Source organism: Arthrobacter sp. C152 (assembly GCF_054890965.1).
On the sequence record NZ_JBTZSU010000030.1, the window covers coordinates 1 to 53,633 of the forward strand.

47 protein-coding genes are annotated in these 53,633 nt (G+C 67.6%); 24 read left to right on the forward strand and 23 right to left on the reverse strand.

Annotated elements, in window-relative coordinates; genetic code table 11:
• Nucleotides 1-143 precede the first annotated feature (143 nt).
• On the forward strand, nucleotides 144-1,475 hold the full coding sequence (locus ACYSM9_RS16960; protein ID WP_461858127.1) for an MFS transporter: 1,332 nt from the start codon (nucleotides 144-146) through the stop codon (nucleotides 1,473-1,475).
• A gap of 62 nt (nucleotides 1,476-1,537) precedes the next feature.
• Here ACYSM9_RS16960 and ACYSM9_RS16965 read toward each other — a convergent pair whose 3' ends face one another.
• The 3 genes from ACYSM9_RS16965 to ACYSM9_RS16975 form a co-directional block, all read right to left on the reverse strand.
• Nucleotides 1,538-3,883, reverse strand: a complete 2,346-nt coding sequence (locus tag ACYSM9_RS16965) for a glycoside hydrolase family 65 protein (RefSeq protein ID WP_461858128.1) — start codon at nucleotides 3,881-3,883, stop codon at nucleotides 1,538-1,540.
• Between the two features lie 137 nt (nucleotides 3,884-4,020).
• The gene (locus ACYSM9_RS16970) at nucleotides 4,021-4,758 is read right to left on the reverse strand and encodes an HAD family hydrolase (protein ID WP_461858129.1); all 738 of its coding nucleotides are present in this window, start codon (nucleotides 4,756-4,758) and stop codon (nucleotides 4,021-4,023) included.
• A gap of 125 nt (nucleotides 4,759-4,883) precedes the next feature.
• On the reverse strand, nucleotides 4,884-5,501 hold the full coding sequence (locus tag ACYSM9_RS16975) for an alpha/beta hydrolase (RefSeq protein WP_461858130.1): 618 nt from the start codon (nucleotides 5,499-5,501) through the stop codon (nucleotides 4,884-4,886).
• Between the two features lie 169 nt (nucleotides 5,502-5,670).
• Between ACYSM9_RS16975 and ACYSM9_RS16980 the strand changes: the two genes are divergently transcribed.
• The 5 genes from ACYSM9_RS16980 (at nucleotide 5,671) to ACYSM9_RS17000 (ending at nucleotide 10,365) form a co-directional block, all read left to right on the forward strand.
• Nucleotides 5,671-5,922 carry a DUF6458 family protein gene (locus ACYSM9_RS16980; protein WP_461858131.1) on the forward strand — a complete coding sequence of 84 codons (252 nt, stop codon included), beginning with the start codon at nucleotides 5,671-5,673 and terminating at the stop codon, nucleotides 5,920-5,922.
• 220 nt (nucleotides 5,923-6,142) lie between these two features.
• Entirely contained in the window at nucleotides 6,143-6,949 is an 807-nt protein-coding gene (locus ACYSM9_RS16985; protein ID WP_461858168.1) for a DeoR/GlpR family DNA-binding transcription regulator, read from the forward strand.
• Nucleotides 6,946-7,926 (forward strand): 1-phosphofructokinase family hexose kinase, encoded by a 981-nt coding sequence (locus tag ACYSM9_RS16990; protein ID WP_461858132.1) that lies wholly within the window; start codon nucleotides 6,946-6,948, stop codon nucleotides 7,924-7,926. The genes ACYSM9_RS16985 and ACYSM9_RS16990 overlap by 4 nt, the downstream gene beginning before the upstream one ends.
• 2 nt (nucleotides 7,927-7,928) lie before the next feature.
• On the forward strand, nucleotides 7,929-10,022 hold the full coding sequence (locus ACYSM9_RS16995) for a PTS fructose transporter subunit IIABC (protein WP_461858133.1): 2,094 nt from the start codon (nucleotides 7,929-7,931) through the stop codon (nucleotides 10,020-10,022).
• A gap of 64 nt (nucleotides 10,023-10,086) precedes the next feature.
• On the forward strand, nucleotides 10,087-10,365 hold the full coding sequence (locus ACYSM9_RS17000; protein WP_454487006.1) for an HPr family phosphocarrier protein: 279 nt from the start codon (nucleotides 10,087-10,089) through the stop codon (nucleotides 10,363-10,365).
• A 138-nt stretch (nucleotides 10,366-10,503) separates the two neighbouring features.
• Here ACYSM9_RS17000 and ACYSM9_RS17005 read toward each other — a convergent pair whose 3' ends face one another.
• The 3 genes from ACYSM9_RS17005 to ku form a co-directional block, all read right to left on the reverse strand.
• Nucleotides 10,504-10,935 carry an SRPBCC family protein gene (locus tag ACYSM9_RS17005; protein WP_461858134.1) on the reverse strand — a complete coding sequence of 144 codons (432 nt, stop codon included), beginning with the start codon at nucleotides 10,933-10,935 and terminating at the stop codon, nucleotides 10,504-10,506.
• A gap of 2 nt (nucleotides 10,936-10,937) precedes the next feature.
• Nucleotides 10,938-11,780 (reverse strand): class I SAM-dependent methyltransferase, encoded by an 843-nt coding sequence (locus tag ACYSM9_RS17010; protein ID WP_461858135.1) that lies wholly within the window; start codon nucleotides 11,778-11,780, stop codon nucleotides 10,938-10,940.
• Nucleotides 11,781-11,937: 157 nt separating this feature from the next.
• Nucleotides 11,938-13,053, reverse strand: coding sequence for a non-homologous end joining protein Ku (ku, locus tag ACYSM9_RS17015; RefSeq protein ID WP_461858136.1), 1,116 nt, complete (start codon nucleotides 13,051-13,053; stop codon nucleotides 11,938-11,940).
• Between the two features lie 40 nt (nucleotides 13,054-13,093).
• Between ku and ACYSM9_RS17020 the strand changes: the two genes are divergently transcribed.
• Nucleotides 13,094-15,583 (forward strand): ATP-dependent DNA ligase, encoded by a 2,490-nt coding sequence (locus tag ACYSM9_RS17020; protein WP_461858137.1) that lies wholly within the window; start codon nucleotides 13,094-13,096, stop codon nucleotides 15,581-15,583.
• 110 nt (nucleotides 15,584-15,693) lie between these two features.
• Here the strand turns inward: ACYSM9_RS17020 and ACYSM9_RS17025 are convergent, their stop codons facing one another.
• Nucleotides 15,694-15,951 carry a hypothetical protein gene (locus tag ACYSM9_RS17025; RefSeq protein ID WP_461858138.1) on the reverse strand — a complete coding sequence of 86 codons (258 nt, stop codon included), beginning with the start codon at nucleotides 15,949-15,951 and terminating at the stop codon, nucleotides 15,694-15,696.
• A 427-nt stretch (nucleotides 15,952-16,378) separates the two neighbouring features.
• On the opposite strand from ACYSM9_RS17025, the gene ACYSM9_RS17030 reads away from it, so the two are divergent.
• Both ACYSM9_RS17030 and ACYSM9_RS17035 read left to right on the forward strand, forming a co-directional pair.
• Nucleotides 16,379-17,971, forward strand: a complete 1,593-nt coding sequence (locus ACYSM9_RS17030) for an MFS transporter (RefSeq protein ID WP_461858139.1) — start codon at nucleotides 16,379-16,381, stop codon at nucleotides 17,969-17,971.
• Between the two features lie 248 nt (nucleotides 17,972-18,219).
• Nucleotides 18,220-19,362, forward strand: coding sequence for an FUSC family protein (locus tag ACYSM9_RS17035; RefSeq protein WP_461858140.1), 1,143 nt, complete (start codon nucleotides 18,220-18,222; stop codon nucleotides 19,360-19,362).
• On the opposite strand, the gene ACYSM9_RS17040 is transcribed toward ACYSM9_RS17035, so the two are convergent.
• From ACYSM9_RS17040 to ACYSM9_RS17060, 5 genes are read right to left on the reverse strand one after another with little or no spacing between them, the layout of a single operon-like run.
• Nucleotides 19,330-20,103, reverse strand: coding sequence for an SDR family NAD(P)-dependent oxidoreductase (locus ACYSM9_RS17040; protein ID WP_461858141.1), 774 nt, complete (start codon nucleotides 20,101-20,103; stop codon nucleotides 19,330-19,332). The genes ACYSM9_RS17035 and ACYSM9_RS17040 overlap by 33 nt on opposite strands.
• Before the next feature lie 26 nt (nucleotides 20,104-20,129).
• Complete coding sequence (locus ACYSM9_RS17045; protein ID WP_461858169.1) at nucleotides 20,130-21,977, reverse strand: IucA/IucC family protein; 1,848 nt, start codon at nucleotides 21,975-21,977, stop codon at nucleotides 20,130-20,132.
• A 17-nt stretch (nucleotides 21,978-21,994) separates the two neighbouring features.
• The gene (locus ACYSM9_RS17050; RefSeq protein ID WP_461858142.1) at nucleotides 21,995-22,558 is read right to left on the reverse strand and encodes a GNAT family N-acetyltransferase; all 564 of its coding nucleotides are present in this window, start codon (nucleotides 22,556-22,558) and stop codon (nucleotides 21,995-21,997) included.
• Nucleotides 22,555-23,922 carry a lysine N(6)-hydroxylase/L-ornithine N(5)-oxygenase family protein gene (locus tag ACYSM9_RS17055; RefSeq protein ID WP_461858143.1) on the reverse strand — a complete coding sequence of 456 codons (1,368 nt, stop codon included), beginning with the start codon at nucleotides 23,920-23,922 and terminating at the stop codon, nucleotides 22,555-22,557. Before ACYSM9_RS17055 ends, ACYSM9_RS17050 begins: the two co-directional genes overlap by 4 nt.
• Nucleotides 23,919-25,508, reverse strand: coding sequence for a pyridoxal phosphate-dependent decarboxylase family protein (locus tag ACYSM9_RS17060; protein ID WP_461858170.1), 1,590 nt, complete (start codon nucleotides 25,506-25,508; stop codon nucleotides 23,919-23,921). Before ACYSM9_RS17060 ends, ACYSM9_RS17055 begins: the two co-directional genes overlap by 4 nt.
• Before the next feature lie 307 nt (nucleotides 25,509-25,815).
• On the opposite strand from ACYSM9_RS17060, the gene ACYSM9_RS17065 reads away from it, so the two are divergent.
• The gene (locus tag ACYSM9_RS17065) at nucleotides 25,816-26,139 is read left to right on the forward strand and encodes a hypothetical protein (protein ID WP_461858144.1); all 324 of its coding nucleotides are present in this window, start codon (nucleotides 25,816-25,818) and stop codon (nucleotides 26,137-26,139) included.
• A 45-nt stretch (nucleotides 26,140-26,184) separates the two neighbouring features.
• Here the strand turns inward: ACYSM9_RS17065 and ACYSM9_RS17070 are convergent, their stop codons facing one another.
• From ACYSM9_RS17070 to ACYSM9_RS17100, 7 genes are all read right to left on the reverse strand, one after another.
• Nucleotides 26,185-26,514: a GNAT family N-acetyltransferase gene (locus ACYSM9_RS17070; protein WP_461858145.1), complete on the reverse strand. Its 330-nt coding sequence runs from the start codon at nucleotides 26,512-26,514 to the stop codon at nucleotides 26,185-26,187.
• 20 nt (nucleotides 26,515-26,534) lie between these two features.
• The gene (locus ACYSM9_RS17075; RefSeq protein ID WP_461858146.1) at nucleotides 26,535-27,866 is read right to left on the reverse strand and encodes an acyltransferase family protein; all 1,332 of its coding nucleotides are present in this window, start codon (nucleotides 27,864-27,866) and stop codon (nucleotides 26,535-26,537) included.
• 124 nt (nucleotides 27,867-27,990) lie between these two features.
• Nucleotides 27,991-28,395 carry a DUF1304 domain-containing protein gene (locus ACYSM9_RS17080; protein ID WP_461858147.1) on the reverse strand — a complete coding sequence of 135 codons (405 nt, stop codon included), beginning with the start codon at nucleotides 28,393-28,395 and terminating at the stop codon, nucleotides 27,991-27,993.
• Nucleotides 28,396-28,439: 44 nt separating this feature from the next.
• On the reverse strand, nucleotides 28,440-29,303 hold the full coding sequence (locus ACYSM9_RS17085; protein ID WP_461858148.1) for a class II fructose-bisphosphate aldolase: 864 nt from the start codon (nucleotides 29,301-29,303) through the stop codon (nucleotides 28,440-28,442).
• Nucleotides 29,303-30,769, reverse strand: a complete 1,467-nt coding sequence (locus ACYSM9_RS17090) for a GntP family transporter (RefSeq protein WP_461858149.1) — start codon at nucleotides 30,767-30,769, stop codon at nucleotides 29,303-29,305. Before ACYSM9_RS17090 ends, ACYSM9_RS17085 begins: the two co-directional genes overlap by 1 nt.
• A gap of 161 nt (nucleotides 30,770-30,930) precedes the next feature.
• Nucleotides 30,931-31,830, reverse strand: coding sequence for an NAD(P)-dependent oxidoreductase (locus tag ACYSM9_RS17095; RefSeq protein ID WP_461858150.1), 900 nt, complete (start codon nucleotides 31,828-31,830; stop codon nucleotides 30,931-30,933).
• 20 nt (nucleotides 31,831-31,850) lie between these two features.
• Nucleotides 31,851-33,362 carry a four-carbon acid sugar kinase family protein gene (locus tag ACYSM9_RS17100; RefSeq protein ID WP_461858151.1) on the reverse strand — a complete coding sequence of 504 codons (1,512 nt, stop codon included), beginning with the start codon at nucleotides 33,360-33,362 and terminating at the stop codon, nucleotides 31,851-31,853.
• A gap of 171 nt (nucleotides 33,363-33,533) precedes the next feature.
• Here ACYSM9_RS17100 and ACYSM9_RS17105 point away from each other — a divergent pair, with 171 nt between their 5' ends.
• On the forward strand, nucleotides 33,534-34,238 hold the full coding sequence (locus ACYSM9_RS17105) for a FadR/GntR family transcriptional regulator (RefSeq protein WP_461858152.1): 705 nt from the start codon (nucleotides 33,534-33,536) through the stop codon (nucleotides 34,236-34,238).
• 127 nt (nucleotides 34,239-34,365) lie between these two features.
• Nucleotides 34,366-34,578 carry a dodecin gene (locus ACYSM9_RS17110; protein WP_461858153.1) on the forward strand — a complete coding sequence of 71 codons (213 nt, stop codon included), beginning with the start codon at nucleotides 34,366-34,368 and terminating at the stop codon, nucleotides 34,576-34,578.
• Nucleotides 34,579-34,668: 90 nt separating this feature from the next.
• On the opposite strand, the gene ACYSM9_RS17115 is transcribed toward ACYSM9_RS17110, so the two are convergent.
• On the reverse strand, nucleotides 34,669-34,875 hold the full coding sequence (locus ACYSM9_RS17115) for a hypothetical protein (RefSeq protein ID WP_461858154.1): 207 nt from the start codon (nucleotides 34,873-34,875) through the stop codon (nucleotides 34,669-34,671).
• A gap of 131 nt (nucleotides 34,876-35,006) precedes the next feature.
• On the reverse strand, nucleotides 35,007-35,930 hold the full coding sequence (locus tag ACYSM9_RS17120) for a helix-turn-helix domain-containing protein (RefSeq protein WP_461858155.1): 924 nt from the start codon (nucleotides 35,928-35,930) through the stop codon (nucleotides 35,007-35,009).
• A 195-nt stretch (nucleotides 35,931-36,125) separates the two neighbouring features.
• On the opposite strand from ACYSM9_RS17120, the gene ACYSM9_RS17125 reads away from it, so the two are divergent.
• From ACYSM9_RS17125 to ACYSM9_RS17170, 10 genes are all read left to right on the forward strand, one after another.
• Nucleotides 36,126-36,947, forward strand: coding sequence for an aldo/keto reductase (locus tag ACYSM9_RS17125; RefSeq protein WP_461858156.1), 822 nt, complete (start codon nucleotides 36,126-36,128; stop codon nucleotides 36,945-36,947).
• A 34-nt stretch (nucleotides 36,948-36,981) separates the two neighbouring features.
• On the forward strand, nucleotides 36,982-37,953 hold the full coding sequence (locus tag ACYSM9_RS17130; protein WP_461858157.1) for an aldo/keto reductase: 972 nt from the start codon (nucleotides 36,982-36,984) through the stop codon (nucleotides 37,951-37,953).
• Nucleotides 37,947-38,972 (forward strand): NAD-dependent epimerase/dehydratase family protein, encoded by a 1,026-nt coding sequence (locus tag ACYSM9_RS17135; RefSeq protein ID WP_461858158.1) that lies wholly within the window; start codon nucleotides 37,947-37,949, stop codon nucleotides 38,970-38,972. The genes ACYSM9_RS17130 and ACYSM9_RS17135 overlap by 7 nt, the downstream gene beginning before the upstream one ends.
• Nucleotides 38,973-39,057: 85 nt before the next feature.
• A complete protein-coding gene (locus tag ACYSM9_RS17140; RefSeq protein WP_461858159.1) occupies nucleotides 39,058-39,780 on the forward strand; it encodes a TetR family transcriptional regulator in 723 nt (240 codons plus the stop codon).
• Between the two features lie 153 nt (nucleotides 39,781-39,933).
• Nucleotides 39,934-41,184, forward strand: coding sequence for an acyl-CoA dehydrogenase family protein (locus tag ACYSM9_RS17145; protein WP_461858171.1), 1,251 nt, complete (start codon nucleotides 39,934-39,936; stop codon nucleotides 41,182-41,184).
• 30 nt (nucleotides 41,185-41,214) lie between these two features.
• Nucleotides 41,215-42,771 carry a long-chain-fatty-acid--CoA ligase gene (locus tag ACYSM9_RS17150; protein WP_461858160.1) on the forward strand — a complete coding sequence of 519 codons (1,557 nt, stop codon included), beginning with the start codon at nucleotides 41,215-41,217 and terminating at the stop codon, nucleotides 42,769-42,771.
• A gap of 38 nt (nucleotides 42,772-42,809) precedes the next feature.
• Nucleotides 42,810-43,643 (forward strand): aldo/keto reductase, encoded by an 834-nt coding sequence (locus ACYSM9_RS17155; protein WP_461858161.1) that lies wholly within the window; start codon nucleotides 42,810-42,812, stop codon nucleotides 43,641-43,643.
• A gap of 133 nt (nucleotides 43,644-43,776) precedes the next feature.
• Nucleotides 43,777-44,043 (forward strand): GlsB/YeaQ/YmgE family stress response membrane protein, encoded by a 267-nt coding sequence (locus ACYSM9_RS17160; protein WP_221385279.1) that lies wholly within the window; start codon nucleotides 43,777-43,779, stop codon nucleotides 44,041-44,043.
• 126 nt (nucleotides 44,044-44,169) lie between these two features.
• Nucleotides 44,170-44,580: a YtxH domain-containing protein gene (locus tag ACYSM9_RS17165; RefSeq protein ID WP_461858162.1), complete on the forward strand. Its 411-nt coding sequence runs from the start codon at nucleotides 44,170-44,172 to the stop codon at nucleotides 44,578-44,580.
• Between the two features lie 228 nt (nucleotides 44,581-44,808).
• Nucleotides 44,809-46,809: an HNH endonuclease signature motif containing protein gene (locus ACYSM9_RS17170; RefSeq protein WP_461858163.1), complete on the forward strand. Its 2,001-nt coding sequence runs from the start codon at nucleotides 44,809-44,811 to the stop codon at nucleotides 46,807-46,809.
• A 110-nt stretch (nucleotides 46,810-46,919) separates the two neighbouring features.
• On the opposite strand, the gene ACYSM9_RS17175 is transcribed toward ACYSM9_RS17170, so the two are convergent.
• Complete coding sequence (locus ACYSM9_RS17175) at nucleotides 46,920-47,717, reverse strand: putative protein N(5)-glutamine methyltransferase (protein ID WP_461858164.1); 798 nt, start codon at nucleotides 47,715-47,717, stop codon at nucleotides 46,920-46,922.
• Between the two features lie 381 nt (nucleotides 47,718-48,098).
• On the opposite strand from ACYSM9_RS17175, the gene ACYSM9_RS17180 reads away from it, so the two are divergent.
• Both ACYSM9_RS17180 and ACYSM9_RS17185 read left to right on the forward strand, forming a co-directional pair.
• On the forward strand, nucleotides 48,099-49,145 hold the full coding sequence (locus tag ACYSM9_RS17180) for a lactonase family protein (RefSeq protein WP_461858165.1): 1,047 nt from the start codon (nucleotides 48,099-48,101) through the stop codon (nucleotides 49,143-49,145).
• 436 nt (nucleotides 49,146-49,581) lie between these two features.
• The gene (locus tag ACYSM9_RS17185; protein WP_461858166.1) at nucleotides 49,582-52,593 is read left to right on the forward strand and encodes an alpha-amylase family glycosyl hydrolase; all 3,012 of its coding nucleotides are present in this window, start codon (nucleotides 49,582-49,584) and stop codon (nucleotides 52,591-52,593) included.
• A gap of 3 nt (nucleotides 52,594-52,596) precedes the next feature.
• Here the strand turns inward: ACYSM9_RS17185 and ACYSM9_RS17190 are convergent, their stop codons facing one another.
• Nucleotides 52,597-53,562 (reverse strand): SDR family oxidoreductase, encoded by a 966-nt coding sequence (locus ACYSM9_RS17190; RefSeq protein ID WP_461858167.1) that lies wholly within the window; start codon nucleotides 53,560-53,562, stop codon nucleotides 52,597-52,599.
• Between the last annotated feature and the right edge of the window lie 71 nt (nucleotides 53,563-53,633).

Sequence of the window (53,633 nt, forward strand, 5' to 3'; positions counted from 1 at the left end):
GCCCACATCGCCGAAGGCATCCAGGACTCCGGCACCACCCGCCAGGAAGCCGCCACCCTCCTCGCGGGCTGACCCGGGCTGACCCGGAGGGCTGCCCCTGCAGGGCTGCCTCCGGCGCTGCTGCCGGGCCTAAACTGGGGCTTATGCCCACGCCCAAAGCCTTGCGGCCCTTTGCCCACCGCGAGTACCGGGTGCTGATCGCGGCGCTGGCCATCTCGATCTTCGGATCAGGAATGTGGGCCGTTGCCATGGTCTACCAGGTGATCCACCTGGGCGGCGGCCCGCTGGACCTGTCCCTGGTGGCCGCGGCCGGCAGCGCCGGACTCGTGGCGTTTGTCCTGGCCGGCGGCATCGCGGCGGACCGGGTTCCGCAGCGGCGCCTCATCATCGCGGTGGAGGGTGCCAACCTGGCGGTGATTGCCGCCGTCAGTGGCCTGGCCGCGGCGGGGTGGCTGCAGCTGTGGCATGTGGCGGTGGCCGCGTTCGTGCTGGGCGTCGGCGCCGCGTTCTTCTTCCCCGCCTATTCGGCCATCCTGCCGCGCATCCTTCCGGCGGAGGACCTGCTGGCGGCCAACGGCATGGAGGGGTCCATGCGCCCGGTACTGCAGCAGGCCGCCGGTCCCGCCGTGGCCGGCGTCCTGGTGGCTGCCCTGTCCCCCTCGCACGCGGTGACGGCGGTGGCAGCCTGCCACTTCGCGGCGTTCGCCATCCTGAATTTCCTGCGCACCCAACCAGCTCTTCCCGCGCCTCCCACGGACGGGGCGGGGCCGGCGGAGGGTGGGGAGCCCGCGGAGGCCGGTGCCCGCCGTCGGCCGTCCTTCTTCCGGGACCTGCGCGAAGGCGTGGCCTACACGCTGGGTACCCCGTGGCTGCTGTGGACCCTGCTGTGGGCGTGCATCTCGGTGCTGTTCCTGATCGGCCCCATCGAGGTGCTGCTCCCGTTCGTGGTGCGGGACCAGCTCGGCGGTGATTCGAGCGTCTTCGGTTTCCTGCTCGCGGTCATGGGTGCCGGCGCGGCCCTGGGCTCGTTGCTCACGGCGTCCCTCCGGCTGCCGCGGCGCTACCTGACGGTGATGATGGTGTCGTGGGGTGCGGGCAGCCTTCCGCTCGCGGCGATCGGCGCCATGGACAACTTCTGGGCCATCGGCGCCGCGCTTTTCGTATTCGGCGGCACCGGCAGCGTGGGCATGGTCATTTGGGGAACGCTGCTCCAGCGCAGGGTTCCGCCGCACCTGCTGGGCCGGATCTCCAGCCTGGATTTCTTCGTGTCCCTGGCGCTGATGCCGGTGTCCATGGCCCTGGCGGGGCCGGCCGCTGAGGTCCTGCCCATCTGGCTGATCTTCCTGGTGGCCGGCGGCGTGTGCCCCATCATGGCCGTGGCCGCCCTGGTGGCGGCGCGGATGCCAGCCGACGAACTGGCGCATCCGCTGGACGCCGCACCCGAGGTGGAGCGCACGACGGCGGCAGGAGACTGAGGCGGCCCGGCAGCCAAAGCTGCCGGGCCGCCGTCGGACCCCGCCTAGGCGGGAACTACCGGTCAGCTGTTGCCGCGCACCACGGGAATGCTCGCCGTCGGAAGTCCGCTCGGGAATACCGTGCGTTCCGGCTCCACCACCGGCTCCAGCGGCACCCGTACGGCGTCCGCACCCACGGTGAAACGCTGTCCGCGGACGTCGACCTCCAGCGGCGCGCCGTCCTGGACCGTGAGCGCGATGGCACCCGGCACGAGCTGGACCAGCAGCAGCCGACCCCGGATTTTCAGGTGGAACGTCAGCCCCTCCCACTCAGCGGGCAGCCGGGGGTCGAAGAACGGGACCGGGCCCTGGTCGCGCATGCCGGCGAACCCGCACACCAGTGAACTCCATACGCCGCCGGTGGAGGCGATGTGCACACCGTCGATGGTGTTGCCGTGTGTGTCGTCAAGGTCGATGAACGCGGCGTTGGTGAAGTGCTCCAGCGCTTCCTTCGAATAGCCGACCTCCGCGGCCATGATCCCCTGCACGCAGGCGGACAGGGTCGAGTCGCCGGTGGTGATGGGGTCGTAGAAGTCGAAGGCGCGGTGTTTTTCCTCCGCCGTGAAGTCCTGCCATTGCAGGAACATGGCCAGGACGGTGTCCGCCTGCTTGAGGACCTGGTGGCGGTAAATCACCAGCGGGTGGAAATGCAGCAGCAGCGGATACTTGGACCGCGGCGTGGTCCAGTCCCAGGCCTCCAGCGTCATGAAGTCGTTGTCCTGCGAATGCACCTGCATCCGGTCATCGAACGGCAGCTGCACACGGCTGGCCGCCGCTTCCCAGAGCTGGCGCTCCTCAAGCGTGATGCCGGCGTGGTCCAGCGCGGCCGCGGCACGCAGGTTGAAGCGGGCCATGACGTTCGTGTACAGGTTGTCGTTCACCACGGCGGTGTACTCGTCAGGGCCGGTCACCCCGTGGATGTGGAACAGCCCGTCCTTGCCGAAGAAGCCCAGCGAGATCCACATCCGGGCCGTCTCGATCAGCAGCTCGGCGCCCATGCCGTCGCGGAAGGCGTCGTCCCCGGTGGCCCACAGGTACCTGTTGGTGGCGAAGGCGATGGCGGCGGCTATGTGGAACTGCGCCGTGCCCGCCGCGTAGTAGGCGCTGGCCTCGAGGCCGTTGATGGTGCGCCAGGGGAAGAGGGCGCCGTCCACGCTCAGTTCCTTGGCCCGGATCTTGGCCTCGGGAAGCATGCCGTGGCGGAACTCCAGGACCTGCCGGGCGCCGTCGGGGTTGGTGTACGTGAGGTAGGGCAGGAGGTACACCTCCTGGTCCCAGAAGTAGTGCCCCTCATAGCCGGAGCCGGTCACGCCCTTGGCGGGGATGCCGGCAACATCGGCGCGTGCCGTGGCCTGGGCCAGCTGGAAGAGGTTCCACCGGATGGCCTGCTGCAGCCCGGGGCTGCCGCCGTCCACCACGATGTCCGAGGTGGCCCAGTAGTCCCGGTAGTGCGCCTCGCTTTCGGCGAGGATGTCCCGCACTGGGCGCAGGCCTGCTTCCGCCACTTCCGCGGCGTCAACGTCGGGGTCCTGGACGGTGCGGCCGGCCGCGTAGCTGACGCTTTTTTCCAGCCGGAACGGCTCACCGGCGTCCACGGCCAGGACATAGCGGACGCTGCTCTCGTCCTGGTCCACCAGCGTCTCGAACGGCTGCTGCCCGGCGGAGGTCCAGTGGTCCACCGCGATCCCGACGCGCTGCTTGGATTCCGCGGCTTCCCAGGACATGCGCAGCGACCCGTCGCCGCCGTCCAGCCGCAGCGGCAGGAGCACCCGCCCGGCGTGGCGGCCGGCGCGGCGCGGGTCGTGCACCGAATGGTCCTCCACCGGCTGGTCCTGGCGGTTGATCACCGAGGAGGTGACGTCCAGCGACACCTGCCTGTCCGTTGCCACCTCCAGGGAGATGCCCAGGCTGCCACGGGACGCGAAGCCCACCGCGCGCCGCTCCGTGGTGGTCACGACGGCGCCGGACCGGCACTGCCAGGTAATCCGGCATTCGTAGATGCCCGTGGCGAACTCGACGGAGCGCCGGTAATGGAGCACCTCGGATTCGGCCAGGCTGAGGCTTTCCCCGTCCACCACCACGATGAAGTTGTTGGCGTCAGGGATGTAGAGGATGCGCTGGCCGGTGCGGGCGAACCCAAAAGCGTTTTCGGCGTGCTTGATGTCCCAGATTTCGTGCAGCCCGTTGATGAAGCTGCCGGGCAGTTCCGAGTCTGCCGCGGACCAGTGCGCGCCGCGGATGCCCAGATGCCCGTTGCCCAGGGCGAACAGGGTTTCCAAGGTGCCCGCGTCACCTGCTTCGTGGCGGGTTTCCAGGAGCTGCCAGGGGGTGTCGGGGAATCGTTCACGGTCCGCAGTGAGAATAGCCATGGTGTTGGGGGTCCTTTTGGCCTTATGTGCTGCCGGCCGGGGCCGGTCAGGGGTGCGTGTTGAAGATGGGTGGGACGGGCGGCCAGGGGGGTACTGGGCCGGAGTCCCGTGGGTTGCTGCCGGGGGAAGGCAGCGGTTTAGGGGATCAGCTCCTGCAGATCGCCGACCACCACTGTTGCGCCGGCATCCAGGAGGGCCTGCCGGCCGGCGCCGCGGTCCACGCCGATGACTGCGTGGAACGATCCGGCTTGTCCGGCCTGCACACCGGATACGGCGTCTTCGACGACGACGCAGTCCTCGCTGGGCAGGTCCAGCAGCTGGGCGGCGTAGTCGTAGGTGGCGGGGCTGGGCTTGCCGGGGAGGCCCTGCTCCGCGGCCACCACGCCGTCCACCACTACGGGGAAGTGGTGGCTGAGCCCGGCCGCGGCCAGGACTGCGGGGGCGTTCCGGGAGGAGGAGACGACGGCGACCTTGAGTCCGCGCTCCAGGGCGGCCTGGAGGAAACGCACCGAGCCTTCGAACGGTTCGACGCCGGCGCCCACGATGTCGTTGAAGATCCGGTTCTTCCGGTTGCCCAGGCCCTGGACAGTTTCGTGGGCGGGGTCGTCGTCCAGCGGACCTTCCGGGAGGGTGAGGCCGCGGGATGCCAGGAAGTCACGGACACCGTCAAAACGCGGCTTGCCGTCGATGTGGTCGAAGTAGTCGCTCCCGCTGTAACCGCGGACCTGGGGGTGGGAGGCCAGGTAGCCCTCGAACAGTTCCTGCCAGGCGCGCTCATGGACGGCGGCCGTGGGGGTCAGCACTCCGTCCAGGTCGAACAGGATCCCCGCTGCCCCTGTCCAGACGGAGGCATGGGTTGAGGATTGCTGTGTCATCGGCAGTGCAATGTCCTTCCAGACAGCAGTTGGTGGCGCGGTCACGGCCGTAGAAGAGTGTAAGCGCTTACAAATTTGGCTGGCAACTGTTTTTTCCACCGGCGCCCCTGCAGACGGGCGGCGGGTCAGCGGAGCACGTAGTGGCGCAGGAATGCGCCGACATCCACCATCTCCGTTTTGGACATGGCATGGCCCATTCCGGGGTAGGTGCGGGCCGTCAGCAGGGTGTTCTTCTCCAGCCATTCGGCCGTGTAGGCGATGGCGTCGTCGTTGATCACCAGGTCCGCCTTGTCCCGGCCCCAGAAGAACGGCGGCCTCTCGTCGAAGGAGTCCGTCATGGTGAGCAGTTCGTTGTTGAGCACGAAGCCGGACAGCCCGACGACCGCCCGGTACTGGTCCGGGTGCAGCCGCAGGAGGGTGCTGGCCATGGCCATGCCCTGCGAGTATCCCATCAGGGTGACGCTGCTGTGCTGGTCCCTGACGGAGTTGATCCACCCCTGCACGGCGTTCGCGGCGCTGATGACGTCGGCGAAGTCGTTGGCCAGGAAGTAGTCCAGCAGGAACCAGCCCCAGTGGTCGCCAATGGGCATGGGAGCCCTCAGGGCAGCAAACGTGAACTCTGGCGGCAGGTAGTCAAAGAGCCGGACCATCCTCGACTCGTCAGTGCCGTAGCCATGCATCATCACCAGCAAGGGCGTGCCGGCGCGCTGGTCTTCGGGCCTGGACCAAACAACTGTTTCCACCGGATCAGCCTAGCGAGGGATAACGGTCCAGCCACGGTCATTGAATCCGCCGATACCGGGCGGTAGCGTGACGCTTGAAAGACAGCAGGCTTAGCAGTGGCAGTGTACGCACCATCAATCCGTAACACCCACCCAGCGCCGCACAGCATGCGGCCGTAAGGAGCAAGTCATGAGAATCGGCTCGTCAATCTTCCTTATCGCCCTCGGCGCCATCCTCGCCTGGGCGGTGGCTCCGGGCCTGATCCCCTTCGTGGACCAGCAGCTCGTGGGCTACATCCTGATGGCCGTCGGCGTGATTGGGCTTATCGCCTCGCTCATCCTCGCCTCCCCCAGCCGGCGCCGGGTCAGCGAATCCCGTTCCGCCATCGATCCCAATACCGGCGAGCGGATCACCCGCCACGAGACCCGCGATGGCATCTAGCAGGGCGGTGCGGAGGCGGGGCGCCACACGCCGATGATCCCCAACAGCCGGGCTGGGACCAGTTCCAGCCCGGCTTTTTCGCGCCAAAACTCTCCTCCCGCGTACCGGATTTTGTTTCATGTTGGTTTCCATTGACAAACCCACAGAAGCAAAGATAAAGTCAAGTAACTCAACATCAGAGTGATCCATGTCACTACGGCAGCTACGCAACGGAGGGTACGTGTTCGCCGAGGAGCGCCAGCAACAGATTGCCGAGCTTGTCGCCGGCAGCGGCCGGGTCAGCGTGACCCTGCTGGCTGAGCGCTTCCGGATCACCACCGAAACTGTCCGCCGGGACCTGGCAGCCCTGGAAAGCGCTGGGACCGTGCGCCGCGTCCACGGTGGCGCCGTCGCGGCCGACCGCTTCAGCACCACCGAGGAAAGCGTCACCGAGCGTGCCATCCAGCGCCCGGACCAGAAGATCCGGATCGCCGAAGCCGCGCTGGCCCTCATCCCCCGCAACGCACCTGCAAGCGTCCTGGTGGACGGCGGCACCACCACCGAAGTCCTGGCCGACATGCTCGCCAGGCAGAACGCCCCGGAGCCTGCAGACAGCAACGGAACCCGGCCGGAACTGGTCGTGATCACCCACGCCGTACCCATCGCCAGCAAACTCTCCACCGTTCCCGGAATCGCGCTGCAGATCCTGGGCGGACGGGTACGCGGCATCACCCAGGTGGCGGTGGGCCAGGCAACCGTCGACGCCGCCGCGAAACTCCGTCCCGACATCGCCTTCATCGGCACCAACGGCATCCACGCCACTTTTGGCGTCAGCACTCCCGATCCCGAGGAAGCCGCCGTCAAGGCAGCTTTCGTCCAGTCGGCACGCCGGATTGTGGTGCTGGCCGACTCCTCCAAGCTGGACACGGAAACCCTGGTCCAGTTCGCCTCCCTGAAAGATCTGGACACCTTGATTACAGACAGCGAACCCGGACCTGAACTCGCAGCAGCACTGGCAGAGGCCGGCGTGGACGTGGTGATCGCATGATCGTCACGTTTACGGCCAACCCCAGCCTGGACCGCACCGTCGCCCTGCCGGGCCCCCTGGCCCGCGGCGAAGTACAGCGCGCCGTCTCCGTCAGCCAGGAATCCGGCGGAAAGGGCGTCAACGTCTCCCGCGCCCTGGTGGCATCCGGCCTTCAATCCCTGGCCGTCCTCCCCGGGGCGGACAGCGATCCCGTGCTGGCCGGGCTGCGCGAGCACGCCGTGCCTTTCGTTTCCCTTCCCATCGACGAACCGCTGCGCACCAACGTGGCCCTCACCGAGCCCGGCGGCGTGACCACCAAGATCAACGAGCCGGGACCGGTGCTGGATGAGAACCAGCAGGAAGCCCTCATCAAGCTGCTCGTCGAGAGCTCGCGGGGCGCCAGCTGGGTGGTCCTGGCCGGCTCGCTGCCGCCCGGGTTCCCCGCAGACTTCTACGCGACGGCGGCCCGCCGCCTGCGTTCCTCCGCCGACGGCGCCGCCCCGCGCATCGCCGTCGACTCGTCCGGACGTCCCCTGGCCGCCGCCCTCACCGGCGGCCCGGAGGGCATGCCAGACCTCCTCAAGCCCAACGCCGAAGAACTGGCGGAACTGGCCGAAGCCGCCGGTTTTGCCCCGGCCACCGGTGACGAACTGGAAGCGGACCCGGCGGCTGCCGCCGCAGCCGCAGCCGCCGTCGTCCGTTCCGGCGTGGGTGCTGTACTGGCAACTCTCGGATCCAAGGGAGCTGTCCTCGTAACAGCCGACGGCGCGTGGCTGGCCACGCATCCGCCGGTCACCGCGGTCAGTACCGTCGGCGCGGGCGACTCCGCGCTGGCCGGCTACCTGCTCGCCCACGGTCAGGGCGCCGCCCCGGCCGACTGCCTTCGTCAGGCGGTGGCCCACGGTGCCGCCGCTGCCTCGCTGCCGGGTTCCACTGTTCCGGCAGTACACCAAACAACCCCGGATGCCGTAACCATCACGGCCCTTCGAAAGGATTGACAGTGACTCAGCTCATCACCACGGAACTGGTCGAGCTCGACCAGAACCTGGGCAACGCGCCCGAGACGGTGATCCGGCATCTGGCAAGCAGGGTAGCTGCCACCGGACGCGCGTCGGAAGTCGAGGGCCTCTTCGCTGACGCCTTCGCCCGCGAGCAGAAGACCGCCACGGGCATTCCCGGCGGCATTGCCATCCCGCACTGCCGCTCCGCCGCCGTCACCGTCCCTACGCTGGCCATGGCACGCCTGGACCCGAAGGTCGACTTCGGCGCCAAGGACGGTCCCGCGGACCTGGTGTTCTTCATCGCCGCTCCCGACGGCGCGGACCAGGAGCACCTGAAGCTGCTCTCCAAGCTGGCCCGTTCCCTGATCAAGAAGGACTTCACCGCCGCCCTGCGGAACGCGTCCTCCGAGGCTGAGATCGTCGAACTCGTCGAGGGCGCCCTGGCGGACAAGCCGGCCGCACACGCCGCAACCGCCCCGGCTGACGCGGTGCCGGTCGGCGCCACCGTTGGTGCGGGCTCTTCCGCTGCCGCCGCGGCGGCCGGCGAGGCTACGGCAGGTTCCGGTGCCCGCGGCCCCAAGCGCCTCGTGGCCGTGACCGCGTGCCCCACCGGCATCGCCCACACCTACATGGCCGCCGACTCACTGGTGGCAGCAGCCAAGGAAGTCGGCGTCGACCTGCAGGTGGAAACCCAGGGCTCGTCCGGCGCCAAGGCATTGGACCCCGCTGTCATCGCCGCCGCCGACGCCGTGATCTTTGCCGTCGACGTTGACGTGCGCGGCAAGGAACGCTTCGCCGGCAAGCCGTTGGTCAGCGCTCCCGTCAAACGCGGCATCGACGAACCGGACAAGATGGTCCAGGAAGCCCTCGCCGCCGCCGACAACCCCAACGCCCGCCGCGTCCCGCACTTCGGTGCCGAGGAGCAGGCCGAGCATGAGGCCGAGGAAAAGGGCGAGCACATCGGGCAGAAGCTGAAGAAGGCACTGCTCACCGGTGTCAGCTACATGATTCCGTTCGTGGCAGGCGGTGGCCTGCTGATCGCGCTCGGCTTCCTCATGGGCGGCTACCTGATCACCAAGTTCGCGGACACGATCGTGGTGCAGAACAGCCTCTTCAACCTGCCCACCGAATTCCCCGACAACGCCTGGGGCCCGCTGGGCGCCTACCTCGGCGCCGTGCTGTTCAAGATCGGTGCACTGTCGCTGGGCTTCCTCGTCCCGGCGCTGGCCGGCTACATCGCCTACGCGATCGCCGACCGTCCCGGCATCGCCCCCGGCTTCGTCGCCGGCGCGGTGGCAGGGTTCATGGGTGCAGGCTTCCTCGGCGGCATCGTCGGCGGCCTGCTCGCCGGCTACATCGCCCACGTGGTGGGCCGCCTGCAGGTAGCCCGCTGGCTGCGCGGCCTGATGCCCGTCGTCATCATTCCGCTGCTCGCTTCGCTGGTGGCGTCCGGCCTGATGTTCCTGATCCTGGGCGGTCCGATCGTCGCCATCACCAAGGGCCTGAACGGTTGGCTGTCCGGGCTCACCGGCGCAGGCGCCATCGCCCTCGGCGTGATCCTGGGCCTGATGATGTGCTTCGACCTCGGCGGTCCGGTCAACAAGGTTGCCTACTCCTTCGCCGTCGCCGGCCTGGGCGCCGCGTCGATGGACAACCAGGCACCGTGGCAGATCATGGCGGCCGTCATGGCCTCCGGCATGGTTCCCCCGCTGGCCATGGCACTGGCCTCGACCGTCCTGAACCGGAAGCTGTTCAGCCTCGCCGAGCAGGAAAACGGCAAGGCGGCCTGGCTGCTGGGCGCCTCCTTCATCTCCGAGGGCGCCATCCCGTTCGCAGCTGCCGACCCGCTGCGCGTCATCCCCGCGAGCATGCTGGGCGGCGCCGTCACCGGAGCCATCTCGATGGCGGCCGGCGTCGGGTCGAAGGCACCGCACGGCGGCATCTTCGTCTTCTTCGCCATCGACAACTTCATCATGTTCGTCGTCTCGATCGCGGTTGGTACGGTGGTCACCGCCCTCTCCGTGATTGCCCTCAAGCGCTGGGCAGTCAAGAAGACCGTTGATACGGTTGAACCGGTTCCCGTAACCGTCTGAGCCGGTCCACCCACACACCTTCCGGCGCTGAACCGTCAGCACGCCGAACGACAAAGGAGCAAAAATGCCAGAACGCACCGCAACCGTCGCCAGCCGCGTGGGCCTGCACGCACGCCCCGCCGCCATCTTCGCCGAGGCTGCAGGCGAGTTCGACCTGGACATTACCATCGCCCGTGAAGGCGAGCCGGCCGACGAGGCGATGGATGCCGCCAGCATCCTGTCCCTCATGAGCCTGGGCGCCGAGCACGGCGACGTGGTGGTCCTGCGCGCCGAAGGTGCGGGTGCGGACGACGCACTGGAACGCCTCGTGCAGATCCTGGAAACGGACCACGACGCCGAGTAGCAGCAACGGGGCGTTAGCGCCCCATCCAGCTGGCCGCCGTCGGGCGCCTTCCCCAAGGGAGGGCCCGACGGCGGCCGCTTGGCTTAAGCGGCGCCCCACCACTGGCGCGCCCCACCGGCGCGGTTCGGTAGCGGGCGGTCAGCGGCGTTCGGCGATCGCCTTGACGTCGGCCACCAGCTTGTCCCACATGCCTTTGGAGTGCTCCGCGGCCTCCGCCGTGGGGTTGTTGTCCTGGGCCAGCGTCAGCCGGGTGCCGCCGTCCTGGTCCTCAAGCGTCCACTCAAGCGTGTGGTAATTCTCCGGCTTGTCCTCCTGGCCGGACATGGGGCTGAAGTGGGTGTAGACCAGCCTCCGGCCCGGCTCGATGGCCTTGATTTCGCCCTTGTCCTGGAACGGCTTGCCTTCCCACTCGCCCTGCCATGTGATGGGGCTGCCCACTTTCCAGTCGGTCTGCACCTCGGCACCGAACATGAACTCCCTGACGGCCGCAGGGTCCGTGATCACGTCCCAGACGCGGGCGGGCGGGGCTTCGATGGTGGCAGTGGAGGTTGCCACATGGTCTTCGGGCATGGTCACGCCTTCCGTGCGGTGAAGAGCAGGTACTCCCATTCCATCTGGAACGGGGTGTCCCCGTGGGCGTCGCCGAAGGAGTCGGCGAGGTCGGTCAAGGCTTTGTCCAGGGCCGAGACCTTCTCCTGGTCGTCGCCGAGGGACTTGTAGACGGAGATCATGGGGCCGTAGTGGGACTTGAAATACCGGACAAAATCAGCCGGATGGTGGAAGCTGCGCACCGCCAGGTTCTGTTTGCGGGTGTGGACGTCGGTGATCCGGCTGCCCAGCAGTTCGCGGATATGCTCCTCGCTCCCCCATTGCGGCGCAGGCTGGGCCCCGGGCGGGGGCGGCGGTGCAAAGGGCTTCATCACGGTGAACATCTGCCCGATAAAGCCTTCCGGCGTCCAGCACAGCAAGCCGATGCTGCCTCCCGGCTTGCACACCCGGACCAGCTCATCCGCCGCCTTTTGATGGTGCGGGGCGAACATCACGCCGATGCAGGACATCACCGCGTCGAACTCGCCGTCGCCGAACGGCAGGGCCTCGGCGTCGCCTTCCTGCCACTCCAGGCTGACGCCCCGGTTGGCGGCCTCGCGCCGCCCCGCTTCGAAGAGTTCCGGGGTGAGGTCGCTGGCCACTACTGAGGCACCCATCATGGCTGCCGGGATGGCGGCGTTGCCTGTCCCTGCGCCCACATCCAGGACGCGCTGGCGCGGCTTGATGCCGGAGGCCTCAACGAGTACCGCCCCCAGTTCCAGGAGCATCTCGTCCGCCAAGGCCGGGTAGTCCCCTGATGCCCACATGGCCCGGTGCTTCTTCTTGAGCTCCCGGTCCGCCTCCACGGTGTCGGTCTGGTCGTCCATGCCCGCGCCCCTTTACCTGTCGGTTTTCCTGAGTGTCAGCACGCTGTTGGCACAGCGGAGGCTGCGATGCGACCCATTGTGGACGCGCCCACTCCGGCTGTAAAGGGAGTTGCCGTAGGAGGCAGCCCGGGGACCAGCAGCCTTCGAGGGGTTTGGTTCAGGCGGGCTTGCGTGCCCGGGTGGTCTTGGCTGCCGGCTTTTCACCGGTCTTGGTGTCGCTTGTCTTGGTGGTGGACGATTTCGCTGCGGCAGATTTCGACGCCGTGGATTTCGAAGCAGTGGATTTGGAAGCAGTGGAGGTGGCTTTCGCGGACGCCCTGCTGGCGGCAGGTTTGGCCTCCTCCGACGTCCCAGTTCCCGTATTCGAGGCTGCGGTCTTCGAGGCTCCCGCCCTGGTGCCGCCGGACTTCCGGGCCGGTTTGGCGGGTGCTTCCTCCTCGTCGCCGGTATCCGCTTCGGAAGCCTCCCCGGACGCGGCCTCCCCGCCGCCGCGCTTCCGGTCCAGGCTGCGTTTCAGGGCCTCCATCAGGTCGATCACTTCGCCCTTGCCGCCCTGCCCGGCTTCCACGCCGAAGGTCTCCTCGGTATCCAGGGACTCGCCCTGCTCCAGCTTGGCCTCGACGAGCTGGCGGAGCTGCACCTGGTACTCGTCGGTAAAGGCAGTGGGGTCGAAGTCCGCCGCCATGGACTCCACCAGCGCCGCGGACATGTCCCGTTCCTGGGCGGAGATCTTGATCGACGTGTCCAGGGACGGGAAATTCGCTTCACGCACCTCGTCCGGCCACAGCAGCGACTGCAGTACCAGGACGTCGTCCTTGATCCGGAGCGCCCCCAGCCGGGTCTTCTCGCGCAGCGCAAACTGGACAACGGCAACCCGGTCCGTGTCTTCCAGCGCCCGGCGCAGCAGCACATAGGCCTTGGGTGACTTGGAGTCGGGCTCCAGGTAGTAGCTCTTCTCAAACATCATGGGTTCGAGCTGCTCCGATGGGACGAACTGCACCACTTCGATCTCATGGCTGTTTTCGGCTGGAATGGCCTTGAGCTCATCCTTGGTGAGGACCACCGTCCTGCCGTCTTCCTCGAACGCCTTCTCGATGTCCGAGTAGTCGATCACCTCGCCGCAGACCTCGCAGCGGCGCTGGTACCGGATCCTGCCGCCGTCAGCGTTGTGAACCTGGTGCAGACTGATGTCATGATCCTCAGTGGCGCTGTAGACCTTCACGGGCACGTTGACCAGCCCAAACGCGATGGCACCCTTCCAGATGGCTCTCATTACTACAGTCAACAGCACGCCGGGCCGGAGGTGAAGCCCCATGGCCGGGGCTAGGGAACGCGTGCGGGTTGCGGGGCGGGAACTGACCCTCACCAACCTGGACAAAATCATCTACCCGGAAACGGGCACCACCAAGGCCGACGTGCTGGCCTACTACGCCGCCGTGGCCCACGTGCTGATCCCGGCAGCGGCCAACCGGCCGGCCACGCGGAAGCGGTGGGTCAACGGCGTGGGCACGGCGGACAAGCCCGGCGATGTCTTCTTCCAGAAGGACCTTGAGGACTCGGCTCCCGGCTGGCTGCCGCGCGTGGGCATCACCCACAAGGACCGGACCATCTACTACCCCATGGTCAACGATGCCGCCACGTTGACCTGGTTCGGCCAGATCAATTCCCTGGAAGTCCACGTCCCCCAGTGGCGGGTGGACTCCCACGGCAACCAGCTGAACCCGGACCGGCTGGTGCTGGACCTGGACCCGGGCGAGGGCGCTGGCCTGGCCGAATGCCGCGAGGTGGCCCTCCTGGCACGGGCCATCCTGCAGGACGTGGGCCTTGACCCGGTCCCGGTTACCAGTGGCAGCAAGGGCATCCACCTCTACGCCGCACTGGACGGAACCCAGACCTCGGACCAGATCTCCGCGTTCGCACGGGAGCTGGCGCGCGCCCTCGAAGCCGACCACCCCGACCTTGCCGTCAGCGACATGAAAAAGTCCCTGCGCACCGGCAAGGTGCTGGTGGACTGGAGCCAGAACAACGCGGCCAAAACCACGGTCGTCCCCTATTCCCTGCGTGGCCGGCCGACGCCCATGGTCGCAGCGCCCCGCACCTGGCGGGAGATCGGCTCGCCGCGGCTCAAGCACCTGGACTACCAGGAGGTGTTGCGGCGGGTGCGGGACGGCAGGGACCCGTTTGCCGCCGTCGTCCACGCTGCAGATGCCTCGCACCAAGGAAATAGGAACGGCGACGACGACCCCCGGCTCGGCAAGTACCGCTCCATGCGTGATCCCGGGGAAACGCCGGAGCCTTTCGCCGGAATCCCCGCCGGCGGGAACAGCTTTGTCATCCAGGAACACCACGCCTCCCGGCTGCACTGGGACCTGCGGCTGGAGCATGAGGGGGTCCTGGTGTCGTGGGCGCTGCCGAAGGGTGTCCCGGAATCCGGCGACAAGAACCACCTCGCCGTCCAGACCGAGGACCATCCCATGGACTACCTCACCTTCCACGGAACCATTCCCAAGGGACAGTACGGGGCCGGGGAAATGACCATCTGGGACACCGGCACCTACGAGCTGCACAAGTGGATCAACGGCAAGGAGGTCATCGTCACCCTTACCGGCTCGGAGGGCGGCGGGCTGGGCGGCGTCACGAAAGTGGCCCTGATCCGCACGGGCCGCGGGCAGGGCAAGGACGCCGAAAGCCAGTGGCTGATCCACCTGATGGACAAGGAGCCACAGGGCGGACGACGGCGGCCGGCACCGGCGGCGCAGGAGCTTGGCGGCGGCGCCGGGGAACCGGCCCGTGGGGAACCGGCCCGTGGGGAACCGGACGCGTCAGCCGCGGGAACTTCTGTGGATCCGCTGGAATTCCGCCCCATGATGGCCACAGCGGGAGGCACCGCCGATTTGCAGGGCAGCACCTGGCAGTACGAACTTAAATGGGACGGTGTCCGGGCCATCGTGGTGGGGGACGGCGGAAGGATCCGGATCTTCAGCCGCAACGGCAACGACGTCACCGGCACCTACCCCGAGCTCACCGACCCCGCCTGCTGGCCGGAGCAGCCCTTTGTGGCCGATGGTGAGATCATCGCCGTCGGGCCCGGCGGCAGGCCCGACTTTGGGCTGCTGCAGGGGCGGATGAAGCTCACCCGCGCCGCCGACGTCGCAAAGGCACGGGTGGCCATCCCGGTCCAGCTGATGCTCTTCGACCTCCTGTTCAGCGGCGGAAAGGATCTCCGGCGGCTGCCGCTGGGCAAGCGGCGGGAGCGGCTGGAGGAGTTCTTCGAACCGGGCGGCTGCCCCGCGGAGCTCTCCCCCGTGCTCGATGAGCCCGTCCGGCACCTCCTCGACAGCGCCCAGGAACTGGGGCTTGAGGGCGTGATGGCCAAGCGGACGGACAGCCGCTACGTCAGCGGCCAGCGGACGCGCACTTGGATCAAGCTCAAGACGGAGCAGACCCAGGAAGTGGTGGTGGGCGGCTGGCGGCCGGGAAAGGGGGGCCGCCAGGATACGGTGGGCTCGCTGCTGGTGGGCATCCCGGACGGCGACAAGCTGCAGTACGTGGGCCGGGTGGGAAGCGGATTCAGCACCCGCGAACTCACCGAACTCCGGCAAACCATGGAGCGCCTGGGCCGGAAGACCTCACCGTTCCACGATGTGCCCCGCCCGGACGCCGCCGACGCGCACTGGGTGTCCCCGGATCTGGTGGGCGAGGTGACATACGGCGAGTGGACCGGCCCCGGCCGGCTGCGGCACCCCCGCTGGCGTGGCTGGCGGCTCGACAAGGACCCGTCCGAGGTGGTGCGGGAAGGCTGAAAGTGCGGTTTTCGACGCTCCGGTTACCCCATGACGCGGAAACTACCTGGCGCCCCCGAAATTTCGGGGGCGCCAGGTAGTTTGCGTGTCGACTTCGGTTTCGGTGCCGCCTATGAGGAGTGCGGCATCTGCGGGCGGCCGGTACGGTGCACGGCCGTCACCGCAGCCTCATGCCCCATCCGGCCGTGGCCGGCGGACTGTTCCTTGGGGTGCCGCCGCTTCCCGCCGCCGTCCGGCCACGCGCTTTGCTGCGCCACAGGTACGGCGCCGGTGGCTGCGGGGCCCGGGGCAGCGGATGCGTTCATCGCTGCTGCGAGGTGGTCCGCGAGTTCCGGCCTGATCCTTTGCTGGTTATTCTCTTCGCCCATTTCTCCTTCTTCCCTTCGTTCTTCGCTGAAACGAAACGCTGACTCAAGCGCCGGGCGGGCGCGTACTACTGCCCGAAAAGAAGTGTTTCCATCGCTCCACGATAGGCACGCTGCGCGCTCCTGTGAACCCCCGCAAAATGAGTGGCTCCGATCACTTTCCGGGCTGCGGCGGCCGGATATCGGGCCCGAAAAGGGCGGCCACAGGAAAATTTTTGGTAACGAAGCCGTTGATCAGCCTGCTTCCCAGTGATACCGCGGCAAAAGCCGGGACAAACGGTAGCCGAAGCAACCCCTGAATGGCCCCAAAAGGGCGCACTCTACGCCATCAAACTGCCGGAGCGCCATAGGAATCGCGTAAAATTGAAGGCCTGCCCGGAGCGGGGCAGCTACAAGTCGCAAGCAAATGACCTCCACAGGAGAAGCCCAAATGCCCACAGACCGAAGCATGACCGACTCTTCAGCAGGCGCCAGGAACGCCAGCGGAACCAACCCTGCAGCCTCCGCGGCGGCCAAGAAGCCACGGCTGCTGCCACGCCGCCGCCTCAAGGAATCCGACGTCAACGTGGTTGACCAGCCGATGCTCAAGAAGGCCCTCGGCGGAACCATCGTCGGCAACACCATGGAATGGTACGACGTAGGCGTGTTCGGCTACCTCATCACCACCATGGGCCCGGTGTTCCTCCCCGAGTCCGACCCCACCACGCAGACACTGTTCCTGCTGGGAACCTTCGCCGCAACCTTCATCGCCCGTCCGCTGGGCGGCGTGATCTTTGGCTGGCTTGGCGACAAGATGGGACGCCAGAAGATCCTGGCCACCACGCTGATGATCATGGCGGCCAGCACGTTCCTCGTCGGCGTCCTGCCCGGCTACGCCCAGATCGGGTTGTGGGCGGCAGCGCTGCTGGTGCTCCTGAAGGTTGTCCAGGGCTTCTCCACCGGCGGTGAGTACGCCGGCGCCACCACGTTTGTCAGTGAGTACGCCGCCGACAAGCGCCGCGGCTTCTTCGCCAGCTTCCTGGACCTTGGCAGCTACCTGGGCTTCGCCATCGGTGCCGCCCTGGTTTCGGTCCTCCAGCTGACGCTGGGCCAGGACACCATGGAGGACTGGGGCTGGCGCATCCCGTTCCTCGTGGCCGGTCCGCTCGGCCTCATCGCCGTCTACTTCCGGAGCAAGATCGAGGAATCGCCGCAGTTCCAGGCCACCCTTGATGCCCAGGAAGAGCACGCCAGGAACGCCTCCGCGGGCGAGACCGAAGCGGCCAAGGGACCCGTCGGGATCGTCAAGGCCTACTGGCGGCCCATCATCACCGCCATGGTCGTGGTGGCCGCTGCCAACACCGCCGGCTATGCGCTCACGTCCTACATGCCCACGTACCTCACCGAGTCCAAGGGCTACGACGAGGTGCACGGCACGCTGCTGACCATTCCCGTGCTGGTGGTCATGAGCCTCTGCATCCCGCTGACGGGCAAGCTCTCCGACCGGATCGGCCGCCGGCCGGTGCTCTGGATCGGTGCCGTGAGCACCATTGTCCTGGCCATCCCGGCCTTCCTGCTGATCGGCATCGGACAGATCTGGTCCACCCTTGCCGGACTGGCCCTGGTTGCCTTCCCCGTGACGTTCTACGTGGCCAACCTGGCTTCGGCCCTGCCGGCCCAGTTCCCCACGTCCAGCCGCTACGGAGCCATGGGCATCGCCTACAACTTCGCCGTGGCCATCTTCGGCGGCACCACACCCTTCATCGTCGCCGCGCTCATCAGCGCCACCGGCAATGACATGATGCCTGCCTACTACCTGATGGCAACCTCCCTGGTGGGCGCCATTGCCATCTACTTCCTGAAGGAATCGGCCAACCGCCCCCTCCCCGGATCCATGCCGAGCGTTGACTCCCCGGCAGAGGCAAAGGAACTGGTGGCCACCCAGGACGAGAACCCGCTGATCAACCTGGACGAACTGCCGTTCGACACCCACCACGGCACGGATCCGCAGGAACACCGCGACGGGGTTCCGGCGGGCGCATAGCCTTTCGGTCCGGGCATCTTGTAGCCCACGCTCACAAGGCCCGTCCGGCGCGCTTCCTTGCAAGGAAGCACGCCGGGCGGGCCTTTGCGCTGACTGGATGTCCTTATGTGTCCGCCGGCCGGCAGGGAATATGACGCGGCCCGGCGCCCGGTGATAATTTCCAAAAGCATCCCTTCCCAAAAACACAGCGGACAGCCGGCAGCGGCAACGGGAAGACGGCAGCGATACAAGACGGGACGGATCGGCACATGAAGCGCGTGGCGGAGCAGGTGCGCGCACTCCACCGCATGGAACCGGCCAACAACGACCACCTCGCCGCGCTGCGGGTGGCCATCAGCGTTGCCGTACCGTCCCTTCTCCTGATGGCCGCGGGCCGGACCGACCTCATCATCTACGCCGTCTTCGGTGCCCTGACCGGAATGTACGGCCGCTCCGAGCCGCACCAGCTGCGCCTCCGCCACCAGGGACAGGGAGCCCTGGTCCTGCTCAGCGGCGTGGCCGTGGGCACGGCGTTGTCCCTGTACCACCTCCATTCGTGGTGGCTGGTGGCAGTGGAGGCCATCCTGGCAGGAGTGGGTTCGGTCTATTCGGACCGGGTCCGGCTGCGACCCAACGGGCCGTTTTTCGGAATCCTCGCCCTGGGCGCCTGCGCCTCCGTTCCCCTGGCCGTTCCCTGGTACATGGCAATGCTCCTCGCGGTGGGATCATCGGTGTTCTCGATCCTGGTGGGCTTCAGTGGCTGGCTTCGCAGCAGGCGGTGGCAGCCGGGCGCGGCAAGGACGGTGCCGCCGCGTTCGGCGGCGCACCGCCGCGAACTGCTGATCCACGCCGCCAGGTATGTCCTGGCCGTGGGTGCCGCCGGAAGCGTGGGGGTCCTCAGCGGCAGCGGCCACCCGCACTGGGCCATGGCAGCCGCGGCCGTGCCGCTCGCCGGCGCCGACCTTCCCAGCAGTGTCCGCCGCGGCATCCACCGCATCGTGGGGACGTTCGTTGGGCTGGTGGTGACCGCCGTCGTACTCCTTCCCGCCCCCTGGGCCCTTACCGGGCTGTACCCCGCCCTGCAGGAGCCTGCGCACCACGCCCAGGTTCTGGCGCTGCTGGTGATCCTCTTCCAGTTCACCACCGAGCTGTTCATGACCCGGCACTACGGCCTGGCCATGGTCTCCTTCACGCCGGTCATCCTGCTGATGACCCAGCTGGCCTTCCCGGCCGCCCCCCAGATCCTGCTCCTGGAGCGGGCGGTCGAAACGCTGGTCGGTGCGCTGACAGGCATCCTGGTGGTAGTGGCCGTACGCCGGGCGGGTTCACGCTCGTGGGCCGGCCTCCTGGGACCCGCGCGGCTGTTTCGTCCTGCGCGCCTATTTCGGCTTCCGCGCCGGTCCCGCCATTAGCCTGGCCGGCGCCACCTTGGCCACCGCGGCAACCACCTTGTAACGCTTGGACGGGATGGACACCGCCTTGCCGCGGGCGTTGTCCGCCAGGCCCTCACGGACCACGCGCTCCGCGTGCAGCCACGTCCAGGACGGCGCCACCGACTTGTCCATCCCCATCCGGTCATGGAATTCGGTATGGGTGAACCCGGGGCACACGGCCGTGACACTGATGCCGCGCGGGCGGTAGGCCATGTTGGCCCAGCGGCTGAAACTCACCAGCCACGCCTTCGCGGCGGAGTAGGTGCCGCGGGGCAGGAACGCGGCCACGCTGGCCACGTTGATGATGCGGCCCTCCTCCCGTTCCAGCATGCCCTTCAACGCCGCGTGCGTGAGCACCATGGACGTTTCCGTGTGGAGCTTGAGGTGCTTTTTCTCCTCCTCCGGGTGGTTGTCCTCGAAGTTATGCAGCAGGCCGATCCCCGCGTTGTTCACCAGGATTCCCACCGGCCGCCGGGCGTCCTCAAGGCGTTCGACGACGGCGGCAACGTCGTCGTCCTGCGTCAGGTCGGCGGGAAGCACGTCAGCCGTGATCCCATAGCGCCGGCGCAGGTCCGCGGCTGTTTCGGCAAGCCGGGACGCATTGCGCGCCACGAGGACCAGGTCGTGGCCCTGGGCCGCGAGCTGCCTGGCGAATTCGTGGCCGAGCCCTGCGCTGGCCCCGGTGACGAGTGCGGTGGTTCGTGAACTGGATGGCGTCATGCTGCAAGCCTAGCCAGCTGACGGCCCTACATGCCCCGGTACCGCGCGAGCGGATTGGCCAGCCGCCCGGCCTTCTGCAGGCCGCCTGAGGGATCCGAGATGTCCAGCATGTGCTGGTTGTTGCGCAGCTGCAGCCGGTTCAGGCAGGACAGCTCAAAGTCCGGGGCGAAGAGGTCATGCTTGGCGAACTGGTCCGCCAGTTCCGGGTGCCGGCGCTGGTAGTCCCTGATGGCGGCTGCGGCGGTGCGCCAGAACTCCTCCTGCGGCAGGGTGCCGTCCCCGTCCAGGAGCGCGGCCAGGAAGCGGAAAATGCAGTCGAAGACGTCCGTGAAGATCGACAGCACCTTGTCCCCTTCCGGAATGTCTGCCCAGATCCGCGACACCTCCCCTGGCAGCTCAACCCGGTCCCCCATCACCACGATCTCCTCGGCGAGGTCCTTCATGATGGCCCGCACCGGCACCCCGTCCTCGAGGACCAGGATGACGTTTTCGCCGTGCGGCATGAACGCGAGCTCATACCTGTAAAGGCAGTGCACAAGAGGAACGAGGTAGGCGTCGAAATACCGGCGGAGCCAGTCCGCGGCGGCCAGTCCGGAACGCTCCACCAGGGCGGACGCCATCGGCTTGCCCGCTCCGTCAACGTGCAGGAGTGCGGCCATGGTGGCCAGCTGCTGGCCGTCCCGCAGCAGCGGCAGCGGACTTTCCCGCCACAGGGCGGAGAGCATCTTGCGGTAAGGGGAACCTTCCGCCGAGCCGGCCTCGTAACAGGGGTTCCGGTATCCGACGGCGGCCACCTCGGCGATCATGGTGAACCCGCGCCGCTGCAGCACCTGGTCGGATCCGATCAGCTCCCGCAGCCAGTCGTTGATGGCCGGCGTCGCCTTCATGTAGTGCGGCGAGAGCCCCCGCATGAAGCCCATGTTCAGCACGGACAGGGCGGTCTTCACGTAGTTCTTCGCAGGAGCGCCGGTGTTGAAGAACGTCCGGATGGACTGCTGGGCCTGGTAATGCTCCGGCCCTGTTCCCAGGTGGACGATCCGCTGCAGCGCAATCTCGGCGGCGAACGTAACGGTGACCTTGTTCTCCCACTGCCACGGATGCACCGGCATCAGGAAGTAGTCCTCCGGGTCCAGGCCCTGCCCCGTGAGGACGGCGTGGAAGGTGCCCAGCAGGGGCCCGAGTTCAGCGTCAAGATGCGCTGCGTAGTCCAGTCCGCCGCTGGCCGTGAAAACGGCGTGGCCACAGTGCACGGCGATCCATTGCAGCTGCACCGGCGCGCCGGTTTCGGGTGCGTAGGCGTGGTAGTCGGTGATGCCGAAGCCCAGCCGGCCGTTGTTGGCCACGAAGCAGGGGTGGCCCTCGGTCATGCTGCGCTCGATGGTCTGGAAGTCGGCGGCCACGTCCGCGCCGCCGGTCACTCCTTCCGCGAGTTCCGCCGCCGAAGGCCGGCCGGCCTCCTGCTTGAAGGCGTGGCTGGCCAGCGTGCTGCTGATTTCCTCGAGGTACACCGGCAGCATCTCCATCCTGATGCCCAGGGTTTCGTGGAACACGGTGATGAATTCGATGGCGTCCAGGGCTGCCTCGGCGCCGTGGTGGACATGCCGGATGGACGCAGCGTCGATGGCCCAGTGGTCCAGTTCCAGGATCCGGGCAATGAAGCGGTACTCATGGGCGCCGTCGGGGCTTGTGATCCGGTAACTGCCTGCGTCCGCGGCAGGGACGGGCTCCGGGGTGAGGATCCGTTCGTGCGAGAACTCTGCGAGCGCCTTGCGGAGCAGGTGCCGGTTGGCCGCCTCCCAGCGGCCGCGGCGCAGGTGGGACACCGCGGCGGAGGCGCCGGGTTCGGGGCCGGCCGGCGCGGCGGTGCTTGGGATGGCGTAAAGGTTGGTGGTCACTGCAGGGCTCCCTGGCGGTCGGTGTACGTGGAAAGTGTGGTGCGGGCGGCACGGTAGTCTTCGCGGCTGCAGAAGCTCAGCAGCGCGTCCTTGTCCGGGAGGGCCACCAGGCCGGCGGGCCGGAAGCCGAGCCGTTCGTTGAGGGCGTGGATTTTGCTGTTCCGGATGTCCGGCTCCACCACGACCCGGTCCACCCCGGGCTTGGCGAACAGCCGGGCCAGGACGGCATCCATCACGGCTGTGGTGAAGCCGGCTTCGGGGGCGTCCGACGGCGGGGCCACCAGCAGGTGCATGCCGCGGTCCCCGGGCAAGACCGGGTACACGGCGGCCAGCGGGGACGACGCCGGAAGGTACTCCTCCGCCAGGAAGGCGGGGACACCGCCGTCGAACCCCAGGAGGGCGTGATGGTGGCCGCTCGCGTGGATCTTGGCGTACTCGTCAACGACGTCGGCCTCGGTGGCGGACTGCATTCCCCAAAAGGAGGCGTAAGGCCGGGTGACCCAGCCGTGCAGCAGCGGGGCGTCGGCCACGGGATCAACGCTGCGGAAGCTGAACCTCATGCCGGCACCTCCACGGCGGCCACAGAAGCACCGGCGGGTGCCCCGAACTGCTGGAAGGCGATGCTGCGTTCCACGGGGTAGACCTCGCGGCCGGTGATTTCGCGGAGGATGCAGGAGTTGCGGTAGGCGCCCATGCCCAGGTCCGGCGTCACGAACCCGTGGGTGTGCAGTTCCGCGTTCTGGACGAAGATCTCCCCCGGTTCCACACCAATGCCGTAGTTCCGGTCCACGGCGAAGCGGCCGGCGCTGTCCCGGGAGATCCGGTCCTGGATGCCATCCAGGAATCCGGGTTCCCGGTAGCCGTAGCCGGTGGCAAAGACCACGGCCTCGCTGTCCAGCGTGTAGGAGGTGCCCAGCTCCCCGTGGTGCAGGTGCAAGGTGTGGGTTCCGGCTCCCGGGTCCCATTCCGCGGCCGTCAGCGTGGAGTGGGTCAGCAGCCTGGTGTCCACCACGCCGGCAAGGCTCCTGGTGTAGAGCAGGTCATAGATGGCGTCGACCAGGTCGGAGTTGATGCCCTTGTACAGGTTCTTTTGGGTCCTGTTGAGCTGGTCTCGCTGCGCCTCCGGCAGGCCGTGGAAGTAGTCCACGTACTCGGGCGAAGTCATCTCCAGGGTCAGCTTGGTGTATTCCAGCGGGAAGAACCGGCCGGAGCGGGTCACCCAGTCCACCCGGTAGCCATGGCCGTCCGCTTCCTGCAGGAGTTCGTAGTAGATCTCAGCTGCGCTCTGGCCGCTGCCGATGATGGTGATGCTGCGCCGCTGCTGCAGTTCCGCCTTCCGCGCCAGGTAGTCGGCGTTGTGGAGGGCCACTCCACCGCGGCCGGCGCCGGCGCCTGCCAGGATGCCCCGGCCGGCGTCGGGCACGTACGGGCTGGTGCCGGTGCCCAGCACCAGCCGCCGCGCCTGAAGCACCTCAATCCCGCCGGGACCCGAGACGGTAAGCCGGTACACGCCGTCGTCGTACGCCGTTTCCAGCACGGTTGTGCCAAAACGCACCGAGGGCAACTGCCCGGCCACCCACTGGCAGTACTGGTTGTACTCGGCCCGCAGCGGATAGAAATTCTCCCGGATATAGAAGCGGTAGAGCCGGCCGGTCTGCTTGAGGAAGTTCAGGAACGAGTACGGCGACGTGGGGTCGGCCATGGTCACCAGGTCCGCCATGAACGGAACCTGCAGGTGGGCCGGCTCCAGCATCATGCCGGGATGCCACTCGAAGGTTTCCCGCTGCTCCAGGAAGACGCCGTCCAGGCCGTCCACCGGCCCGGCCAGGGCGGCCAGGCCCAGGTTGAAGGGCCCGACGCCGATCGCCGCGAAGTCGTGGAACCTGCCATCGACGCGGCCAGTGCCGTTGAAGGGGGTACTCATGCGGCGGCACCGCCGTCAAGGAGCCGGGCGCCGGTACTGCGCAGGAGCGTGATGATCCCGGAAATGTCCCCGAGGGTGGCCTCGGCGTTGAGGAGGGTGAACTTCAGGTAGTGCCGTCCACCCACCGTGGTCCCTGCCACTACGGCTTCCCCGGAGGCGAAGACCGCCGCGCGGATGGCGGGGTTGAGGGCGTCCGCGGCGTCTTCTGCGAGGCGCTCCCCGCCGCAGAGGCGCGGCCGGTAGCGGAACACCAGCGTGCTGAGCTGCGGCGGTGCGGCCAGCTCGAAATCGTCATCGGCTTCGAGGAGCGAACCAACGCGCGCCGCAAGGTCGATGGCCTCGTCGAACAGTGCACCGATCGCATCGGCGCCCATGACCCGCAGCGTGAGCCAGAGCTTCAGGGCATCGAAGCGGCGGGTGGTCTGGATGCTCTTGTCCACCTGGTTGGGGATCTCCGCGAGCGCCGCACTTTCCGGGTTGAGGTAGTCCGCATAGTAGGTGACGTGCTGCAGGGCGGCGCGGTCCCGCACCAGCAGGGCGCTGGAGCTGACGGGCTGGAAGAACGTCTTGTGGAAGTCCACGGTGACCGAGTCAGCCAGGCTTGTCCCGTCCAGGAGGTGCCGGTAGCGCCCCGAGACGATCAGGCCACCGCCGTACGCCGCGTCGATATGGAACCATGCCCCGTAGGCGTGGGCGAGGGCGGCGGGCTCCGCGAGCGGGTCCACGGCGCCAAAGTCCGTGGTCCCGGCGGTGGCCACCACCGCCATGGGCACCAGCCCGGCCTCGTGCGTTTCCGCCATTGCCTTGGCAAGCGCGGCCGGGTCCATCCGGTGGTCCGGGGTGCAGGGGACGCTGATGACGGCGTCAAAGCCCAGGCCCAGCATTGAGGCCGATTTCCGGATGCTGAAGTGGCTGTCCGCCGACGTGAAGATCCGCAGGGACTCCAGCAGCGCCGGCAGCCTGTGGCCGCTGCGGGCCGGGTCCCTGCGCAGGGCCGCCACCGCGTGGTTGCGGGCGATCAGCAGCGCCTGGAGGTTGGACTGGCTGCCGCCCGAGGTGAAGACGCCGTCGGCGTTCCCTCCCAGGTCCAGCCGCTGCGCGGTCCAGTCGATGAGGCGCCGCTCGATCATCGTGGCGCCGGCGCTCTGGTCCCACGTGTCGAGGGAGGAGTTGACAGCGGAGAGGACGGCTTCGCCCACCAGGGCAGGGATCACCACGGGGCAGTTGAGGTGTGCGGCGTACTTGGCGTCATGGAAATAGACGGCGTCGCGCAGGTAGACGTCGTCGAGTTCCTGCAGCGCCGCGGCCGTGTCCTGAAGCGGGGCGTCCAGGTCCACGGCGCCCACGCGGGCCTGCAGGCTGGAAGGTTCGACGCCGGTGAACGGGCGGGTGGTGCGTTCCAGTTTGGTGGCGACGGCGGTGACGCCCTGCAGCACCTGCGCCACGTAACGGGCGGAGTTCCTGGCGTTGAGGAGGTGGTTGCTGGCCCCGAGAGCCAGTTCCAGCCGCGACCCGAAGTCCTCCTGCGGCGGTGGCCCGGCCAGGGAAAGGGGGTCATCCACGGGCAGGGTGTCGAGTCTGGGCATCACAGGCACAGGGTTTCCTTCGGTCGCAAACGTGTAAGGCAAGGCAAGCCTTACTTAGGTAACCCTTTTAGTCAAACTTTTGTGATGTATTTCGTTGCGTGTAAAGTCATTGGACAGCTTCCGTGGCCGCGTTGCGGGCCGCGCTCCCCGCAGGGAGAAGGCCACGGCACGAGCGCCACGTCACATCCGACTTGTGAAGTCATTAGTAAGCATGCTTTGCTTATGGGGCAAATGAACCTCCGCAAGCAGTTCGCGGCGGGGCTGCCGACGACGGCGGTTCCGTGAAGGAAGCCCAGGGAAGAACATGATGAGCACCGCAACCGAAGACCAGCTGACAGCGCCTGGGGAGCGCAGCGATATGGCCGAGCGCCTTGTGACCGCCTCCGTGCCCGTGGACGCAGGGCTGCTGGTCACCCTGAGTTCGCGCATGCATTGCCGCACCCCCATGGAGCGTGTGGACCACGGCGAACTGCCGGTCCGCCAGCCCGTCTACGTCGACGGGACGTCCGTGGTTGCGCTCCATGCCGGATCGGTGCCCGAAAGCGTAACCACCTACCGTTGCGCCTGTGGCTTTACGATCGATGACCCGGGGATCGGAGTTGCCGCCACCGGGCAGGCCCTGGCCAGCTAGCTCCTGCGCGCCGGCAGGGCTCCCCGGGACAGCGCGCTGCCAGGGTCAGCGCTCCGGCCAGTCAACGAACTGTTCGTAGCCTTCGTGCTTGCGAAGGTAGCTGGACATGAACGGGCAGTGCGGGATGATCCGCTTGCCGGTGGCCACCACGTCGTCCAGGGCAAAGTGCGCCAGGACCCGGGCCAGGCCCCGGCCCTCGAAGTCCTTGCCTGTTTCGGTGTGCGTGAAGTCGATGTGTCCGGGCAGGTCGCGGAAGAAGGCCCGGACGGCGAGCGTGCCGTCCACCAGCAGCTCATAGCGGTGGTGCGCGTCGTTGCGCCGCAGGGAAACGTTGGCGGTGAACTCATCCTCTGTGGACGTGCTGTTCTCGGTCATGGTTTGACACTGGCACTACTTCACCCCGCTGGCAATGCCCCCGCTCCCGCGCCCGCGTCCGCCGCAGGCCGGGGCCCATGCATCCGGCGGCGGAGCGGGAAGCCGCCCAGCAACAGGATGGCCACCGTGAAGCACAGTGCCCCGGCAGCGAGCAGCCCCAGCGAGAGTCCGCTGAGTGCGGCGTCCGCCACCGGGAGGAAAACCACCACGACAGCGGCCCCCGCTGTGGCGGGCCGGCAGCGGCGGGCGTGCGGGGCCGCCGGACGTTCCTCCAGGCGGCCGAACGCAAGGGCCACCGGCAGCAGCAGGAGGACCAGTGCGAGGACCACCACCGGCCGTGACCACCACCATTCCGGTGACCCGGCGGCCGGTTTGTATACCGGCGTGAGCAGCAGCAGCCCGGACATCCCCGCCAGCAGCGGCAGGTGCCACAGGTAGACCGTCAGCGACCGGCCGCCCGCCAGCGCCAGCAGCCGCTGCACCCAGCGCACACCCGCCAGCGGGGCCAGTGCCGGCCGGGCAAGCTCCATGGCTGCCAGCTGGGAGACGCCGAGCAGGAGCAGTGTCAGGTTGGGCGGGTTGAGGTTCACCAGCATGTTGCCCGTGTACAGCCCCAGGCCGGTGACGAGGCCGAGGCCGAGGTTCGCGGCCACGGCCAGGCCGAGCAGCCCGGAGCGGGAAAGCCTGGAAAAGTGGCCGTCGGCGGCCAGGAAGCCCAGCTGCTGCACGGCGCACCACACAAACACCAGGTTGGCGTTCGCGAGGGCGGGCAGCGCGCCCCGCAGGCAGTCCACGGCCACCACCAGGGCCGTCAGCAGGCCGAGCGCCAGCCAGGGTGCCCGGGCGTGCAGCGCGGCCAGGACCGGGATGTTCAGCTGCGCGGCAAGGTAGGCGGCCAGGAACCACAGCGGCATTGCCGCGCCCGCGGCCATCAGCTGGATGACCTGGCGGTCCACCCCCAGCAGCGCGGCAATTTCCAGGCCCAGCACCATGACGGCGAGCAGGGCGGTGGCGGGCAGGACCATGCGCAGCAGCCTGGCCCGGATGAACTGGGCCGCGGTTCCGCCGCTTTGCCGCAGCCGCCGCCAGGACTGGAGGCCCGTGATGCCGCCGGTGACGAAGAAGAGGGGCATCACCATGAAGATCCAGATGACGGGCACGAACCAGTCCTGCACGGCGAGCGTGTTTTCGGTGGTCACCGTTCCGTCCGGGTGCAGTACCGGGCTGACCATCATGGAGTGCCCCACCACCACCAGGGCGAGGCAGGCGAAGCGGACAAGGTCGATGGCCGGATCCCGTCCGTTCCCCGGATCCGGCCCGCTGACCGTCCCCCGCTTGCTGGCGCTGCCCACGGTGGGACCTACTGAGACCTGCTGCTGCCCACAGCACTATTCTGCCCCCGCCAAGGGCGCTGTCCATGGTCTTTCGCCCCGATCCTCCGGCTCCGGCCACGCCCCGTCCGCACCGGACGGACAGTCAGGACAGTACTGCCGCCAGCCCGAGCACGACGGCGAGCAGCGGCAGGGTGCCCTGGGTTGCGGCGGCGCGGAGGTACTTCCGCCCGGTAGCAGCCAGGACGGCGGCGGCCAGGAGCATGGACCCGCAGCTGCTGAAGATCAGGGTCCAGCCGGCCACGGCCTGCGGCGATCCGTGCCCGCCGAAGGCCACCAGTCCGGTCCCGGCAAAGGCCCCGATGGCAAGGAAGAGGTTGTAGAAGCCCTGGTTGTAGGCCATCGGCCTGGTGGTCTCGGCGTCGGCCTGGGATGCCACCCCGAACCGCTTCCATGTGGTGGGCCTGGTCCAGGTCATCGACTCCATGCTGAAGATGTAGACGTGGAGCGCGGCGGCCAGGAAGGCAAAAAGAAGGGAGGCCAGGATCATTGCTTGATCCTAGCCTCCCGGGTGGCGGCCGTCAGGCCGTGCCGCTACCGTGCCAGCGTGGCCAGCGTGGCGGATGCGAAGTCCTTTGCCGAGGTGTTCCACCGGCCCAGCAGGCCCTGCAGGTTCTCGCCGTCAGCGCGGTGGGCGGCAAGCTGGTCCTGGAGGGTCGCCAGCACGCCGGTCCGCAGTTCGGTGTTGAAGTTCACCTTGCCCACGTTCATGGCGGCTGCCTTGACCAGTTCTTCGGCGGGGATGCCCGAGGCGCCGTGCAGCACCAGCGGGATGTGGGTCCGCACCGCGATATCCTGCAGCACGTCCCAGCGCAGCCGGGGCTCGCCCTTGTACTTGCCGTGGACGTTCCCCACGGCCACGGCCAGCAGCTGCGCCCCGGTGCGGGAGACGAAATCCTCCACCTGGGCGGAATCGGTCAAACCTGCCACGTCGACGCCGGACTGGCCTGCGGGCTGGTCTGCACCAAAGGCGCGGTCCTCGTCACCGGCCAGGCCGCCGAGTTCGGCTTCGAGGACCACCTCCGGGCCCAGCAGGGCGCGTGCCGCCAGGACCAGCGCAACATTGTCCTCGTAAGGAAGGGATGAACCGTCGGCGAGGACCGAATCCGCCCCCGCCGCGACGGCGTCGGCCATCACCTTCAGGTCGCCGGCGTGGTCAAGCTGCACGGCGACGGGAACGGCCGCCGCGTCGGCGAGGCCGCGCAGGGCCGCGATCAGCCGCAGCCCGTTCGCCGTGGCGGCTGTCCTGGGTGCCACCAGCAGGATGGCTCCCCGGCCGGATTCCTCGGCGGCGCCCACCACGGCCAGCGCGGTGGTGAAGTCGTAGCAGGTGAAGGCGGGTACCGCGGAGCCGTGCTGCAGGGCGGCGGTGACCAGGTGGTCCAATCGGGTACGCATCAGGCGCCCAGGCCTCCCACCAGGATCCACGCCACCGAGGTGAGCAGGAACCCGGCCACGCCCAGGATGGTGGTCAGCACAGTCCAGGTCTTCAGGCCGTCCGGGACGGTGAGGCCGTAGTAGCGGACCACCACCCAGAAGCCGGCGTCCGTGACGTGCGAGAGTCCCAGGGCGCCGAAGCCGATGGCGATCACGATCACCGCGATCTGCGCCGGGGTGTAACCGCCGCTGCTGACGGCAGCGGAGAGCAGGCCGGTGGTGGTCACGATGGCCACGGTGGCGGAACCCTGGGCGGCGCGCAGGGCCAGCGAGATGATGAAGCCGAGCAGCAGCAGGGGCACACCCAGCGTGTCCAGGGTCTTGGACAGCGCCGACCCGATGCCGGACACCTGCAGCACGTTGCCGAACACGCCGCCGGCGGCAACCACCATCAGGATGGAGGCAATGGGCGGGAGGGATCCTTCGAAGATTTCACCGGTTTCCTTGAACGACCAGCCGCGGCGGACCGCCAGCAGGAAGAAGGACAGTGCCACGGCCACCAGCAGTGCAAGGAACGGGTTGCCGATGAAGGCGGCCAGGCCGTACCAGGGGTTGGCCTTGGGGAGGATGAGGGTGCCGGCGGTGCCCAGGAGGATCTGGACGATCGGAGCGGCGATGAGGAAGATGATCAGTCCCGGGCGCGGGGGTGCGATGGCGGCGGCACCGGGGCCGTCGTGGCCAACCTTGACGAGCGAGTCGGAGCCGAACTCCTCAACCTGGGCCTTCACGGCCGGGAGCAGTTCGTAGTCCTTGCGGTTCATGATGGACGCCACCCAGTAGGACAGGAAGCCCAGCGGGATGCAGATCAGGAGCGAGATCAGGGCGATCAGTCCGATGTCGGCGCCGAGGACGCCGGCGCCGGCCACGATGCCCGGGTGCGGCGGGACAGCCACGTGGATGGCGAGCATGATGCCGGCCATCGGCAGGCCGAACTTCACCGGGTGCACCTTGGCGATCTTGGCGAAGGCGTACACGATAGGCACCAGCACGATGATGCCGACTTCGAAGAAGACGGGGATGGCCACGAGGAAGCCAACAGCGGTCAGCGCCACGGCCACGCGGCGGGCGCCGAGCTTGCGGGTGAAGTGGTCCGCGAGGGACTGCACGCCGCCGGACACCTCGATCATCCGGCCGAGCACGGCGCCGAGGGCGATCAGGATGGCCACCTTGCCCATGGTGCCGCCCACGCCGCTGGAGACGACGGTGAAGATGTCCTGCAGCGGGATGGTGGCGGCAACGGCCACCAGGATGCTGACCGTCAGCAGGGCCACGAAGGCCTGGATCTTGAAGCGGATGATCATCACCAGCAGGACGGCGATGCCGACGGCTGCGATGGTGAGCAGCAGCGGGGTGCCCAGCTCAACGGCGGGCTTGATGGCCGGGGCGTCGGCCGCCCGCTGGATCAGCGGACTTATCAGATGGTTCACAGGGGGTTGTCTCCTTTGACGTGCCGGGCCCGGGGCAGGACGGCATGACGGAATGGCGGGGTGGGGATCAACGTTGCGGGAGGGACTGCGCCGGCAACGATGGGAGGTACGACGACGGCGGAGGGGGGACCGCCGTCGTCGTACCTTTTTGGGGGGAAGGCTTACTTGGTGCGCTTGGCGGGCGCGACGACCTTGATGACGGCGGAGTCGTCGGCGGCGGCGAGGCCCTGGGCCTGGCCCAGGAGGTAGAGCTGCTCGGCGGCGGCGGCAACCGGGGCCGCGAGGCCGGCGGCGCGGGTGGCCTTGCCCACGATGCCCATGTCCTTGACGAAGATGTCCAGGCGGGACAGGACTTCGGCGCCTTCCCCGTTGTACGCCTCCAGGATGCGGGGGCCGCGGTTGGAGAGCATGAAGGAGCCGGCGGCGCCCGCTTCGAGGGCGGCGAGGGTCTTGGCCTGGTCCAGTCCCAGGGCGTCGGCCAGGGCCAGGGCCTCGGCGGCGGCCGCGATGTGCACGCCGCACAGCAGCTGGTTGACGGTCTTCAGGGCCTGGCCGTCGCCGGGGTTGTCGCCCACCACGGTGAGGGTGGAGGCGAGCAGGTCCAGGGCGGGCGCTGCCTTTTCGCGGGCTTCGGGGGACGCGCCGACGACGATCAGCAGGTCGCCTTCGCCGGCGCGCTTGGGGCCGCCGGAGAGCGGGGCGTCCACGAGGTCCACGCCGTATTCAGCCAGCTTGGCGACCGTGGCGGGGATGGCGTCGGTGCCCACGGTGCTGCCGAGGATGACGACGGCGCCGGGCTCGAGGACGGACGCCACGCCGTTTTCGCCGAAGAGGACGTCGTTGAGCTGCTCGCCGTTGCGGACGGCCAGGAGCACGGCGTCGGCACCCTTGGCGGCCTCGCGGGCGCTGCCGAAGGTGGCGATCCCGGCTTCGCGGGCGAGCTCAAGGCGCGGCTCGGCGATGTCGAAGCCGTGAACGGTGAGCTTGGACGCCAGGCGGGTGGCCATGGGCAGGCCCATGGCGCCGAGGCCCAGGACGGTGACGGTGTAGTTGCTGGTCATGGTGTTTCTCCGTTGAATTTCTAGAAAATGTTGCTGAGCTTGCGGGTGACCTGGGCGAGGGAGTCGTCGTCGCCGACGTTGCCGGCGAACACGATGTAGGGGATGCCCTTGGCGGGGCCGTCCACGGGCTCCCAGAGGGAGACGATGCCGGGCAGCATGGGGCCGCGGACGATGCCGTGGCGGATTTCCAGGCCGTGGGCGGCGACGTCGGAGGAGGTGATGCCGCCCTTGGCGATGACGAACCGCGGCGGGAAGGTCTTCAGGGTGCGGTTGACGACGTCGACGACGGCAGCGGACACGGTGCGTGCGATCCGCAGGCTTTCGGCGGGGTCGTCGGTCTTGATGAGCAGGCGGCTGGTGTGGACGATGACGTCGCCGCCGCGGAGGGCTTCGACGACGGCGTCCACGGTCTGGTCGAGGTGCGCGGCGGCACCAGTTTCGTCGGCGAGGAGTTTCTCGACGTCGATCTCGATGATGCTTGCGGAGCTGTGCTCAGCGGTGAGGACGTTCAGCTGCCGGGTGGTGAGGCCAACGTGCGAACCCACCACGATCAGGCCGCCGGCCTCGGACGGGGTGTTGCCTGCGTATGCCTCGTCGGAGGTCAGCGCGGTGCGGACTTCCTGGCCGATGCGGCCGCGGACGAACGGCGGGCCAACGCGGTAGAGGAGCTTCTTGCCGCGGCGTTCGGCTTCCTCCAGGCCCAAGGCGAGTGCGCGGAAGTCGTTCTCGGTGACGATGTCGGCCACGATGGGGGTCGAGTCGGTGGCCGGCTCAATGGCGTCGGCGATGGCCTTGGCGGAGATGGCCGGGGCCTGGGCGGACGCCCCGGCGCGGATGATGTTCAGGTCCAGGACAATGACGGACTCTGCGGGGAACCGGCCCTGCGACTTTTCTGCGACGTAGTCCGCCATGACGGAGGTGCTGAAGCCAAAGGTGGCGTCCTTGGCGAACTCGGTCTCGGAGACGGGAACCAGGGTGCCCGCAACGTCCCCGGTGCCGCGCATGTAGTGCACGCCGCCGATGGTGACCCGGCCGGCGTCGGGGAATGCCGGGACCAGGACCACGCCGTCGGTCTTCTCCCCCGCGGCCTCGGCGACCGTGGCGGCGATGACGTCCGGCTCCAGCGGGTAGTGGCCGCGGAGCGTGGAGTCGCTGCGGCTTACGAAACCGAGTCGAAGACTGGAACCGGCGGCATCGGGCGATCCTGCGGCGGCAAGGGCGTTGCGGACCACTTCCTCGTTGCGTGCGGCGGCCTCGGCCGGATCAAGGCTGCGGGTGTTGGTGAGCACGTACACGGCGGGCTTGGCGGCGCTCTGCGCGATGTGGCCAAAGGCCCAGGTGAAGTCCTCGACGTCCCACCTGGTAAGCACGGGCAGGTCCGCCACGGACTGCGTTCCGGTGGGGTCGTCGTCGAGCACTACCAGGACGCGGGGAACCTCCGCGTTGGAAGCGGCCAGGGTGCTGGCCACGAGCCCGGCCGGGATCTCGAGTTCTGCGGGATAGGCGGCCAGAAGGTCTGCTTCATGCGTCACAGTGCACTCCGTTGTGTAGCGATCCGGAATCGGATCCTGGTGTAAAGGTAACTGTAAGATGTCTGACATCTTGCATTTGAATGTTAGTGTGGCACACAGCATAAAGACGCGCAAGTAGACTTGTCTGACATATCCGCCGGGCGGAAGCCGGGAGCAGGAAGCGGGGGAACCATGGCAAGGAAATCGCTGGTCGGCATCGTGGCCGACGAGCTGCTGGACCGCATCATCGAAGGCGAGTTTCCGCCGGGGGCCACGGTGCCCGGGGAGCATGAACTCAGCGCCCGCCATGAGGTCAGCCGGATGACGGTCCGCGAAGCGATGAAGACACTGCAGGCCCAGCAGATCCTGAGCGTGGAGCGGGGCCGGGGCACGTTCGTGAACCCGCTCAGCCGCTGGACCTCGCTTGAAGCGGTCCTGCGCGCCGCATCCGAGGGCAAGAATGACGCCGATGCCTCCATCCAGCTCATCGAACTGCGCCGCATGCTCGAGACCGGCGCCTGCGAACTGGCCGCCGGACGGATCTCGGAAGAGGACATCCAGTCCCTGTTCGCCTACGTCTCGGCCATGAAGGCTGCCCACAGCATCAACGACGTCGCGGCCTTCGTGGAGGCGGACCTGGCTTTCCATGACGTAATCCTGCGGGCCTCCGGCAACGTTTTCGTCTCCGTCCTGTTCGAGCCGCTGCACCGCGTGCTGGAGAAGCGCCGGACCGAAACGTCAGCTGTCCCCGCGATCCAGGAACACGCCATCGGGCACCACCAGAGCATCGCGGACGCCCTGGAGTCCCGGGACGCCGTCCGGTCACGCGAAGCGATGGACCTGCACATGCAGCAGACCCTGGACGACCTGAAGAACCTGGTGCTGGAGGCCAAGTAGCCGCTCCCGGGGAGTGCCCCCGCGACGCCGCGCAATGCACCGAAGGGTCTGGCCAACGTTCGTGCAGTCCTACTAGGCTTCAGGAACGGCCCGCAACCGGGAGCATCGACGATCACGAGGAGCGAAGTTGTCCAACCACACGTACAGCATTTCTGAAATTGTCGGCACCTCCACCGAGGGCGTGGACGACGCTGTCCGCAACGGCATTGCCAAGGCATCCCAGACCCTGCGGAACCTCGACTGGTTCGAGGTGAAGGAAATCCGCGGCCACCTGGAGGAGGGCAAGATCGCGGACTGGCAGGTGACCATCAAGATCGGCTTCCGGCTCGAAGAGCACTGACCCGGGACAGAACCCAAGCCTGAAAACCGACCCGCAGCCAACGCGCTTCAACGGCGCTGGCTGCGGGTCGGTTCTGTTTGTGGGCGGGGCCTAGTTCGCCGTGCCGGGGCTGCGGCGGCGCCAGACCGTGGGGACGCCGTCGAACGTGGGAAAGACGTGGCCCTCGAAGAAGGAGAGCACGGTATGCGGATCAAGTTCCGGACTCCACAGGCCGGACGCCGGGCAGTGCGAACCGGTGGCAGTGGACACGGCGCCGGCGGACGCCTGGCGCTCCTTCAGCAGGGCGATGCGTTTCATCGTTGAGACCATCCTTGGTGAGCTTGTTTCTCCAGCCTAGGAAGGGAGGGCCCCACAGCCAATGGGCGGCTGGCCAGAATTGGTCACCTGCTCTGGACAAATGTACAGAAGGCCTGTTGATGCGGCGACGGCTACTCCCTGCGGCCGCCGTCGAGGGCCGCGGTGGTGCCGCGTTCCGGCGCACTGTGCGGCGCGTTGTCTGGCGCGGTTTCCGGCGCAGCACCCAGGCTGCCCAGCAGGGCCAGGGCATCCGACGACGGCGACCCCGGCCGCGCGGAATACACCCGCAGCGTCTGGTCGGGGTCCTCGGGGAGGACGAGGTTTTCAAAGTTCAGTTCCAGGTCGCCCACGGCCGGGTGGTGCAGCCTGACGGTTCCGGCCGAGCGGGTGGCCACCCGGTGGCCCGCCCACCATTGCCGGAAGTGTTCACTGTGGACCGCCAGCTCCCCTACCAGCTGGTTCGCCTGCGGATCATTGGGGTGGCGCCCCACGTCCAGCCGGAGCGAGCCCGTGGCTTCCGCGGCCACGGTTTTCCAGTCGCGGAAGAGCCCGCGGGCCGCCGGGTCGAGGATGGTCCACCGGACAAGGTTCCGCTCGGCGGCCGGCAGCGCGGTGAAGTCCGTGAACAGCAGGAAGGCCATCCGGTTGCCGGCCAGCACGTCGCTGCGCCTGCCCAGCACCATGGCCGGGACATCGCCCACGGCATCGAGGAGCTGGCGCAGCGCGGGACGGACCCCCTGGGCAGTTGCAGCGCCGGCCTCGCGGGGCGAACCGGCACAGTTTTCCAGCAGGTCCAGCATGTGCGCGTGTTCGCTGCTGTCCAGGCGCAAGGCCCGCGACACCGCATCCAGGACGGTCCGGGACGGGTGGATGTTCCGGCCCTGCTCCAGCCGGACGTAGTAGTCGGTGCTGACTCCCGCCAGCCGCGCCACCTCCTCCCGCCGCAGGCCGGGAACCCGGCGCGACGAGGTGACCGGGCCGGTTCCCGCAACGTCAGGACTCAGCCGCGAGCGCATGGCTTTGAGGAACTTTCCGAATTCGGCGCTTTGACCCATGGGGTCCATTCTGCCTGCCGCGCGGGCCATGCACTACAACGAAGGTAGGACTGGCGGTCCTAGGAAAAGCAGGATCAGCCTTGCCTGCTGACTTGGCCGCGAAAAGTGCATAGGCTCAGGAGTGAGCCAGCGGAAACCGCTTTCTCCTGTCGAGCATCCGGCACCTTTCCAGCACCACCTTTCAAGGAGCACCCCATGTCAGAGCTGACATTGAACAACGGCGTGACCATTCCCCAGCTTGGCTTCGGCGTTTTCCAGGTCGCACCGGAAGACACGCAGCGCACGGTGGAGGACGCCCTCGAGGCCGGCTACCGCCACATCGACACTGCGGCCGCCTACCGCAATGAGGCAGGCGTCGGGGCGGCACTGGCGGCCACCGGCATCGCCCGCGAGGACATCTTCATCACCACCAAGCTCCGGAACGGCGAACAGGGCAGGGCCCAGGAGGCGTTCCAGAACAGCCGGAAGGCGCTGGGCCTGGACTTCATCGATCTCTACCTCATCCACTGGCCCGTGCCGTCGCAGGGGCTGTTCACCCAGGCCTGGAAGGAGATGGAGCGGCTGTACGACAACAAGGAGATCCGCGCCATCGGCGTCTCCAACTTCCTGTCCGACCACCTGGACACCCTGCTGGAGTCCGCCGAAACCGTCCCCGCCGTCAATCAGATCGAACTGCACCCCAGCTACCAGCAGGCGGACCTGGCCGCCAAGTGCCGCGGCCTGGGCATTGCCGTGGAGGCCTACAGCCCGCTGGGCCAGGGCGGCGACCTCAACGGAAACGCCGTCACCTCAATCGCGGACGCACACAACGCCACCACGGCCCAAGTGGTCCTTGCCTGGCACCTGGCCCAGGGAAACATCGTCATCCCCAAGTCCGTGAACCCGGACCGGATCAGGGAAAACTTCGCGGCGTCGTCCCTGGCACTGTCCGACGATGAACTGGCCGCCATCACCGCACTGGAATCCGGCGCCCGCATTGGGTCCGATCCCGCCGTCGCCTCCTTTACCCAGATGTAGGTTTCGACAAGCCCAACCACCGGAAGGATCTTCAATGCAGTACACCCACCTGGGCCGTTCCGGCCTGAAAGTCTCCCGCCTTTGCCTGGGCACCATGAACTTCGGTCCGCAGACCGAAGAGGCGGACGCGCACAGCATCATGGACTCTGCCCACGAAAACGGCATCAACTTCTTCGACACCGCCAACGTCTACGGCGGCGCCGAACGCCGCGGCTGGACCGAGGAAATCATCGGCCGCTGGTTCGCCAAGGGCGGCGAGCGCCGCGAACACACGGTGCTGGCCACCAAGCTGTACGGCACCATGACGGACCGGCCCAACGAATCCAAGCTCTCCGCACTGAACATCCGGCGGGCACTGGACGCCAGCCTCAAGCGGCTGCAGACGGACTACATCGACGTCTACCAGTTCCACCACATCGACCGGGACACCCCGTGGGACGAGATATGGCAGGCCATCGAAGTGGCTGTCCAGCAGGGCAAGATCCTCTACTCGGGCAGCAGCAACTTCGCCGGCTGGCACATCGCCCAGGCGCAGGAAGCCGCCCGGCGGCGGAACTACACCGGCCTGGTCAGCGAGCAGTCCATCTACAACCTGTTCATGCGCCAGGTGGAGCTCGAGGTCATTCCGGCAGCACAGCAGTACGGGCTGGGCCTCATCCCCTGGTCGCCCCTGCAGGGCGGACTCCTGGGCGGCGTGCTGAAGAAGGAACGCGACGGCGTGCGCCGCACCGAGGGCCGTGCGGCGGAAACCCTGAAGAAGCACCAGGACCAGATCCGCCAGTATGAGGACTTTGCCGACGAACTGGGCCACGAGCCAGGAGATGTTGCCCTGGCGTGGCTGCTCCACCAGCCCGCCGTCACCGCGCCGATCGTGGGCCCGCGCACGCAGGAACAGCTGGACGCCGCCATCCGCGCCCTCGATGTCACGCTCGACGCGGACGCCCTGAAGCGGCTCGACGACATCTTCCCCGGCCACCGGACGGCACCGGAAGACTACGCGTGGTAGCCCATTCCGGGAGCGCCGATACGGTGGCGCCGCGGAACATCCTCTTCATCGGGGGTACCGGGGTCATCAGCGCGGCGGCGGCAGAGCACGCCGTCGCGCTGGGCCACCGGCTGACCATCGTGAACCGGGGCCAGTCCACGAGGCCCGTACCGGAGGGCGCGGAGGTCCTGCACGCGGACATCCGCGACGCGGCGGCGGTCCGCAGGGTGCTGGCCGGAAGGACGTTCGACGCCGTCGCAGACTTCATCTCCTACACCCCGGACCAGGCGCAGGCCGGCATGGACCTGTTCCGGGACACGACAGGGCAGTACGTCTTCATCAGCTCCGCCTCCGCCTACCAGAAGCCGCCCACCCGGCTGCCCATCCTGGAGTCCACGCCGCTGAAGAACCCGTTCTGGCAGTATTCCCGCAACAAGATCGCCTGCGAGGAACTGCTGTTCCGGGCATACCGCGAGGAGGATTTTCCGGTGACGGTGGTGCGGCCGTCGCACACCTACGACCGCACCAAGATCGCCATGGTGGGCGGCTGGACCGACATCCACAGGATACGTGCCGGGCTCCCGGTCATGGTCCACGGCGACGGGACCTCGTTGTGGACCCTCACGCACAGCCGCGACTTCGCCAAGGCGTTCGTGGGGCTGCTCGGACGGCCCCAGGCCGTGGGCGAGAGCTACACCATCACCTCGGACGAGTACCTCCCCTGGAACCAGATCTACCGGCTCTTCGCGAGGGCCGCCGGTGTGGCGGAGCCGGAGCTGGTGCACGTGGCGTCCGAAACCATCGCCGCCCACGATGAAGAGCTGGGCTCCAACCTCCTGGGCGACCGGTCCCACTCGGTGGTCTTCGACAACACCAAGATCAAGTCGCTGGTCCCGTCCTACGTCGCGACGATTCCCTTCGCCGACGGCGCCCGCGAAATCGTGCAGTGGTTCGACAGCCACCCCGGGCTGCAGCAGGTTGACGGGGACTACATGCAACTGTCCGACAAGCTGACCGGCTGGGCCCGCAGGGGCGCATAGGGGGCGGGGACGGCCAGCGGGGCCGGCTCCGTCCAGTCAGGGCACGCCCAGGGAGGACCCCGGGGCTTGTGCTACATTTCGGCGCATGATTGCCAACGCCCCGCGCCGCCATACCGACGACCCCGTGGCCGCGGCGATCGGGCTGCTGGCGGCGCAGGGTTTCGACGCCACGTCCGTCGAGGAGCTGGCAGAGGCCGCGGGAATGAGCCGCAGCACCTTCTTCCGGAAGTTCGGGTCGAAGGAGGACGTTGTCTTCGCGGACCACGAACGGATCCTCAGCCAGGTGAACGGCCAGCTCGCGGACGCCACCCAGGACCCGTTGGCAGCGGTTGCCGACGCGGCCCTGCTCGTGTTCAACCACCACCTGCGGAACCCCGAAACCTCGCGCGCCAGGTACCGGCTCATGCAGGCGGTCCCGGCCCTCCGGGACCGCGAGCTGGTGACGTCCCACCGGTATGAGCGCGCGTTCCATCAGCACCTGCTGGACAAGCTGCCCGACGACGGCGGGCGGGAACACACGGCAGTGGCCTTCGCGGCGTCGGTGGTTGCGGTGCACAACGCCTTCCTCCGCCAGTGGCTGCGGACCGCCCCGGCAGCGGCAGGCGACGCTTCCCGCAGAGGCCGGGAAGAGGACAGGGATGCGGCAGCATCCCTGTCCTCCGAGCTGCAGGCCCTGTCCCGGATGTTCCGACCAGCGCTGCTGGGGCGCGGCCGCGCAGCCCAGCCGCCCACCGTCGTCGTAACCGTGCTGGCCGGTGCCGCTGACAAGGAAGCCATTGCGCGGGCGGTCCGCGACGCACTGCCGTAGGAGGATCCCGCCCTTGGTACTGAGTTTCTTGACGCGTGACTGAGTTTCAGTGCATTCTTGATCGATGTGGCGCGAGCCACATCTTCCGCCCGGCTGGGTGCCAGGACTTCAGCCGAGGATTAAGCCAAGGATCCAGAGGACGAAAACATGACGATGACGTCGACCGGCCTGCCAGTAGCCGACGCCGCTTTGCCGGAGGGCTTTCCCGCGGGCACTGTTGAACCCGAGTACGTCGTCACCGAATCGCTGGGCACTGATCCCGCCTCCGTTTTCGCGGACCTCCGCGACGAGGACCGCGCCTACTGGGAGCGGGCGCGCAGCTTCGTCCAAACAGAGGTGCTCCCGGTCATCGACGGTTACTGGGAACGCGGCGAGTATCCCCTCCACCTGCTGGAGCGGCTCGGCCAGCAGGACCTGCTGCGCGACGGCGTTCCTGTCCCAGGCTTCGCGCCCATGAGCAGTATGGCCGCCGGGCTGGTGAACATGGAAATCAGCCGCGGGGACGGCTCCGTGGCCACCATGATCGCCGTCCAGGGCGGCCTGGCCCTCCGATCAATCGCTGAATGCGGCTCCGCGGCCCAGAAGGACCGCTGGCTGCCTGCTGTCGCCGGCGGAAAGGAATACGCCGCCTTCGCCCTGACCGAACCCACCCACGGCTCGGACTCAGTGGCCCTGGAATCCACCGCAACCCGGACAGATGGCGGCTTCCTGCTCAACGGTGAGAAGAAATGGATCGGCAACGGCTCGGTGGGCGGCGTCACCGTGGTGTGGGCGCGCGGCGAAGACGGCCAGGTGCACGGCTTCCTGGTGCCGCAGGACTCCCCCGGCTACACGGCAACGAAGATCGAGGGGAAGCTGGCGCTGCGCGCCATCTGGCAGGCCCATATCCGGCTCGAGAACGTCTTCGTCCCCGACGCGAATGTCCTTCCCGGGGCAAGCACCTTCAAGGACACCGCGCGCGTCCTGCTGGCGACCCGGCTCGGGGTGGCCTGGTCCGCCGTCGGACATGCCACGGCCTGCTACGAAACCGCCGTCCAGTACGCCGGGCAGCGGCACCAGTTCGGCCGGCCGCTGGCGGCCTCCCAGATCGTGCAGGAACGGCTGGCCCGGATGCTCAGCGAGCTCGCCACCATGCAGCTGATGGTGGTCCAGATGACGCGGCTGGACGAGGCCGGGTCGCTCACCCCCGAGCAAGCGTCGCTGGCGAAGTACACCTGCACCCGGACCGCCAGGGGCATCGCGTCCAACGCCCGCGACCTGCTGGGCGGCAACGGCATCCTGCTGGCAAACCGCGTGGCGCGCCACCTTGCCGACATCGAGGCCATCCATACCTACGAGGGCACCGAAACGATGCAGGCCCTCATCATCGGCCGCGGCATCACCGGCACGTCCGCCTTCGCCTAAGCCCAAGCAGCTCCCACCGGAAAGCAGGCCATGAACAACTCCGCCGAGGGATACGCAACAATTTCCGTCGCAGCCATCCTGGCTGAATCCGCCCGCAGGACTCCGGACAACGTCGCGCTCGTTGTCGGCGCGGACGAACTCAGCTACCGGGACCTCTGGGACCAGACCCGGGCCTACGCCGGAGCGCTGCGCGGACGGGGCATCGGCCCGGGAGACGCCGTCGCCGTCCTGATCCCCAACGTCCCGGACTTCGCCCGGGTGTACTACGCCATCCTGTCGCTGGGCGCCATTGTGGTCCCCGTCCACGCCCTGCTCAAGGCCCGTGAGATCGAGTACGTCCTGCGGGACAGTGGTGCCCGGCTGCTGGTCTGCGCCGCACCGCTGCTGGCGGAGGGCGCCGCCGGTGCCGAGGCCAACGGGATTGCGGTCCTCACGGTGCTCGCGCCGGAGGGAAGCCCGCTTCCCCGGCTTGAGGCGGAAGCCGCTGCCGCCGATCCGATCCGGACCTATGTCCCCTGCCGCCCTTCGGACACGGCCACGATCCTGTACACCTCGGGCACCACCGGCAAACCGAAGGGTGCGCTGGGCACGCATTTCGCCCTGGTGGAGCAGACCTCCGTCCTGCTCACCAGCGTGATGGATTTCCGGCCCGGCGACGTCCTGTTCGGCGGACTGCCGCTCTTCCACACCTTCGGGCAGACGGTGGTCCTCAACACGGGGCTGCGCGCCGGCGCCACGATCGTGCTGATGCCCCGCTTCAACGGCGAGGACGCACTGAAGCTGCTGGCCCGGCACAACGTCAACGTCTTCCTCGGGGTTCCCACCATGTACGTGGCTCTGCTGGAGGCCGCGAAGACGCTGACCGACCGCCCTGCCGCCCTGCGGTACGGCATCTCCGGCGGCGCATCCCTGCCCCTGGCAGTGATGGACAAGTTCCGCGACGTCTTCGGCGTGGAGATCCACGAGGGTTACGGCCTGACCGAAACATCGCCGGTTGCCGCCTTCAACCACGTAGGCATGCCGCCCCGGCCGGGAACCATCGGCATCCCGATCTGGGGTGTCGATATTGAGATTGCCCGCCCTGAGGTGGTGGAACGGATCGAACTGCTGCCCGCCGCAGAGCTTGGCGAACTCGTCATCCGCGGGCACCTGCTGATGAAGGGTTACCTCAACCGGCCCGAGGCAACCGCCGAGGCCGTTGTGGACGGCTGGTTCCGCAGCGGTGACCTTGGAACAAAGGACGACGACGGCTACCTCACCATCGTCGACCGCAAGAAAGACATGATCATCCGCAACGGATTCAACGTCTATCCCCGCGAGGTCGAGGAAGTCCTGCTCACCCACCCGCAGGTGGTCAGCGCCGCCGTATACGGAATACCGCACGACGTCCATGGCCAGGAGATCGCGGCCGCGGTTGTGCTCGACGCCGGCGCGACCGTGTCCGAAGCCGGGTTGGTCGACTTCGCCAGCTCGCAGCTCGCCGCCTACAAGTACCCGCGGGTGGTCCGGATTCTCTCCGAACTTCCGCTGGGTCCCAGCGGAAAGATCCTCAAACGCAAACTCGCGGAGGACTACGGGGGAAGTTAAGGGTGGACCCGGCCGCACCCTGCCGGAAGACTGTTGGCATGACACTTGCACCGCTCATCGAACTCAACGACGGCCAGAGCATCCCACAGCTGGGCCTGGGCACCTGGCCGCTGGACGACGACCAGGTGGCGGCCGCCGTCGTCCAGGCCTTGGAAGCCGGGTACCGGCACATCGATACAGCCGTGAAATACGGCAACGAGCGGGGCGTAGGGAACGGGATCCGGGCCAGCGGCCTGGACCGCGGCGACGTTTTCGTCACAACCAAGCTGGACGGTGAGTTCCAGGGCCACGACCGTGCTGTTGCCGGCCTGGAGGGCTCGCTGAAGCGCCTGGGACTGGATTATGTGGACCTGCTGCTGATCCACTGGCCACTGCCCGGCCGGGACCAGTACATCTCCACGTGGCAGACGTTCGAACGGCTCCAGGCCGAGGGGAAGGTCCGGTCCATCGGCGTGTCCAACTTCAAGCCCGCGCACCTGGAGCGGCTCATGGCCGAGACGGATGTCGTGCCCGCGGTCAACCAGGTCCAGCTGAGTCCCGCGATCACCCGAAGTGCGGAGCGGGAATTCCACGCCAAGCACGGGATTGTCACGGAGTCCTACAGTCCCCTGGGCGGCTCCGGGGCGGGACTGCTGAGTGCGCCAATTCTTTCCCAGCTTGCGGAAAAACACGGCAAAACACCGGGCCAACTGGTCCTGCGCTGGCACGTACAAAACGGATTGGTAACGATTCCCAAGAGTGCTTCACCGGAACGCATGAGGGAGAACCTGGACATCTTCGATTTCGTCCTGGATCGGCAGGATCTCGCGGAACTTGGGGTCCTGGACGAGGGTCCGGGAGCCGGCAACGATTCGGACCATACAGGGCATTGAGGCATGCTTGAACTGCGCTTTTCCCCGGTAATGGGGTTGGCAAAAAGATAGTAAGCATGATTACTATTGAGCCAGAAGGATGAAGTGCCTCCGGAACATGGGGGCCTCCTTTAGTTAGGAAGAGAGCATAAAAATGGGATTTATTGCATTTCTGATTCTCGGACTTATTGCCGGTGCGATCGCTAAGGCGATCCTTCCGGGCAGGCAGGGTGGCGGCTGGTTCATCACCCTGATCCTGGGCGTCGTTGGCGCCATTCTCGGCGGCTGGCTGGGTGGAATGATCTTCGGCAGCGGACTGCAGGAGTTCTTCTCGATCCAGACCTGGCTGCTGGCGATCGTCGGCTCGCTGATCGTGCTCGCCATCTACGGCATGGTCACCAAGCGCAGCGTTCGCGGATAACTGCCCGGCAGTGCCAGGAGACCGGCCTGGGGACACCATCCCCAGGCCGGTTTTCTTTTCTCCGGCTACGGGCGCCGGAGACCCGGGCAACTAACTGACAACCTTCTCGCGGAGCAGGAGTTCATCATGAAAAACAAGCTTCTTTTGGGTGTTGGCATCGCAGCCGGCTACGTCCTCGGGTCGCGGTCGGGCCGTGCCGCATATGACAAGCTCAAGGCCCGCGCGGCGAGCATCTGGGACAGCAAGCCCGTCCAGGACAAGGTGGCCGCCGCCACCGGGACCATCAAGGAAAAGGCGCCTGAGGTCGCGGACCAGTTGGGCGAGGCAGCGCGCAGGGCAACCACGGTGCTCGGCTCCGCGATGCACCGCGAGGGCGGCCCCACCAACGGGAAAGCTTCGGATCCTTCCCGTTCTGCCTCCGGAACGGGTGGGACAACCGGGGCCGGCGAGCTGGGCGAAGACCACATCCCGGCGCACAGCACGCACCCGGAAACCACCAACCTGGGTACTGCGGACGGCACCGGCACCAAGCCCTGATTTCCGGCTCAGCGGGCGAATATGACGCCGGCCCTGCCTGTGACAACAGGCAGGAGCAGGGCATGTGTTACAACTGGATACCTTGCTGGCCGCCGCGATCCTTGGGGGACGCGGCGGCCAGCGGCATTTAACGGGCCACGCGTGCTGCCAGAACAGCAGCCCTTCCGGTTATCCACATAGGAGCTTTGGCGGGTCCCCATTGTCAGTGGTGGCTGGCAGAGTTGGGCCATGGAGGCCATTGGGGAACAGTTTGGGGAGGCGTACGACGCCGGCGCACGGCCAGCGCGGGCCGCACGCCTTCACGCCGTCCCCGGGGTCACGGCTGAACAATCCGATGTCACTGAACACCCCGCTGAAACTGACCTGGCCGGACTTGCCGCACCGGCTTCCCTTGATTGGCTGTGCGCCCAGCTTGCGGCCGCCGCGCTCGACGCCCCGAATATGCTTGCAGGCGCCAATTACCTTGAGGCCGCCGAATTTGCGGCCCTCGTCGAAGAGCTCTCCCGGAGCGCCGAGCGTCTGCAAATCGTGTCTGCCGGCGCCGTGGACAGGACCCGAACCCGGGCCATCGCCGACGCCGCAACGGCCAGGGCCAGGGAAGGGCGCGGCAGCTGGGCAGTGGTCAGGTGGGATGCCAATGGCGTGGAAACCGTGGATGACCACCCCGTCGTGAACGAAACTGACGCCAGTTGGCCCACCGGGCCGGACCGTCCCATCGTTACCTCCCCCGCCGACGACGGCTGCAGGAACACCGCCGAGTTCCTTCGAATCCGGCTGCGGATCCCGATCCGCGAGGCCCGCAGGCGCCTTGCCCTCGCCCACCACACATTGCCCGGTGTGACCCTGACCGGCGGAGCCACACCACCACCCCGTGAACACCTCGCGGCCGCGCTCACCCCCACCGCTGGACCTTCAGCCGCTGCCGCGGGCACCGGTGTCGACGACACCGGAGAAAGGACCAGTAGCGGCACCGGCCTGGAATGTCCCGGGGTTCAGGCACCAGCGGTATCCGCACACGCCGCGACCATCATCACCGCCACCCTTGAGCGGCTCGAGCACCGTGCCACTCCGGAGACTCTGGAGCGCATCGAACAACACCTCACCACCGAAGCCGCCACCTGCGACCCCGATTTCCTCAGCCGGCTGGCCCTGCGCTGGTCGGACACCATCGATGCCGACGGCACCGAACCCACTGAAGAGGCCCTCCGCCACACCCAGGGCGCTTTCATCCGCAAACCGCGCCACGGCCTGCACCGCCTCGAAATCCTCGCCACAACAGACCAGTACGAGCACCTGCTGACCGTTATGAACACCGCCACCAACCCCCGGACTACGGTCCCCGGCAGCTCCGGCCATATGGGCACCGGCATAGGCGGCCAAGGCATCGGAAACTCCGAGACGGGTAACATGGCCACCATCAGCGGGGTGACCCAGGCGGAAGCGTCGGAATGTGAAAGCATCGACCTGGACCGGCGCACCCGCCCCCAAAAACAACTCGACGGCATCGTCACGGCGGTCAAGGCCGCCCTCGCAACGAACACCTTGCCCACCTCCGGCGGCAACCGCCCCCAAATCCTCGCCACAATCAACTACCGGGACCTCTTCCCCGACGCTCACGCTGGGTCCGCCGACAATCCCGTTGGCGCCAACGGCCTCGCCGATGCATCCTCCGACACGACGTCAGGAGCCGGTCCCGGGCAGCGGACGGGGACAGAAGCACAGTCGGAGACAGTCGCCGCGACGGGGCTCGAAACCGGGCCCGAGACAGGGACGAGGACAGGGACAGGCACAGGTGCGTTCGTGTTCACCGGACCGGTCGCGGCCGCCACCCTGCGCAAAATGGCGTGCGACGCGGACATCATCCCCGCGCTCCTGGGAACCAACGGCGAAATCCTCGATCTCGGCCGAAAAGCCCGCCTTTTTACCTCAGCACAACGCACAGCCATCACTGCCCGCGACCAGGGTTGCGCCTTTCCCAACTGCACCATCCCGGCGCCGTGGTGCGAGGTCCACCACATCACGTACTGGTCCCGGGGCGGCGAAACCAACGCCAGCAACGGCGTCCTGCTCTGCAGCCATCATCATCACCTGGTCCACAAGGAACAGTGGATTATCGCCACCGCGAACGGCACCCCGGCGTTCATTCCGCCACGCCACATCGATCCCAGCCAAAAACCCCAACGGAACCATTACTTCAAGCCCCCGCCGCCACCCATCCAGCGCGAGTGATGGCGGCGACCGTTGAACAGCCAATGCATCAATGACGTGATGCTGCGTCCATGTGAATGTTGCGTTGACATGAATGTTGCGTTGACGTGGATGCTGCGTCGACGCGGATGCTACGTCCCGGCAGGCCTGCCCGTCGTCCCCACGACCGCCGTCGCATCCAGTTCCTCCGACCGCACAATCCGTGCCTCGAAGCCGGCAGCGGCCAGGATTGCCGCGGTTCCGGCAGCCTGCTTGCGGCTGGTTTCAATCAGCAACCAGCTTCCCGGCATCAGCCACCCGTCGGCCTCGGCCGCGATCCGTCGGTGGAAGTCGAGGCCGTCGGCGCCTCCGTCCAGGGAGGCGGGGGGCTCGTGCAGCCTCGCCTCGGGCGGCATGGTGCTGATGGCATCCGTCGGTACATAGGGGGCGTTCACCGCCAGCAACCGGATTCGGCCCCGAAGAGCGGGCGGCAGTGCCTGGAACAGATCGCCCGTGTGGACCATGCCGCCCAGCGGCTCCGCATTCCGCCTGGCACAACCCACGGCGGCCGGATCGATGTCAGCGGCGTGCAGTTCCACCCCTGGTATCCGGTGCAGGATGGCAGTTCCCACGGCACCTGATCCGCAGCAAAGATCGACAACTATCGGGGCCAGCGGGGCGACGTCGGCGTCCAGCAGGCCAACGGCCAGCTCAACCAGCAGCCCGGTCCGCCGCCGAGGAACAAACACGCCTTCCTCAACGGCGATCCGCAGGCCCGCGAACTCCGCCCACCCCAGGATATGTTCAAGCGGGGCACCCTGCATCCTGCGCCGGACGTTTTCGGCGAGTTCCCCGGCGCCTGAAGACCCAGCCAGCAGGAGCCGGGCTTCCTCCTCGGCGAACACACAGCCCGCGGAACGCAGCTGGGAGACGATTCGGGAATAGGGCATCGATGGGATCGGAGGCCGCTGCATGGGGGCGCCCGGGAGCGGCGAAGCGGCCGGCTGGGCGGAAGCGACCGGGAGCGGCGAAGCGGCCGGCTGGGCGGAAGCGATCGGGAGCGGCGAAGCGGCCGAGGGTATGGAACGGCCAGGGGCAACACATGATTCCGAGGATGGCATAACAGCGTCTTTCGGTGAGCCGCCGGACACTCCCCCGCCGCCTATGCCAAAGGCTCCGGACGGCACTGGGATGACATGCCCGGAATTGATGAACCGGTAATCGGACCCACCTCCTTCTGCCGTTGCTGGAAGACCCATGCTAGCTGCCCCGCGGTGAAACAGGAACGGCGGATTGGGGCAGAAACGGCTTCTCCTTGGCAGGATGGGACCATGACATCCGGCGGCGGCAACAACATCCTGTGGATCGGCAGCTACACCCCCGACGGCGGCGGCCGCGCCGAGGGCATTGGCGCTGTCAGGGCGCTCGAAGACGGCAGCCTGGAATGGCTCGGTACGGCAGCGAAGGCCCTGTCGCCGTCGTTCCTTGCCGTCCACCCGACCCTGCCCGTTGTCTACGCAGCGGCAGAACAGCGCAAGAAAGTACAGGCCTACCGCCGCGTCGGAGATTTTGGCCTTGAGCCCTTTGGCGAACCGCAGCAGGCGGGCGAAGCGACATGCCACGTCGCCGTGGATCCCGGCAGCCGCTTCGTGACGGCCGCGTGCTGGGGCGACGGCCAGGTCCTCCTCTACGAATTGGACGCCGAAGGCGGCATGACCGGGCGGTTTCCCGTGGCACCGTCGGTGGATCCGCACGCCGGCCTGTCGCCGCGGAAACCCCGGCAAAGCCGGGCCCACGCCAGTCTGATGCTGCAGGACGGCCGCGTCATGACCACAGACCTCGGGCATGACACCCTTCGTGTCTGGACCTATGTGCCGGGCACGGGGCTGGTGGCGGACCACGAAGTCGTCCTCCCCTTTGGCAGCGGGCCACGCCACCTGGCGGAGCACCCCAACGGCAACGTCTTCGTAGTGTCCGAGTACTCCGTTGAGGTCTTCGTGGTCCGGCCCGAGGCGGGTACCTACGAATTGGTTTTCCGGGGGCCCGCCACCGCGGGCGGGAGCCAGGCAGGCGACTCCGCCGCGGAAATCTGCCTGGGCAGGGATGGCCGGTTCGCCTACACGGGCGTGCGTGGATCGAACCTCATCAGCGTCCTGGAAGTGGCCGCGGAGGGCACCGAACTCATTCCCGTCGAGGACTTCGACAGCGGCGGAAACTGGCCGCGGCACCACCTGGTCCGGGGAGATTGGCTGCATGTGGCCCACGAACGCTCCGACAATATCGCCACCTTCGCCGTCGACCCCGTCACAGGACTGCCCGGGCAGCGGCTTCACGACGTGGGGACGCCCTCCCCTACGGCCATCGTCGCCGCCAGCTAGCGGCAGCCCCACAACCGGGGGCTCAGCCCCGGCGGAATGCCCCCGGGCCACCGGGCACGCGGCGCCACCCGAAGCAGCTGGAGTAACCCTGAGCAGCCCGGACCGCTTTCTACTAAACGCTGGAATTATTCGGCGCAAGCGCTTACAGTTGTGACTCGGTTCACAAGCTCAGCATGCTGTCCTTTGAGCCGCATCCCGCCGCATCCCCTTGTCTCGGCAAGCCTGTACAGCAGCGCCGCTTCCCAGGAAGGTCTCTCCTGCCTTGATATTTCGAACCCCACGGCGAGCGCATACGCGCACCGCATCCTCCCCTGCACCAGCACAGCGATCACCTTTGGCACAACATTCACTCCCAACGGAGCCGAACGCCGAAATCCCGTCCCCGTCCCGCCGCACACTGGGACGGCGGTCCGCTGCCGGTGTCATAGCAGCGGCAGTGGCCGTTTCCGCCGCCGTGCTCCCGGCGGCTGCCGCGCCGGACCCCAAAGGTCCCGGCCCCAACGGCGGCGGGCCCCAGGGCCCGGCGGCCGCGGCGGCACTGCACTCACTCCGCGGGCCCGTGACCGATGAGAATTTCTACTTCGTCATGGCGGACCGCTTCGAAAACGGCAGCACCGCCAACGACCAGGGCGGACTCGGCGCCGACCCGATGGTCTCCGGCTTCGACCCTACGAAGAAGGGCTTCTACAACGGCGGTGACCTGGCCGGACTGCGGGAGAAGATCGACTACATCCAGGGCCTGGGCACCACCTCCATCTGGCTGACCCCCAGCTTCAAGAACAAGGCGGTCCAGCCGGCGGACAAATCGGCCGGCTACCACGGCTACTGGGTCACCGACTTCACCCAGATCGATCCCCACCTGGGCACCAATGACGAGTTGAAGGCCCTTATCGACGAGGCCCATGCCCGCGGCATGAAGGTCTACTTCGACATCATCACCAACCACACGGCGGACGTCATCGGCTACGCGGAAGGCGCACGCAAGGGCTACGTTTCCAAAGACCAGGTCCCGTATAAGACGGCCTCGGGGCAGGCGTTCGATGACCGTGACTACGCCGGCACTGGGACGTTCCCGCAGCTGGATGCCGATACGTCCTTCCCTTACAAACCGGTCCCCGCACCGGGCGAAGAGAACCTGAAAGTTCCGGCCTGGCTGAACGATCCCACGCTGTACCACAACCGCGGTGACACCACTTTCACCGGCGAGGACTCCATGTACGGGGACTTCTTCGGCCTCGACGACCTCTTCACCGAACACCCCACGGTGGTGCAGGGCATGGAGGACATCTATAAGTCCTGGATCGGCAACTTCGGCGTGGACGGCTTCCGGATCGACACCATGAAGCACGTCAACAACGAGTTCTGGCAGGAATTCGGACCCAACGTCCTGGCGTACGCCAAGGAGCACGGCAAGAACGAGTTCTTCATGTTCGGCGAGGTCTTCGACACCACCAAGAGTTTCACCTCGCAGTTCACTACCCGCAACAACATGCAGGCGGTCCTGGACTTCCCCTTTCAGGACGCCGCCCGCAACTTCGCGTCGAAAAGCCAGGACGCCCGGTCGCTGCAGGACTTCTTCGCCGGCGACGACTGGTACACCGATGCCGACTCCAACGTCTACGAACTGCCCACCTTCCTGGGCAACCACGACATGGGCCGCATCGGCAGCTTCATCGCCCAGGACAACCCGGCCGCAACCGACGCCGAGAAGGTGGCCCGCGACGAACTGGCGCACGAGCTGATGTACTTCTCCCGCGGCAACCCGGTGGTCTACTACGGCGACGAGCAGGGCTTCACCGGCCCCGGCGGCGACCAGGACGCCCGCCAGACCCTGTTCGCCAGCAAGGTTCCGGACTACCTCGACGACGACCTGCTCGGCACAGACGCCACCCACGCCACCGCCAACTTCAACCCGGGACACCGGCTCTACACCAAAATCCGCGAACTGGCAGCCCTCACCAAGGAGCACCCCGCCCTGCGGGACGGTGCCCACCAAAACCGGTATGCCTCCAACGGCCCGGGGATCTACGCGTTCTCCCGCACCGACGCGAAGGACCAGCGCGAATATGTGGTGGCCCTGAACAACAGCGGAGAGGCGCAGACCGCGGCGATTCCCACCTACATCGACAAGCGCAGCTACACCCGCATCTACGGTGACGGCGCCGACGAGGTCAAGACGTCCGGCGACGCTACTCTCACCGTCACCGTCCCGGCGCTTTCCGCCGTCGTTTATGAATCCTCCGGCCGCATAGAACACTCCAAGGCCGCTCCCGCCGTCGCCCTCCAGGCGCCTGCCGCGGCAGCCGGCGACAACGGGCGCATCAAGGTGGCGGCCGACGTCGACGGTGCTTCGTTCTACGAGGTCACCTTTGAAGCGAGGACAGCTGGCGGGGACTGGAAGCCGATCGGCACCGACGACACGGCCCCGTACCAGGTGTTCCACGATGTGGCGGGCCTGGATGCCGGGACCCCGCTGGAGTACCGGGCCACGGTGCTGGACAACGGCGGGCATGCCGCCACCAGCCAAAGCCGTTCAGCAACCGTCCCCGCACCCCTCCTGACCCTTCAGAAGCCTGCCGAGGGCAGCAGCGTGAAGGGCAAGGTGGAATTGAGCGCCACCGCGGATCCGGAGAAGGCCAGCCACGTGGTGTCGTTCGAGCGCAGCGTGGACGGCGGCGGGTGGACCGCAGTGGGCACCGACTCGTCGTCGCCCGTGTACTCGGCCACAGACGACGTGTCCTCCCTTGCGGACGGCACCCCGGTCCGGTACAGGGCCACCATGAGCGGTCCCGGTTTCAACGTCACCAGCGAAACCCGTTCGGTCACCGTGGGAGAGGCCCCGCAGCCGGACTCCGTGGCGGTGGCCGGGGACCTCAACCAGGCGATGGGCTGCAAAGATCAGTGGGATCCCGCCTGCCCGCAGGCCCAGATGGTGCTGGATCCGGCGGACCGGATCTGGCGGCTGACCGTGGCCCTTCCCGCCGGGAAGTATGAGTACAAGGCCGCACTCAACGGCGGCTGGGACGAAAACTACGGCGCCGACGGCCAGCTGAACGGGCAGAACATCGTGCTGGACCACCCGGGCGGCCCGGTGACTTTCCGCTATGACAACAGCACCCACCTGCTCACAACCGCGTACGCCTCGCAGCAGCCCGCTGCCGTGGCGGCCGCGGGAAGCATGGACAGTGAACTCGGGTGCGCGTCCGACTGGGAGCCCGCGTGCGCCCAGGCGCAGCTGGCCCTGGATCCGGCAGACCTCGTCTGGAAGCTGACCGTACCGGACCTGCCGGCGGGAAGCTACGAGTTCAAGGCGGCGCTCAACAAGTCGTGGGACCTCAGTTACGGGGCTGGGGGCGCGTCCCCGGGCGCCAACATTGCCTTTGAGCACGACGGCGGCCCGGTCACCTTCCGGTACGACCACGTCACCCACGTGATCACCGCGGGGTAGGGACTAACTGCTGACGGGGTGGCCGAGGATGCCGATCAACCGCGTAATGGCATCCTCGGCCACGGGCGGCGGGCCGAAGACTTCCCGCTGCCGGGCGGTGTCCGCGACGTAACCGCCCGTCTGGAACCAGGCGAACATGGTTGCCATGTCCCTGACCATGGGATTGAACCGTCCCAGCACCGCAGCGGCAGCACGCAGGAGCGGCAGGGGAACCGACCGGACCCGGATCTTCGTGCCGGTCATACTCCCTGCGATGTCGGCAACGTCCTGCATGCCAAGCGGACGGTCCCAGCCGATGTCGATGCGCCGGCCATCCACTCCGGGAGCATCCACGGCCGCGGCAAGGTACCGGGCCAAGTCAGCGGTCAGCACGAACGTGAGCGGGATGCGGGGCGAACCAAACCACATCATCCTGCCCGTGGCCACGGGGTCGCCGCCGAACCGGGTGACCTGGTCCAGGAACGCACCGGGGCGCAGCGCAACGAACGGCACGCCCAATTCCTGCAGCCTGTCCTCCATCAGCTTCTTGTGCCAGAAATGCGGGACCTGCGGCGTCTGGTCGCACGTCAGGATGCTGGTCAGGACGAAGCGTCGGACGCCGGCACGGGCTGCAGCCTCTGCAAGGTTCGTGTTGCCCACCCGGTCGATATCGGGGCTGTCGCCTTTCCGGTGCCGGGTGTAACCCGCAGCGGACGTGACGACGGCGTCAACACCGGCCATGGCACGGTCCAGCGACCCGGGGTCCATCATGTCAGCCCTGGCGATCACGGCACCGGCCGACTCCAGCTTCGCGGCATCCGAACCTGGACGCACCAAGGCCCGGACCTGCCGTCCGCGGGCCAACAATTCCGTGGCAACCTGGCTGCCCAGCATGCCTGTGCCGCCAACCACCAGGACTGGTCCCCGCGTGCCGGGTTCGCCGGCCGTGCTGACAGGGTCAGGCCGCGGTTGGGAAGGTCCGTCACTCATTGCGTCCTCCGATCAACTAATACGAAAGTAGGGCTTGTCAGGCTGCGGTGGCCGGAGTGATGGTCACGTTG

Coding starts and splice junctions, on each gene's coding strand:
- ACYSM9_RS16960 (WP_461858127.1), top strand. CDS start 144: ATGCCCACGCCCAAAGCCTTGCGGCCCTTTGCCCACCGCGAGTACCGG.
- ACYSM9_RS16965 (WP_461858128.1), bottom strand. CDS start 3,883: ATGGCTATTCTCACTGCGGACCGTGAACGATTCCCCGACACCCCCTGG.
- ACYSM9_RS16970 (WP_461858129.1), bottom strand. CDS start 4,758: ATGACACAGCAATCCTCAACCCATGCCTCCGTCTGGACAGGGGCAGCG.
- ACYSM9_RS16980 (WP_461858131.1), top strand. CDS start 5,671: ATGAGAATCGGCTCGTCAATCTTCCTTATCGCCCTCGGCGCCATCCTC.
- ACYSM9_RS16990 (WP_461858132.1), top strand. CDS start 6,946: ATGATCGTCACGTTTACGGCCAACCCCAGCCTGGACCGCACCGTCGCC.
- ACYSM9_RS17000 (WP_454487006.1), top strand. CDS start 10,087: ATGCCAGAACGCACCGCAACCGTCGCCAGCCGCGTGGGCCTGCACGCA.
- ACYSM9_RS17005 (WP_461858134.1), bottom strand. CDS start 10,935: ATGCCCGAAGACCATGTGGCAACCTCCACTGCCACCATCGAAGCCCCG.
- ACYSM9_RS17010 (WP_461858135.1), bottom strand. CDS start 11,780: ATGGACGACCAGACCGACACCGTGGAGGCGGACCGGGAGCTCAAGAAG.
- ku (WP_461858136.1), bottom strand. CDS start 13,053: ATGAGAGCCATCTGGAAGGGTGCCATCGCGTTTGGGCTGGTCAACGTG.
- ACYSM9_RS17020 (WP_461858137.1), top strand. CDS start 13,094: ATGGCCGGGGCTAGGGAACGCGTGCGGGTTGCGGGGCGGGAACTGACC.
- ACYSM9_RS17025 (WP_461858138.1), bottom strand. CDS start 15,951: ATGGGCGAAGAGAATAACCAGCAAAGGATCAGGCCGGAACTCGCGGAC.
- ACYSM9_RS17030 (WP_461858139.1), top strand. CDS start 16,379: ATGCCCACAGACCGAAGCATGACCGACTCTTCAGCAGGCGCCAGGAAC.
- ACYSM9_RS17035 (WP_461858140.1), top strand. CDS start 18,220: ATGAAGCGCGTGGCGGAGCAGGTGCGCGCACTCCACCGCATGGAACCG.
- ACYSM9_RS17040 (WP_461858141.1), bottom strand. CDS start 20,103: ATGACGCCATCCAGTTCACGAACCACCGCACTCGTCACCGGGGCCAGC.
- ACYSM9_RS17050 (WP_461858142.1), bottom strand. CDS start 22,558: ATGAGGTTCAGCTTCCGCAGCGTTGATCCCGTGGCCGACGCCCCGCTG.
- ACYSM9_RS17055 (WP_461858143.1), bottom strand. CDS start 23,922: ATGAGTACCCCCTTCAACGGCACTGGCCGCGTCGATGGCAGGTTCCAC.
- ACYSM9_RS17060 (WP_461858170.1), bottom strand. CDS start 25,508: ATGCCCAGACTCGACACCCTGCCCGTGGATGACCCCCTTTCCCTGGCC.
- ACYSM9_RS17065 (WP_461858144.1), top strand. CDS start 25,816: ATGAGCACCGCAACCGAAGACCAGCTGACAGCGCCTGGGGAGCGCAGC.
- ACYSM9_RS17070 (WP_461858145.1), bottom strand. CDS start 26,514: ATGACCGAGAACAGCACGTCCACAGAGGATGAGTTCACCGCCAACGTT.
- ACYSM9_RS17080 (WP_461858147.1), bottom strand. CDS start 28,395: ATGATCCTGGCCTCCCTTCTTTTTGCCTTCCTGGCCGCCGCGCTCCAC.
- ACYSM9_RS17085 (WP_461858148.1), bottom strand. CDS start 29,303: ATGCGTACCCGATTGGACCACCTGGTCACCGCCGCCCTGCAGCACGGC.
- ACYSM9_RS17095 (WP_461858150.1), bottom strand. CDS start 31,830: ATGACCAGCAACTACACCGTCACCGTCCTGGGCCTCGGCGCCATGGGC.
- ACYSM9_RS17105 (WP_461858152.1), top strand. CDS start 33,534: ATGGCAAGGAAATCGCTGGTCGGCATCGTGGCCGACGAGCTGCTGGAC.
- ACYSM9_RS17115 (WP_461858154.1), bottom strand. CDS start 34,875: ATGAAACGCATCGCCCTGCTGAAGGAGCGCCAGGCGTCCGCCGGCGCC.
- ACYSM9_RS17120 (WP_461858155.1), bottom strand. CDS start 35,930: ATGGGTCAAAGCGCCGAATTCGGAAAGTTCCTCAAAGCCATGCGCTCG.
- ACYSM9_RS17125 (WP_461858156.1), top strand. CDS start 36,126: ATGTCAGAGCTGACATTGAACAACGGCGTGACCATTCCCCAGCTTGGC.
- ACYSM9_RS17130 (WP_461858157.1), top strand. CDS start 36,982: ATGCAGTACACCCACCTGGGCCGTTCCGGCCTGAAAGTCTCCCGCCTT.
- ACYSM9_RS17140 (WP_461858159.1), top strand. CDS start 39,058: ATGATTGCCAACGCCCCGCGCCGCCATACCGACGACCCCGTGGCCGCG.
- ACYSM9_RS17145 (WP_461858171.1), top strand. CDS start 39,934: ATGACGTCGACCGGCCTGCCAGTAGCCGACGCCGCTTTGCCGGAGGGC.
- ACYSM9_RS17150 (WP_461858160.1), top strand. CDS start 41,215: ATGAACAACTCCGCCGAGGGATACGCAACAATTTCCGTCGCAGCCATC.
- ACYSM9_RS17155 (WP_461858161.1), top strand. CDS start 42,810: ATGACACTTGCACCGCTCATCGAACTCAACGACGGCCAGAGCATCCCA.
- ACYSM9_RS17160 (WP_221385279.1), top strand. CDS start 43,777: ATGGGATTTATTGCATTTCTGATTCTCGGACTTATTGCCGGTGCGATC.
- ACYSM9_RS17165 (WP_461858162.1), top strand. CDS start 44,170: ATGAAAAACAAGCTTCTTTTGGGTGTTGGCATCGCAGCCGGCTACGTC.
- ACYSM9_RS17170 (WP_461858163.1), top strand. CDS start 44,809: ATGGAGGCCATTGGGGAACAGTTTGGGGAGGCGTACGACGCCGGCGCA.
- ACYSM9_RS17175 (WP_461858164.1), bottom strand. CDS start 47,717: ATGCCCTATTCCCGAATCGTCTCCCAGCTGCGTTCCGCGGGCTGTGTG.
- ACYSM9_RS17180 (WP_461858165.1), top strand. CDS start 48,099: ATGACATCCGGCGGCGGCAACAACATCCTGTGGATCGGCAGCTACACC.
- ACYSM9_RS17190 (WP_461858167.1), bottom strand. CDS start 53,562: ATGAGTGACGGACCTTCCCAACCGCGGCCTGACCCTGTCAGCACGGCC.